The organism is Listeria sp. SHR_NRA_18 (assembly GCF_003856515.1).
Lineage (GTDB): Bacteria > Bacillota > Bacilli > Lactobacillales > Listeriaceae > Listeria_A > Listeria_A newyorkensis.
The window spans coordinates 1-57,671 of record NZ_QPKR01000007.1 but is presented as its reverse complement, the minus strand read 5'-3'; the positions used below and the strand labels follow the sequence as shown (position 1 = coordinate 57,671).

The 57,671-nt window shown below is 41.2% G+C and carries 54 protein-coding genes (1 of these 54 running past the window's edge); 38 read left to right on the top strand and 16 right to left on the bottom strand.

What is annotated here, in order from left to right:
• A protein-coding gene (locus tag DUK53_RS11365; protein ID WP_036091019.1) for an ABC transporter ATP-binding protein crosses the window boundary here: on the bottom strand, window positions 1-222 show its 5' portion. The gene continues 1,500 nt to the left of window position 1, outside the view; 222 of the gene's 1,722 nt are visible here — the first part of the coding sequence; its start codon is at window positions 220-222; its stop codon lies beyond the left edge, outside the window.
• A 354-nt stretch (window positions 223-576) separates the two neighbouring features.
• On the opposite strand from DUK53_RS11365, the gene DUK53_RS11360 reads away from it, so the two are divergent.
• Both DUK53_RS11360 and DUK53_RS11355 read left to right on the top strand, forming a co-directional pair.
• Window positions 577-1,440, top strand: a complete 864-nt coding sequence (locus tag DUK53_RS11360) for a GRP family sugar transporter (RefSeq protein ID WP_036133021.1) — start codon at window positions 577-579, stop codon at window positions 1,438-1,440.
• A gap of 369 nt (window positions 1,441-1,809) precedes the next feature.
• Window positions 1,810-2,541, top strand: a complete 732-nt coding sequence (locus DUK53_RS11355; protein ID WP_036091024.1) for a WxL domain-containing protein — start codon at window positions 1,810-1,812, stop codon at window positions 2,539-2,541.
• Between the two features lie 419 nt (window positions 2,542-2,960).
• On the opposite strand, the gene DUK53_RS11350 is transcribed toward DUK53_RS11355, so the two are convergent.
• A complete protein-coding gene (locus DUK53_RS11350) occupies window positions 2,961-4,430 on the bottom strand; it encodes an AcpB/EbpR/MafR family transcriptional regulator (RefSeq protein WP_036091027.1) in 1,470 nt (489 codons plus the stop codon).
• A gap of 1,201 nt (window positions 4,431-5,631) precedes the next feature.
• Between DUK53_RS11350 and DUK53_RS11345 the strand changes: the two genes are divergently transcribed.
• The 22 genes from DUK53_RS11345 (at window position 5,632) to DUK53_RS11240 (ending at window position 34,541) form a co-directional block, all read left to right on the top strand.
• A complete protein-coding gene (locus DUK53_RS11345; protein WP_036091031.1) occupies window positions 5,632-10,467 on the top strand; it encodes an immunoglobulin-like domain-containing protein in 4,836 nt (1,611 codons plus the stop codon).
• A 70-nt stretch (window positions 10,468-10,537) separates the two neighbouring features.
• Window positions 10,538-11,017 (top strand): DUF4352 domain-containing protein, encoded by a 480-nt coding sequence (locus DUK53_RS11340; RefSeq protein WP_159106212.1) that lies wholly within the window; start codon window positions 10,538-10,540, stop codon window positions 11,015-11,017.
• Between the two features lie 50 nt (window positions 11,018-11,067).
• Window positions 11,068-12,357 (top strand): nucleotide sugar dehydrogenase, encoded by a 1,290-nt coding sequence (locus DUK53_RS11335; protein WP_036091037.1) that lies wholly within the window; start codon window positions 11,068-11,070, stop codon window positions 12,355-12,357.
• Window positions 12,358-12,367: 10 nt separating this feature from the next.
• Window positions 12,368-12,595: a hypothetical protein gene (locus DUK53_RS11330; protein WP_036091040.1), complete on the top strand. Its 228-nt coding sequence runs from the start codon at window positions 12,368-12,370 to the stop codon at window positions 12,593-12,595.
• Between the two features lie 45 nt (window positions 12,596-12,640).
• The gene (locus DUK53_RS11325) at window positions 12,641-13,843 is read left to right on the top strand and encodes a glycosyltransferase family 4 protein (RefSeq protein ID WP_052165029.1); all 1,203 of its coding nucleotides are present in this window, start codon (window positions 12,641-12,643) and stop codon (window positions 13,841-13,843) included.
• On the top strand, window positions 13,830-15,098 hold the full coding sequence (locus tag DUK53_RS11320) for a glycosyltransferase (protein WP_124892739.1): 1,269 nt from the start codon (window positions 13,830-13,832) through the stop codon (window positions 15,096-15,098). Before DUK53_RS11325 ends, DUK53_RS11320 begins: the two co-directional genes overlap by 14 nt.
• A gap of 4 nt (window positions 15,099-15,102) precedes the next feature.
• Complete coding sequence (locus DUK53_RS11315) at window positions 15,103-15,438, top strand: hypothetical protein (RefSeq protein ID WP_036091042.1); 336 nt, start codon at window positions 15,103-15,105, stop codon at window positions 15,436-15,438.
• Window positions 15,435-17,543 (top strand): CgeB family protein, encoded by a 2,109-nt coding sequence (locus DUK53_RS11310; protein WP_052165028.1) that lies wholly within the window; start codon window positions 15,435-15,437, stop codon window positions 17,541-17,543. Before DUK53_RS11315 ends, DUK53_RS11310 begins: the two co-directional genes overlap by 4 nt.
• A 10-nt stretch (window positions 17,544-17,553) precedes the next feature.
• Complete coding sequence (locus DUK53_RS11305) at window positions 17,554-19,704, top strand: glycosyltransferase family 4 protein (protein WP_103034777.1); 2,151 nt, start codon at window positions 17,554-17,556, stop codon at window positions 19,702-19,704.
• The gene (locus tag DUK53_RS11300; protein WP_036091045.1) at window positions 19,679-20,647 is read left to right on the top strand and encodes a hypothetical protein; all 969 of its coding nucleotides are present in this window, start codon (window positions 19,679-19,681) and stop codon (window positions 20,645-20,647) included. Before DUK53_RS11305 ends, DUK53_RS11300 begins: the two co-directional genes overlap by 26 nt.
• Window positions 20,648-20,671: 24 nt before the next feature.
• On the top strand, window positions 20,672-21,463 hold the full coding sequence (locus tag DUK53_RS11295; RefSeq protein ID WP_036091048.1) for a hypothetical protein: 792 nt from the start codon (window positions 20,672-20,674) through the stop codon (window positions 21,461-21,463).
• A gap of 233 nt (window positions 21,464-21,696) precedes the next feature.
• A complete protein-coding gene (locus DUK53_RS11290) occupies window positions 21,697-21,891 on the top strand; it encodes a hypothetical protein (RefSeq protein ID WP_124892737.1) in 195 nt (64 codons plus the stop codon).
• A gap of 141 nt (window positions 21,892-22,032) precedes the next feature.
• Window positions 22,033-22,725, top strand: a complete 693-nt coding sequence (locus DUK53_RS11285; RefSeq protein ID WP_036091050.1) for a Crp/Fnr family transcriptional regulator — start codon at window positions 22,033-22,035, stop codon at window positions 22,723-22,725.
• Between the two features lie 113 nt (window positions 22,726-22,838).
• Entirely contained in the window at window positions 22,839-23,549 is a 711-nt protein-coding gene (locus DUK53_RS11280) for a polyphosphate polymerase domain-containing protein (RefSeq protein ID WP_036133019.1), read from the top strand.
• Window positions 23,549-24,226 (top strand): DUF4956 domain-containing protein, encoded by a 678-nt coding sequence (locus DUK53_RS11275; protein ID WP_036091056.1) that lies wholly within the window; start codon window positions 23,549-23,551, stop codon window positions 24,224-24,226. Before DUK53_RS11280 ends, DUK53_RS11275 begins: the two co-directional genes overlap by 1 nt.
• A gap of 181 nt (window positions 24,227-24,407) precedes the next feature.
• Window positions 24,408-25,319, top strand: a complete 912-nt coding sequence (bla, locus tag DUK53_RS11270) for a class A beta-lactamase (RefSeq protein WP_036133017.1) — start codon at window positions 24,408-24,410, stop codon at window positions 25,317-25,319.
• Window positions 25,320-25,831: 512 nt separating this feature from the next.
• Window positions 25,832-28,474: a cation-translocating P-type ATPase gene (locus DUK53_RS11265; RefSeq protein ID WP_036133015.1), complete on the top strand. Its 2,643-nt coding sequence runs from the start codon at window positions 25,832-25,834 to the stop codon at window positions 28,472-28,474.
• Window positions 28,467-29,408 carry an L-lactate dehydrogenase gene (locus DUK53_RS11260; RefSeq protein ID WP_036091064.1) on the top strand — a complete coding sequence of 314 codons (942 nt, stop codon included), beginning with the start codon at window positions 28,467-28,469 and terminating at the stop codon, window positions 29,406-29,408. The genes DUK53_RS11265 and DUK53_RS11260 overlap by 8 nt, the downstream gene beginning before the upstream one ends.
• A gap of 247 nt (window positions 29,409-29,655) precedes the next feature.
• Complete coding sequence (gene ytvI, locus DUK53_RS11255; RefSeq protein ID WP_036091067.1) at window positions 29,656-30,765, top strand: sporulation integral membrane protein YtvI; 1,110 nt, start codon at window positions 29,656-29,658, stop codon at window positions 30,763-30,765.
• 109 nt (window positions 30,766-30,874) lie between these two features.
• Complete coding sequence (gene cls / locus DUK53_RS11250; protein ID WP_036133013.1) at window positions 30,875-32,398, top strand: cardiolipin synthase; 1,524 nt, start codon at window positions 30,875-30,877, stop codon at window positions 32,396-32,398.
• 302 nt (window positions 32,399-32,700) lie between these two features.
• Window positions 32,701-34,197 carry a glutamate/gamma-aminobutyrate family transporter YjeM gene (gene yjeM, locus DUK53_RS11245; protein ID WP_036133011.1) on the top strand — a complete coding sequence of 499 codons (1,497 nt, stop codon included), beginning with the start codon at window positions 32,701-32,703 and terminating at the stop codon, window positions 34,195-34,197.
• Between the two features lie 131 nt (window positions 34,198-34,328).
• Window positions 34,329-34,541, top strand: coding sequence for a hypothetical protein (locus DUK53_RS11240; RefSeq protein WP_124892735.1), 213 nt, complete (start codon window positions 34,329-34,331; stop codon window positions 34,539-34,541).
• A 169-nt stretch (window positions 34,542-34,710) separates the two neighbouring features.
• Here the strand turns inward: DUK53_RS11240 and DUK53_RS11235 are convergent, their stop codons facing one another.
• Window positions 34,711-37,038 (bottom strand): glycoside hydrolase, encoded by a 2,328-nt coding sequence (locus DUK53_RS11235; protein WP_036133005.1) that lies wholly within the window; start codon window positions 37,036-37,038, stop codon window positions 34,711-34,713.
• Between the two features lie 125 nt (window positions 37,039-37,163).
• Between DUK53_RS11235 and DUK53_RS11230 the strand changes: the two genes are divergently transcribed.
• Genes DUK53_RS11230 through DUK53_RS11220 form a run of 3 tightly spaced genes read left to right on the top strand, consistent with a single transcriptional unit; the run spans window position 37,164 to window position 39,207 of the window.
• Window positions 37,164-38,036, top strand: coding sequence for a PhzF family phenazine biosynthesis protein (locus DUK53_RS11230; protein ID WP_236637300.1), 873 nt, complete (start codon window positions 37,164-37,166; stop codon window positions 38,034-38,036).
• Between the two features lie 56 nt (window positions 38,037-38,092).
• Window positions 38,093-38,830: a DUF2238 domain-containing protein gene (locus DUK53_RS11225; protein WP_077947543.1), complete on the top strand. Its 738-nt coding sequence runs from the start codon at window positions 38,093-38,095 to the stop codon at window positions 38,828-38,830.
• Complete coding sequence (locus DUK53_RS11220; RefSeq protein ID WP_036091079.1) at window positions 38,827-39,207, top strand: VOC family protein; 381 nt, start codon at window positions 38,827-38,829, stop codon at window positions 39,205-39,207. Before DUK53_RS11225 ends, DUK53_RS11220 begins: the two co-directional genes overlap by 4 nt.
• Before the next feature lie 45 nt (window positions 39,208-39,252).
• Here the strand turns inward: DUK53_RS11220 and DUK53_RS11215 are convergent, their stop codons facing one another.
• Window positions 39,253-39,909 carry a Crp/Fnr family transcriptional regulator gene (locus tag DUK53_RS11215; protein WP_036132999.1) on the bottom strand — a complete coding sequence of 219 codons (657 nt, stop codon included), beginning with the start codon at window positions 39,907-39,909 and terminating at the stop codon, window positions 39,253-39,255.
• Between the two features lie 327 nt (window positions 39,910-40,236).
• Here DUK53_RS11215 and DUK53_RS11210 point away from each other — a divergent pair, with 327 nt between their 5' ends.
• Both DUK53_RS11210 and DUK53_RS11205 read left to right on the top strand, forming a co-directional pair.
• Complete coding sequence (locus tag DUK53_RS11210; RefSeq protein ID WP_036091082.1) at window positions 40,237-40,467, top strand: helix-turn-helix domain-containing protein; 231 nt, start codon at window positions 40,237-40,239, stop codon at window positions 40,465-40,467.
• An 85-nt stretch (window positions 40,468-40,552) separates the two neighbouring features.
• Window positions 40,553-41,389, top strand: a complete 837-nt coding sequence (locus tag DUK53_RS11205; protein ID WP_036132997.1) for a VOC family protein — start codon at window positions 40,553-40,555, stop codon at window positions 41,387-41,389.
• A 54-nt stretch (window positions 41,390-41,443) separates the two neighbouring features.
• On the opposite strand, the gene DUK53_RS11200 is transcribed toward DUK53_RS11205, so the two are convergent.
• Window positions 41,444-41,743, bottom strand: coding sequence for a hypothetical protein (locus tag DUK53_RS11200; RefSeq protein WP_036091085.1), 300 nt, complete (start codon window positions 41,741-41,743; stop codon window positions 41,444-41,446).
• A 113-nt stretch (window positions 41,744-41,856) separates the two neighbouring features.
• On the opposite strand from DUK53_RS11200, the gene DUK53_RS11195 reads away from it, so the two are divergent.
• From DUK53_RS11195 to DUK53_RS11185, 3 genes are read left to right on the top strand one after another with little or no spacing between them, the layout of a single operon-like run.
• Window positions 41,857-42,810, top strand: a complete 954-nt coding sequence (locus DUK53_RS11195; protein ID WP_036132994.1) for a magnesium transporter CorA family protein — start codon at window positions 41,857-41,859, stop codon at window positions 42,808-42,810.
• A gap of 29 nt (window positions 42,811-42,839) precedes the next feature.
• Window positions 42,840-43,481, top strand: coding sequence for a GntR family transcriptional regulator (locus DUK53_RS11190; RefSeq protein WP_036091089.1), 642 nt, complete (start codon window positions 42,840-42,842; stop codon window positions 43,479-43,481).
• 60 nt (window positions 43,482-43,541) lie between these two features.
• Window positions 43,542-44,198, top strand: a complete 657-nt coding sequence (locus DUK53_RS11185; protein ID WP_036091090.1) for a GntR family transcriptional regulator — start codon at window positions 43,542-43,544, stop codon at window positions 44,196-44,198.
• Window positions 44,199-44,222: 24 nt separating this feature from the next.
• Here the strand turns inward: DUK53_RS11185 and DUK53_RS11180 are convergent, their stop codons facing one another.
• Window positions 44,223-44,756: a GNAT family N-acetyltransferase gene (locus DUK53_RS11180; RefSeq protein ID WP_052165027.1), complete on the bottom strand. Its 534-nt coding sequence runs from the start codon at window positions 44,754-44,756 to the stop codon at window positions 44,223-44,225.
• Window positions 44,737-45,810: a DUF975 family protein gene (locus DUK53_RS11175; RefSeq protein WP_052165026.1), complete on the bottom strand. Its 1,074-nt coding sequence runs from the start codon at window positions 45,808-45,810 to the stop codon at window positions 44,737-44,739. Before DUK53_RS11175 ends, DUK53_RS11180 begins: the two co-directional genes overlap by 20 nt.
• 174 nt (window positions 45,811-45,984) lie before the next feature.
• Between DUK53_RS11175 and DUK53_RS11170 the strand changes: the two genes are divergently transcribed.
• Window positions 45,985-46,176 (top strand): Lmo0654 family protein, encoded by a 192-nt coding sequence (locus DUK53_RS11170; protein WP_036132992.1) that lies wholly within the window; start codon window positions 45,985-45,987, stop codon window positions 46,174-46,176.
• 88 nt (window positions 46,177-46,264) lie between these two features.
• Window positions 46,265-46,990 (top strand): metallophosphoesterase, encoded by a 726-nt coding sequence (locus DUK53_RS11165; protein ID WP_036132990.1) that lies wholly within the window; start codon window positions 46,265-46,267, stop codon window positions 46,988-46,990.
• Between the two features lie 191 nt (window positions 46,991-47,181).
• Here DUK53_RS11165 and DUK53_RS11160 read toward each other — a convergent pair whose 3' ends face one another.
• The 5 genes from DUK53_RS11160 to DUK53_RS11140 form a co-directional block, all read right to left on the bottom strand.
• The gene (locus DUK53_RS11160) at window positions 47,182-48,201 is read right to left on the bottom strand and encodes an LLM class flavin-dependent oxidoreductase (RefSeq protein ID WP_036132988.1); all 1,020 of its coding nucleotides are present in this window, start codon (window positions 48,199-48,201) and stop codon (window positions 47,182-47,184) included.
• A gap of 99 nt (window positions 48,202-48,300) precedes the next feature.
• Entirely contained in the window at window positions 48,301-49,236 is a 936-nt protein-coding gene (locus tag DUK53_RS11155; protein WP_036091687.1) for an LCP family protein, read from the bottom strand.
• A gap of 93 nt (window positions 49,237-49,329) precedes the next feature.
• The gene (locus DUK53_RS11150) at window positions 49,330-49,893 is read right to left on the bottom strand and encodes a DUF420 domain-containing protein (protein ID WP_036091094.1); all 564 of its coding nucleotides are present in this window, start codon (window positions 49,891-49,893) and stop codon (window positions 49,330-49,332) included.
• A 175-nt stretch (window positions 49,894-50,068) separates the two neighbouring features.
• Entirely contained in the window at window positions 50,069-50,884 is an 816-nt protein-coding gene (gene pdxK / locus DUK53_RS11145) for a pyridoxine/pyridoxal/pyridoxamine kinase (RefSeq protein ID WP_036091096.1), read from the bottom strand.
• Window positions 50,885-50,905: 21 nt separating this feature from the next.
• Window positions 50,906-51,772 (bottom strand): Cof-type HAD-IIB family hydrolase, encoded by an 867-nt coding sequence (locus DUK53_RS11140; protein ID WP_036091098.1) that lies wholly within the window; start codon window positions 51,770-51,772, stop codon window positions 50,906-50,908.
• 192 nt (window positions 51,773-51,964) lie between these two features.
• Between DUK53_RS11140 and DUK53_RS11135 the strand changes: the two genes are divergently transcribed.
• The 4 genes from DUK53_RS11135 to DUK53_RS11120 all read left to right on the top strand — a co-directional run bounded on the left by DUK53_RS11135 (window position 51,965) and on the right by DUK53_RS11120 (window position 53,704).
• On the top strand, window positions 51,965-52,351 hold the full coding sequence (locus DUK53_RS11135) for a DoxX family protein (RefSeq protein WP_036132986.1): 387 nt from the start codon (window positions 51,965-51,967) through the stop codon (window positions 52,349-52,351).
• A gap of 102 nt (window positions 52,352-52,453) precedes the next feature.
• Window positions 52,454-53,026 (top strand): maltose acetyltransferase domain-containing protein, encoded by a 573-nt coding sequence (locus DUK53_RS11130; protein WP_036091101.1) that lies wholly within the window; start codon window positions 52,454-52,456, stop codon window positions 53,024-53,026.
• Window positions 53,026-53,313: a YwdI family protein gene (locus DUK53_RS11125; RefSeq protein ID WP_036091103.1), complete on the top strand. Its 288-nt coding sequence runs from the start codon at window positions 53,026-53,028 to the stop codon at window positions 53,311-53,313. Before DUK53_RS11130 ends, DUK53_RS11125 begins: the two co-directional genes overlap by 1 nt.
• A gap of 16 nt (window positions 53,314-53,329) precedes the next feature.
• Complete coding sequence (locus DUK53_RS11120) at window positions 53,330-53,704, top strand: DUF423 domain-containing protein (RefSeq protein WP_036091106.1); 375 nt, start codon at window positions 53,330-53,332, stop codon at window positions 53,702-53,704.
• A gap of 303 nt (window positions 53,705-54,007) precedes the next feature.
• Here the strand turns inward: DUK53_RS11120 and DUK53_RS11115 are convergent, their stop codons facing one another.
• The 4 genes from DUK53_RS11115 to DUK53_RS11100 form a co-directional block, all read right to left on the bottom strand.
• Window positions 54,008-54,379, bottom strand: a complete 372-nt coding sequence (locus DUK53_RS11115) for an iron chaperone (RefSeq protein ID WP_036132983.1) — start codon at window positions 54,377-54,379, stop codon at window positions 54,008-54,010.
• A 131-nt stretch (window positions 54,380-54,510) separates the two neighbouring features.
• Window positions 54,511-56,445 carry an FtsX-like permease family protein gene (locus DUK53_RS11110; protein WP_036132981.1) on the bottom strand — a complete coding sequence of 645 codons (1,935 nt, stop codon included), beginning with the start codon at window positions 56,443-56,445 and terminating at the stop codon, window positions 54,511-54,513.
• A complete protein-coding gene (locus DUK53_RS11105) occupies window positions 56,432-57,199 on the bottom strand; it encodes an ABC transporter ATP-binding protein (RefSeq protein WP_036091110.1) in 768 nt (255 codons plus the stop codon). Before DUK53_RS11105 ends, DUK53_RS11110 begins: the two co-directional genes overlap by 14 nt.
• Window positions 57,200-57,438: 239 nt before the next feature.
• Window positions 57,439-57,671: IS3 family transposase (locus tag DUK53_RS11100; RefSeq protein WP_143813221.1), on the bottom strand; the 233-nt coding region annotated here is incomplete at its 5' end.

Genomic DNA, 57,671 nt, shown 5'->3' with positions numbered 1-57,671 from the left:
GATGGTGTTGAGGATACCAGCGATAAGTCCGACGACCGCAATAATAATAAGTAAAATACCAATTCGCGTAATGTCATCCATATCGTCTTTAATAATTGCTTCCAGTACTTGTTGTAATAATTTCGGCTGCCATAATTGTGAGATAACCATGACGACGATGAAAAGTGTGGAGAGCGTGGTTTGAAGCTTGTATTTCTTCAAGTGTTGAAATAAAACTTTCATTATATACCTCCTTGTATATGCGTTAAAAACCAGCACGAACATATATTCTAAACCAAATTGGGCTTATATGCAAGGGAAAAATGAAACTTTATTCTAGTAAATTATACTTGTCATAAAATGTTCACAAAATGTAGCAAAATACAACGGGCTCTAGGAGTAGGTGTCATCGATCTTTAGGCTGATTGGATACAAAAAATACGAAAATGAGCATAAAAAAGCTTGCTATGAAACGGCTTTCATTTTGTATAATAAGAAATAGGAATATCGACATATGAAATAGAATGTGGGATAATCAATTTTTAAGGGATTGCCGTACATAACTTGGTTCGATAATGATGGGAGGAAAAGGGACAGATGAATATTTTGATAGCGCTTATACCTGCTTTACTATGGGGATTCATGCCGTTACTTATTACAAAAATTGGCGGGACAACGAGGCAACAAACCACGGGTATCACGTTTGGAGCGCTTATTTTTGCGTGTATTGCGTTCGTTTTTACAGATCCGGTGTATACAATGGAAACGGTGATTATTAGTTTTTTGACGGGGTGTTTGTGGAGTGTCGGGCAAATGTTCCAGTTGAAGTCATTTAAGCTGATCGGTGTTTCGAAGGCGATGCCGATTTCGACGGGGATGCAACTCGTTGGGACGACGCTTTGTGGTGTGTTGCTATTTCACGAATGGGATACGACATTCCGAATTGTGTTTGGGTTTACCGCGTTGGCGCTGATTGTTATCGGTATTTTCATGACATCCTACGCGGAAAAAGAAGAAGCGGGGCAAGCGACGTTGAACCGCGGACTGCTCGCACTAGCCATTTCGTCGGCGGGTTACGTTAGCTACGTCGTGATTATTCAAGGTTTCGCGATCAATGGGCTGGACGCGATTTTGCCGCAAGCGATTGGAATTGTGATAGCGGCGCTGATTATGACGGCGCGTAGTAAGGACGACAAAGAAAGCCGATTCATTAAGAAAACAGCATGGCTTGCGATTCCCGGCATGATTTGGGCGCTCGGGAATGTGGCGATGATATACGCGAACAGTCTTGTTGGTGTCGCGACGGGATTCTCCCTTTCACAACTCGGCGTCGTTATTTCGACACTGGGCGCGATTCTTCTATTAAATGAACGCAAAACACGAAAAGAAATCATTTTTGTCATTATCGGTGTTATTTTAGTAGTTGTCGGTGGAATAATGATAGGTGCCACCAAAGCCTAGTCGCTCAGCGGGGCGACAAATATTCATTTTCGTCGTTAAAAGCTCCGTTCCAGCGCTCTTCTACACTGCGTTTCGCATAACTTCTCACATGGTCGGAGATAAGACTCCCTTCCTGTTTTCAGTCAAAGTACCCCAGTACGCTCTGCGCTGGTACTCGCTTTTGCCTAGAAACCAAGCATTTGTCACCCCGCTGAGTTTTTGAGAAATATCATGTAAATCGGTTTTTCTATTTCAACGATCTGAGCCTAATCGTTTTCATTTTTTTCTAGCTTTCTATATTTTTTGACATAACTCCTGAATTTCGTCTTTTGTGTAGTAATCTTATGTATGTAAGGGACACAATAAAAAACGAGAGAAGGAATTGATAATATGAAATTAACGAAATTCGCGATCGTCGGTATGGTAACAGTGGCAACCTTAGTAGGAACGGGTACGGGAACAATGGCTCATGCAGCGGACGGTGGAACATTGGGCTCCAAAGCAGATGTCAACTTTATTCCTAATGATACAATCACAAATCCAGTTGATCCAACAGATCCAGGCAATCCAGAAGTAGTGGTACCCGTTGATCCGGATCATCCAGCAGGTACAGCAGGACCTCTAAGCATCGATTATATCTCTAATATTCACTTCGGAGATCAAAAAATATCCGGTAACAATGAGGTTTACTCCGCGAAGCTTGATCAAATTAAAGTTGGCGCTGCAGAAACGGTAAAAGATATTCCGAACTATATCCAAATTACGGATAACCGTGGTTCTAACGCAGGTTGGCATCTAACGGTAAAACAAGACGGCCAATTTGTTAACGGTACATCTGAATTACTTGGTGCTGTATTAAGTTTTGAAAATCCAACATTGAACTCGGCATCAGAAAGTGACGCACCAACAGCAACAGGATTCTCGCTTGATCCAGCTGGAACGTCATCGGATGTTATGAGTGCAGAAGAAGACCAAGGTATGGGAACGTGGGTTGATATGTTCGGAGCGGATGCAACAGAAGCCGCAGACAGCATTAAACTAAGCGTACCAGGTAAAACTTCGAAAATTCCAGGTCAGTACGAAGCAACACTAACTTGGGAATTAACAGATACGCCAGCATAAGCTCGATTTATGTATAGCAAAATCTTCGTCCTGCCCAACATGGGTAGGACGATTTTTCATAGGACTGGACCATAACCCAAATAAATCGGCGACAAGCGCTCGCATTCAGGGGATTTGGCGGACTTCCGGTTCTGCTACGCAATACTTGCTACGCTTAACTTCTTGCATGGTCGAGGAAACTACTCTCTCCCTGCTTTCAGTCATCACATACACCAGTATGCTCCGCTTTGTTGGGACTGTTCGACATGTAATGAGTTACAGTCCCAATATAAGCGTGAACAAAGTGAACGGTTAATCCTATCCAAATCCCCTGAATACAACCGCTTTCGCTCGATTTGTGTATAGCATTATGATCGTCTTACCCAAAAAGAAAGGGAAGGCGATTTTATCTTGTTTGGAATTTAGTTCTAGCCTGGTTTTTATTCAGCAAAGCGCTCATTCTTCTTACTCAAAAACAGATCTAGTTGTTCAAAATCTTTTTTTACAGGGGGCATGTTCCAGACAAGCGTGTCGGCTGTGATGCCAGTTTCTTCATAGAACGGGAAATCGCTGATGATGAGGTCGATGTGTTGCATGTGTTCGTGGGAATGCAACTCGTCACAAATGATGATTTGTTCTTCTGAATATCGCTTCCGTAACTCAGTCCGCAGATACTCCTCCCAAAAATAGCCGTTCTCTGAAACAATTTTCACATGAAGGATCCGATATTGCTGCTCTTGTTGTATCACAATATTGTAGAAATCCGTTAAATAGTGGATCATCATGGCCTTGTTAGAGCGAATATAACGGTGATTTGGATTCGTTTCAAAGCTATTTAGCACCGTTCTAATCTTTTGACTAAGCGCATGTTTATCGGGGGCTATGTGCGTATATGGAACCTCTGGCAGGTTGTTCATTTTATCAATAAAGAGGAAGCGCGTCAGAAAATCAATCGTTTCTGCTAATATATGCGTTGAATTATGAATCTGATACTCCTCTAAAAGTTTCACCAAATCCTGAGCAAGTTCATACTTAGGAGGATTCACAAGTTTACTATTTTTCACCCGAACTTCTGCTTGCCCCTCGTCAACATAAGAGAATTTTGTCCAAAAGCACATCAAGACATTGATATAACACTCCTGTTTTGATAACGGAAAGCCAACAATATCCCCTAAAATCGAATAATCAACGGGATGGAATTCACGCTGCGCATCGGCAATACTTTTCCAAGAGTGGAGGTCGGCTTGCGTCATGGTGTAGTGATAACCCTGCTTCACCCGCTCCAAACAAACCGCAATCGCAATCGCATAATTTATCCGGGCAGACAGCGAAAAATAAATCCCAAAGCAACTCTCCACCGTCTTAATAAAGTCATTCACACGCGCATAAGGTATCTCTGGAAATGGCCACTTCGTATAAGGATAGGAACGGCTATAAATCTGGAAATAATAAAAACGCAAGCGAATCTCCGTCCCCTTAATATCAAGCGGTGTCGTCTCCAACACGAGGCGACTCTCAGCAAGATATGTATCGATCTGACGAACACGGCGATACATCGTCGGCAAACTACTGAAATTCGCTTCCGCCCAATCCGTCAAGTTTTGCCGTTTCCCTGTAAAGATATCCTTAGAAATCAAATACATATACGAACTACTAACGGTCATGGCATATAAATAGGAGAAATTGATTTGCTCCCCTACATCGAGCAACACATAAAATTCATCCTCATGCACACGAGCAATCGCCGGGTCAAAAATTTCCTGCAAGCTTTTTATATCACTATCCAGCGTCTTAATAGAACAATGCAGCAAGGCCGCAAGCTCTTTCTTCGTGTAATTCTGCTCTGCCGTAAACAAGATATGCAACAGCCTTAGCTTCCGATATTCCGAAGCAATAACAAGATTTTTCATACGTAAACACGCTCCTAAAGCACGATTTTCTATTACGCCAAATATAGCACCATAATTTCCATTTGTCATTCTTTTTTACTAAACAGAGTCAAAAATTTCTCGATAAAAGAACTTTTTGATAATAATCGCATTTTCGGACTTTTATGTAGTATTCTTATAACTGTAAGAGGCACCGAGAACGGAATACATAAGCACAAAGCGATTCCAAATCTCAGGTACCTAGCGAAAAAAACTTCTTCTGGTCATCCCCCGACCAATCGAACGAAATCGGCTGCCCCCTCGCAGTCACACTATCTCTTCTAATTTCCCCAGAAACAAACTTCACAAACCAAACCAAAATCCGTAAAACAATGAAAAACCTCACTACAATGGAACTCCATTCTGAGCAAATCGATGGATCCCTTTTAAAAAGCATATCGAAAGGAGGTGATGCTACCCACAGCAGCACGGCATCTAGAATGAACTGTCAGTGATGTATGACAATTCAAAAAAAGAAGAAAGATAAGTTACATCAAGTTGTGATAAATCTACAAATTTAGAGTATAACCAGTAAAAATACCCTAAAAGAAGTGAAATTTGTTACCAAAAAAAAGCCTTTTGTTTTGGGTTATAAAGTAGCTAAAATAAAAGGAAGCAATACAAAAACAGAAAAATGAAGCAACAAAGGCAAGAAAATATTTATTTTACACCACGTTACTAAAAGATGAAAAAGCATCATAACTTAGTAATATGTAGTATAAGCAAGATGGATTAACTTAAGTCCAGAGTTTTTAGTAATACTAATCAGAATTTTTAAAATAATCAAACTCTAATTTTGCTAGATTTAACAAAGGTTTCACCCACGCACCATTAAAGTAAAGTATTTTACAAATTAAAATGGATATATCGTCCAACTACATTTCTTTTTAGAAGAAACTGGCGATTTACAGAAAAAAACATCGCAAAGTGACTTTGAAATACTATGATATAATCCAATCAGCACGAATGAAGTAATGAAATTTACTTTGAAAAAATGACTGCAGGGACGTATTCCAAAACATAAACAAACACTACTTCAGATGATTCTATATTTTTAATAAATATAAATGAGAATACAGTTTTGTTGCAACTTAGGGGGTGTTTATTATGTGAAGGCAGCACGGTTCACGCAGGAAAACAAACAGACAAATAAACAGTTTAAGGAAGAAGGAGAAAAATAAACATGAAAATCGAACAAAAGGGACCAATTAACGTTCTATCTAAGGCGTCGGTCAAGAAAGCTGCCAAATCACTTTTAGTAGCTACAGTTATTGCAAGCCAAGTATTTACAGTATTACCAGCAGGGTCATTCGCAGCAGAAGCGACTAACCCAGCATTACCAAGTGCAGACGCAGCAGCTAGCAAAATTTCAATCGAACCGATGTCATTAGCTCTAGACAATGGGGTAACAGAAAGACGCGCACAAGTTTCTACATTTGCAGAGTTTAAAATAGCAGCAGAATCTACAACTATCAACGTTATCGAAATCACTGGGAACTTCCAATTCACAAGTAACGTATCAATCAACAGCAACATCCGCATTGAAGGTAACGGCCAAGCAATAACTGCTGGTAAATATCAAATGGTTATGCGTTCTACTTCTATCATCGATGTACAAGACTTAAGTATCACGAACAACGGAACACAAGGTGTATTTACAGGATATAACTCAACAGCAGCACCTACAGTTAACTTGACGAACAACGTACAAGTATGGGGAGAAATCATGGGTGGAACGGGTAAACTTTCCCTATCCATCGCTGGAACAAACAATAAGATTGTAAGTCCAGATGATTACGGTGTAGAAGTTGATGAATTAATCATCAAAGACAATGCACGTATCGAAGAATTATCCGCTTTACTGACAGCTGTTAAAGTTCGTACATCTGGTAATGTAAGTATTGGCGATAATGTTTATATCAACATGAACTCAAACAAAGGTTACGCATTTGACGTAGCGACAAGTGCTCTTGTTATCGGTGAAAATACAGTCTTGAAATCAGCATCTAAATACGGGACAGTAAGAGCAGCAACATTGGTTGCTAAAAATGGCTCTGACTTAACGTTAGCATCTGGTGATTCGAGTTATGGAATCTACGTAACTGGAAATATCACATTTGGAGACGATGTAAAACTTAAAGCAACTGGTACCGGTACTGCCGTTTATGCATACAACACAGGAGCAGCAATCGTTGTAGGTAAAAATGCTAATATCGATATTGTTAGTGATAATGGTTATGGTATCTACGGAAATGCATCGATTACATTTGGTGACGGCTCGTCTCTAAAATTAAGAACACAAAATAAAGCTATTTACTCAGCGGGATCAGCAGCAATAACTTTTGGTACAGTGTCTAATCAACCAAAAGCAGCGGCAGATCGTGTGAAAATTGACATCGACTCTGCTATTAGTGACGGTATCTACTCTGCTGGTGGCCCAATCCTTTTTGGTGATGACACAGAAGTTAATGTAAAAGCAAAATCAGCAGCAATTTATGCAGCAGGAAACTCACGTGTAACCTTTGGAGCAAACACAAAAACTACAATTTCATCTTCAAATGGTAGAGGTATTGATGCTGGTGGTGTGAAAATCACTGATAACTCAAGCATGGATATTAAAGGCTATGTAGATGGTATCTATACAAATGATACAAGCGGTGAAGGCTTATCAACTGGTAAAAACGTCAACCTAAATATCACAGCATCTAGTCACGATGGTATTTACACGGCAAAAGATACTACTTTTGGAGCGAATAATACGGTTGTTATTAAAGCGCTGAACAGCCATGCAATGCACTCACTTTATGGTTCAGTAATTAATATCGGTGCTGACTCAAGCTATGATCTTTCAGGAACAGAAGGTGTTCAACAAGCAGGTGGCGCAGCAGCAGCACTTAACGTTGGAGCAAATTCAACAGTTAAAATTTCAGCAGTAGGCTATGGTATAAACACTACTGGTTCTGTAACATTTGCTACTGGTTCAAAAGCTAACATCCGCGCTGCTTCACAAGCATCAAAAGCAGCAGTAAAAGCAAACGGTGTTGTAACATTCCAAAAAGATACAATGGCGTATGTTGAAGCACTTTATCCATCAACAACATATTCAGTACCTGTATTTGACTTAAGTGGCGCATCCAACTCTAAGTTAGTGCTTAATAGCCCTAAATTTATTGATTTCCGCCAAAACAATAATAATGCAACATCTAAAACTGGTCATATTGTGAAAGGTGCGGGGACTGCAACAGTTGCAAACCAATCACGTGTAGAAATCAACAACGTAAAAAACCTAATGGCATGGAATCACGGAACAGACTGGTCTAAAGCAGCAAACACTGCATGGACTGACATTGACTTAGGTCGAGTTACTCTATCAAGTAAAAATGGTACGGCGACAACTAGCTACTACGGTGGTGTTGCGTCAGGTATTGACGGATTCAGCCTATTCGATTACACACGTCTTTCAACAGAAGGATCAAGTGCAATTGCTCGTCCAGTAGTTAGCCCAATCTACGCTGGTGCTAAAACAGTAACAGGTACTGGTGTTGCAGGTAACGACATTATTGTTACATTCCCTAACGGATCAACTGCAAAAGCAACAGTTAAACAAGATGGCACATGGACAGTAGATGTACCAGCAGGCGTTAATCTTCTTAAAGATCAATCTGTAGTTTCATACCAAACAAATGGTGTAAACGACAGTCCAAACGTAACAACAAAAGTACAAGAAGATCTACGCGCACCAGCAGCTCCAACAGTTAATGACATCAAAGAAGGCGACACAACTGTTACAGGTAAAGCTGAGCCAAATAAAGACATCACCGTAACACTTCCAGACGGAACAAAAGTACCTGGTAAAACAGATGCTAACGGCGACTTTACTGTCACAGTTCCAGCACAAAAAGAAGGCGATGAAGTTAAAGTAACACAAAAAGGCGACAACGGTGTTGAAAGCCCAGAAACATCAAAAATCGTAGCATCAAACCAAAAACCAGTCATCACAGCAGCTAACAAAACAATCAAAGTTGGCGACACATTCGCTCCACTAACAGGTGTAACAGCAACAGATAAAGAAGATGGTATCTTAACATCTAAAGTAACTGTAACAGCAAACAACGTTGATACAACAAAAGCTGGCACTTACAACGTAACTTACTCAGTAACAGATTCAGATGGCAACAAAGTAACAAAAACAATCACAGTAACAGTAAAAACTAACGAAAAACCAGTCATCACAGCATCTAATCAATCAATCAAAATGGGTACTACATTCAACCCATTAACAGGTGTAACAGCAACAGATAGCGAAGATGGTAACTTAACATCTAAAGTAACTGTAACAGCAAACAACGTTGACACAACAAAAGAAGGCACATACAGCGTAACTTACTCTGTAACTGATGCAGATGGCAACAAAGTAACAAAAACAATCACAGTGACAGTAGAAGATCTAACTGGTTCAGTACTTCCAAACGTCTTCTATCTAAATGGCGACACTTACCTTGAAGGAACTTACACAGGTAAGGTTACTAAAGTGAAACTACAAGTAAATGGTGTAGATTACACAACGGTTGCTGTAACTAATGGCGTACTTCGCTATTATGCAAAAGACAAAATCTTGAACCTAACAGATGATGTTAAAATCCTAGCTTACAGCGCAAGTGGCAAGCTTATCGAAACGAAAAAAGTAACAGTTTTAGATGCAGCAGCATTGAAAGGTACTGTTGTTCCAGCAACATTCAACTTAGGTAGCGATCTACGTGTACAAGGAACATTCACAGGCGACATCAAGAAAGTAGCTCTGTCTGTAAACGGAACACTTTATACAAGTGTAGCAGTAGCACCAGATGGAACATTCACTTACTACGGAAAAGACAAGATTCTAAACCTAACAGATGACGTTAAAATCATTGGTTACAACTCAGCAGGAACAGCCGTATCTACAGTGAAAGTTAAGATTCAAGATTCAGGAGCACTTTCAGGAACAATCAAAGCAAGTGACTTTGTAGTAGGTAGTGATCAACGTGTAGCAGGAACATACACAGGTGGCGTGAAGAAAGTTGCCCTATCTGTAAACGGAACGGTTTACACTTCAGTTGGTGTAGCAGCAGACGGAACATTCACTTACTATGCAAAAGATAAAGTTCTAAGTAAAACGGACGATGTTAAAGTATTGGCTTACAATGCTAATGGCGACCTTATCCAAACAGTTAAAGTTAATTTAACAGATTCATCAGCTTTACAAGGAACTGTAACACCAGCGAAATTTACTATCGGAAGTGATCTACGTGTAACAGGAACATATACAGGCGGCGTGAAGAAAGTAGAGCTTGAAGTAAATGGAACAGTTTACACAGGAGTAGGAGTAGCAGCAGATGGAACATTCACTTACTATGCAAAAGATAAAGTTTTCGCAACAACAGATGTAGTGAAAGTACTAGCATACAACTCAGCAGGCACACTAATTGATACAAAAACAGTAGCTCTTACAGATTCAGCAGCATTACAAGGTAACATCTTCCCAACAACTTATACTTTGGGTGACCTTCGCGTAGCAGGAACATACACAGGCGGCGTGAAAAAAGTAGCACTTGAAGTAAATGGAACAGTTTACTCATCAGTAGGAGTAGCAACAGATGGAACATTCACTTACTATGCAAAAGATAAAGTATTAGCAAAAACAGATGTAGTTAAAGTTATTGCTTACAATGCAAACAATGATGTTGTAGACACAAAAACAGTAACAGTAACAGACGGCTCATCAACAGTAACAGGTGACATCTTCCCAGCGACATACAAAATCAATGATGCTCGCGTAACAGGAACATACACTGGCGCTGTGAAAAAAGTTGGTCTAGAAGTTAACGGAACAGTATTTGCTTATGTACCAGTAGCAGCAGACGGAACATTCCAATACTATGCAAAAGACAAAATTGCAGCTGACACAGACACTGTAAAAGTTATCGCTTACGATAGCACAAACACAGTAATCAAAACACAAACAGTTACACTTACAAAATAAGACAAAACTAGAAGCAGTTGGCGAGGGGACAAAGGGTTCCCTCCCAGCCATGCTTCATAAAAGGACGGTAATGATGATAAAAAGAATAGCAATTTTTGGTCTTACAATTTTGACAGCAACAACATTAGTAGCTTGTGGAAATCCGGATACAAGTACTGATAAAACACCTAAAACAGAAGAAACAGCAAAAGATAAAGTATCCACCACTAAGACAGTAGATAACATCGACATGAAAATCGCCAATTTAAAACTAACTGAGAGTGGCGATGGAAAACAAGACATTTTACAGATAGAAATGAATATTCAAAATAACAGTACTACACCATTTGCAATTGGCGGTGGAGATTTCAAACTAAAAACAGCCAAAGACAAGACCATCAAAGTAGATCCACAAGCAAGTAACTTCGGTGATGAAATAGCAGCAGGAAAAACATTGACTGGAAAAGCGTATTTTAACTTACCAAAAGACACTGAAAAAGCAACATTAGTTTACCAACCGAAAGATAAAGCCGAAGCACAATGGGAAGTCACGATACCAGAAAAAGAATAATCTTTTTCTCGATGGACAAAAAAACTATAGATAATTAGGAGTGCTATATTTTGAAAATTTTAGTTATAGGTTTAGGATATATTGGATTACCGACGTCTATTATGTTTGCTAATCACGGACAAGAAGTGGTTGGTGTGGACGTTAGTGAGCGAGTGGTTAAATCATTGAACAATGGAACAATTCATATTGAAGAGCCAGGTTTGCAAGAAGAACTGGATCAGGCAATCGCTGCTGGAAACTTCCGAGCTAGCTTGCAAGCAGAAGAAGCGGACGCATTCATTATTTCTGTACCAACACCAAACAATAACGATGCTTTAAAATCATGTGACTTATCCTATGTGAAGTCAGCAGTCGTTTCGACATTACCTTATTTGAAAAAAGGCAATACCGTGATTATCGAATCCACGATTGCTCCACGTACAACAGAAGATCACATCTTACCACTAATCGAGCAAGCAGGTTTCACTGTTGGAGAAGATATTTTCTTAGTACACTGCCCAGAACGCGTATTACCAGGTCAAATTATTCATGAATTAATTTATAACAACCGCATTATCGGTGGTGTAACGGATGCTTGTACAGAAGCAGGAAAAGCAGTGTATGGCGTTTTTGTAAAAGGTGAATTGATTTCCGCAAAAGCTTCTACAGCAGAAATGTCCAAACTAATGGAAAACACGTACCGTGACGTTAATATCGCACTTGCCAATGAACTTGCCAAGATATCCGCTGATTTAGGAATCAATGCGCTTGATGTTATTGACATGGCAAATAAACATCCCCGTGTAAACTTACACTTCCCAGGTCCAGGAGTTGGCGGTCACTGTTTAGCTGTTGACCCATACTTTATTGCCGCAGCCTCTCCAGATTATTCCCCGCTTATCCAACAAGCCCGCGCCATCAACACATCGATGCCAAGCTATATCGTAGCACAAGTAAAAACGATGATGGAACGCGTAGCAGGTAAGAAAATTGCTATTTTTGGCTTAACTTACAAAGGTGATATTGACGATATTCGTGAAAGCCCAGCAAATGAAATCTGGGAGATGTTAATGAACGAAACAAGTTATGAAGTCGTTGCACATGATCCACATGTAGATGCTCCTTTTGTTGAGAAAAATAGCGAAGTAGCAACAGCTGATGCTGATTTATTATTAATATTAGCTGATCATTCAGAATTTAAGACATTAACACTTGATACGATTGCCAACATGAAGCAGCAAAACGTGTTCGATACGAAGAACATCGCAAAAGAATTAACGGCTGCGAGTAGCTATACCCATATGGGAAATATTTCAGAGGTTTCTCAGTATCCAGTCGAATCCAAGGTTCTTTCTGTCTAAAGGAGTCGAAATGAAAAATAAGGAACTGTTAGAACTACTCGATGCCAACTTTATGTCAACCAGTGAAGCAATTGAAGCCTTAGCAGTCTCTAAGCAATGCTTTCATTCGCTCGTCACAAGAAATAAATTAACGAAAATAAAAAAAGGCTCTTGTGTCTTATATTTTCGCTATCAAATCGAGGATAGAAAAAAACGCCAAGAAGATCTGAGGAATAAGTACCGACCATACGGTGTTTAGCATCGATGGCAGAGGCGTGAAATCTAGCCAGAAATGGGAAGCTCTATGAAAAAAATCTTAATTATTTCACAAAACTTTTATCCTGAAATCGGTAGCGCTGCGAATCGTACGAAGTTCTTATTTCAAGAATTTTCTGAGTCTAGCGAAGTAACACTCATCACTACTGATCCGCGATACCCTAATCAAAATTTATATAAACAAGATGATTTTTGGGAAGAAGGCTTGGACGAAACGCGTGTTATCCGAGTGAAGCCTCGCACGAAAAAGTATGCCAATAGCATTCTAAAACGCTTCCTGTTTTATCTAGAAGTTATGTGTCAATTCATTCAAGCTATCATGCGACAAGGCAAAGATACCGATACGGTTTACATTTCAACACCGCCGATTTCGGTTGGCGTTGCGGGACTTTTCGCTAAGCGCTTTTTAAAGACCAGGTTAATCGTAGAAGTAAGAGATTTGTGGCCTGAGACTTTGCTTGGTGTTAAACGCTGGAATAATCGTTTATTTCTTCGTTTTGCTTACTGGCTAGAAAATAAAATTTACCAACAGGCAGATGAAATTGTGGTCAATAGTGAAGGCTTTGTAGACTATATTGTTGGAAAAGGTGTACCCAAGAAGAAAATCCACTTCATTCCGAATTCCCTAACAGAAGCAGAGTTCGAGTGTAGCGCTAGCCAGAATAAGCAACTGCATCAAAAACCTAAAACGGTCATCTATACTGGAAACGTCGGTTTAGCACAGGAAATGGATTGCTTTTTTGAATTAGCAGAACGCTTCAAAACAAACGACGCCATTACATTCAAAATTATTGGCTATGGCTTTAGACTCCAAGAAATTAAGGAGCGACTAAAACAATACCAGCTAACAAACATCGCGATTCTTCCACCGCAGAAACGCTCGCAAGTTTTAAAAGAAATTGGTAAAGCGGATGTGGCATATGTGACACTCGTAGATCATCCCATTTTTGAAAAAGTGATCCCTGGTAAAGTCATTGATTACATGGGTATGGGTGTACCAATAGTTGGAAACGTGTCGGGTTATAGTAGTCGTGTTATTGAAAAAGCAAAATGTGGCTATACATTCCAACATAGTCAAGTCGATGAGATGTATCAAAAAATAAAAGAACTCATTGAAAATCCAGAAATGGCTCAGGAGATTGGTCACAACGGGTATCAATATGCATACCAAAATCACCGCTGGCAACAAAATTTCAAGAAAATGGAGGCTGTAATCAATCGTGACAACTAAAGTCGGTATGTTTGTATGGAACTATTTCACCAATGATGCACGCGTTTTACGGGAATGCACAGCGCTTAGTGAAGCTGGATATCATGTAGATTTAATCGCATTACATCAAGCCGGATTACCAAAAGTAGAACAAAAAAATGCTAATTTCCACGTTTACCGAATGTCTCGAAAGTTACCATTCACTCCAATACTGAGCTGGCTTAAAAACAAGAAATATCTACTCGGAATGCTTGCATTAGTGTATGCCATTGCTTGCTTTTATTGGCCATTACTCCTCCTCTTATTACTAACCTCCCTCTTATTTACAAAACCAATGCGAACTATCATGTTTCGAAGTATTGTTTTCTTACGGATGGTACGTGCAGGTTTTCGTCAGCGATATGATATCTATCACGCAAATGACTTGAATACATTGCTACAAGCTGTCATTTGTGCGAAATGGCTAGGGCGAAGTAAACTTATCTACGATTCGCATGAAGTTCAGACAAGTAGAACTGGATACGATAGCCCTTTATACGGTATAACAGAACGCTTTTTGCTACGATTTGTGGATGTTTGTATCCATGAAAACCATACACGTGCAGCTTATGTAGAAGAACGCTATGGTTTTTATCCAGAAGTTGTGCATAATTATCCATTTAAACAAGAGCAAGATACGAAAATGACGGTGGACTTACACCAGCAACTAGAAATACCGCGCGAAGAACCAATTTTACTATATCAAGGTGGAATCCAGTCGGGGCGTGGTTTAGATCGATTAATCGAAGCCGTTCCGCACATCAAAATGGGAACCATTGTTTTAATCGGAGATGGACGCATAAAGCCAGCATTAGAAAAAAAGGTGGCAGAGCGAAAATTGGAAAACCGAGTGAAATTTATGGATAAAGTAGCATTAGAATCCTTGCCAAGTCACACGAAAGAGGCATACTTAGGGTTCCAAATACTCAATAATACGTGTTTCAATCATTACTCCGCTTCATCGAATAAGTTGTTTGAATATATTATGAGTGGGATTCCAATCATTGCTTGCGACTTTCCAGAAATAAGCCGTGTTGTTAAAGGATACGAGGTTGGCTTAACCGTCAATTCACACGATCCAGAAGCGATTGCTAAAGCTGTTAATGAGCTAGTGAATAATCCGGAAAAAAGAAAAAAATTGCATCAAAATTGTTTGCAAGCACGTGACATTTTTAATTGGGATAAGGAAAAACTGATTTTTCTAGCTATATACGAAAAAATAGTAATAAGGAGTTAAAGCAATGACGAATGCAGAACAGCAAATAAAGCAGTTGAAAGAAAAAATCACAGAGCAGGAGCAGGTCATCCAGAAAAAGCAGGTAGAAACGACTGCTTTCAAGAAGAAAATATATGATTTGCTAGGAGAACAGAAGTCGGCGCTGGAAACCTTAAATATGGAACTAGCAGAACGACAAAATGAAGTACAAGCACAGAAAGAAAAATGTGCTAAGACACTACAGCAATTAGAACACATGAAACAGCGTTATGAACGTTTGAACGATTCTAAACTTGTCAAAATATCACGCAAGTATTGGGCTATGAACAAGAACACAAAAGCTAAAGGAGAGAACCAATGATCGACATTAATGAGCTGTACGAAGAAATTGAAGCTGTCCAAAAGCAGATATTGGACGATACGAACCCTAATATTGTCGATGTGAAGCAATTAAATGCGATCGAAAATTGGCATAATCCTAGCAAAAAATTAGTGACTTACGAGCAAAATGGTCATCTGTATATATCAAGTTCAGATTCCAGTTTTGATTACCTTACTTTTCTTGAAAATAACAATGTCTTCACGAGGGAACCAGCACACGGTATTCCAGTGATGCCCAAAGAGACACTAGAACTTCATTTTGAAGCAGAAATGATGGGAAATGTTTCTGTGAAAATGGCATTGATTGAATATAATCATTCTGAAAAATGTAACGTGTCATTTTTCAATCCAAATAAAAAAGTTAAAATTCATTTGTCGGAAGAAACAACACAAGTACGACTCGCATTGAAGATAACCCATTCCGGCGTAACAATAGTAAAACGCATGCAATTAGAACGTGTCGTGGCAAGCGAAGTAAATAGACAAACGATGACTCTAACAGCACCAAGCCATGCACCAGCGATTAAAAGTTTGAAAGATTTACAAGTAGCCTGCATTTTCGATGAATTTACACGTACTTGTTACGAAAAAGAAGTACAGCTTTTGCCAATCACTCCAACAGATTGGCGCGAAGTATTGACTGAAAACCGCCCCCATTTCCTATTTGTGGAGTCGGCGTGGAAAGGAAACTATGGCGCGTGGGAGTTCAAGATTGCTACCTATAATAATCAGTCAAAAGAAGAACTTTTCGACTTGCTAGATTGGTGTAAGGAGCAAGGAATTCCAACTGTTTTTTGGAATAAAGAGGATCCGATTCATTTCGAGAAATTTATTGCCACGGCTGAGCGGTTTGACTATATTTATACGACAGATGCCGATATGATTCAAAAATATCAGGAACGTGCAGGACATACCAATGTATTTGCCCAAAGTTTCGCGGTACAGCCATCGATGCATAACCCGATTGCTTTGGCAGAGCCACGCATAGACAAGATGTGTTTTGCAGGTTCTTATTATGGTAATCGACATGAGGAACGACGCAAGGATATGGAGGATGTGCTTGATGTGGCGCTTGATTATGGCTTAGCTATTTATGATCGTAATCATGGCAAACCATTAAAGGATAAAGCGATGTTCGAGTTTCCTGAGCGTTATCAGCAAGCGGTTCTTGGAAGTTTACCCTACAGTGAGATGGAATTGGCGTATAAAGGCTATAAATATATGATTAACATTAACAGTATTAAGTACTCGCCGACGATGTTTTCTCGCCGTGTATTTGAAGGGCTAGCTTCTGGGACACCTGTTCTGAGTAGTTATTCGAAAGGAATTCGCCGCCTCTTTGGAGATGTTGTGATGATTTCGGAGGACACGGACAAGCTACATCAACAAATGCAAGCCATTACGAAAGATGAGCAGATCTATAATCAAAAATCACTTGCTGGTATTCGAGCAGTTTACCGGGAACACACCTATCAACACCGTTTGGCCAGCATGCTAGGCGATTTGAATATAGCTGTACCAACATTTACAAAAAATGTGACGATTGTTTCGGTCGCCCGTTCTAAACAAGCATTTAAGAAAATTCTAAAGCAATATGAAGCCCAGTCTTATCAAGGAAAAAAGCTAGTCGTTTTTGTAACGATGTTTGACGAGGCAATTGAGCTAATGAATCAATACAATACAGGAGATATCAGCGTATTTGTCCATAGTTACATGGCACATTACAACAAGATAGCTGAGGTCATTGATACGGATTATTTCGCCTATTTCTCAGATCTTCATTTCTATGGAAGATATTATCTAGAGGATATGATGCATGCAGCGCTCTACAGTGAGGCTGATTTTATTGGAAAAAGTGAAGCGCGTTATGAATTTGTGACGGATCTTCATTTCCATAGTAGTTTGATTGCAACAGATTGGCATTTTGGTAAGAAGTTACCAGTATTGTTGAGCGAGATGGAGCAGGATGCATCGATGGCCCCTTATTTGAAACAAGGAGCGCGATTATTCAGTGCTGACACCTATAATTTTATGAAAGACGGCAACGAAATAAAACCAGAAGAACGACAGCAGATCGAGATTTAGGAGGAATAGTGTGAGAACTTTAAAAGTGTTAGTGTATGGAGATGTGGATTTGAATATTATGGATGGGTCAGCAGTATGGCTTACCTCGATGGCTGGAATGCTAGCTACAAATCCAGATATCCAGACTGAAATTTTGCTAAAAGCACGTATCAAGAATACACTATTAACCGACGAAATGGCAGGCTACCCAAATGTGAAGATGATCCAGCCTTATGAGGATTTGGGAAACCGCTCCTTTGCTAACGGAAACCGGATGAATGCTGCGGAAGCGGTGCGTGTGATGAAGGAACTCGATGCTAAAAATCACTATCATTTAATTATTGTTCGTGGTTTCGATTTAGTACGCCAGCTTGTGCAAGAATCTAAATTAGTAGGAAAAACAGTCCCTTATATTACGGACTTTAATCATACGCTTACAAGGTCATCACGAAAAGAACGTTCCGAGTTAGGAGAAGTATATAGACGTTTTCCAAACCTTTTCATGCAAACCGAGCCAATGAAACAGGCCTTTATGCGACTTATGAACGTGGATGGAGAAAAAATTCAAATTTTATTCCCAATGGTACCGAATGGAGCGGCTCAACCGAGTTTTCGAAATGAGAATGACCGCTTAGTTTACACTGGAAAGTTTGCTGCGGATTGGTATACAGAAGAAATAGTAGAAGCAGCTTCAGAATTAGAAGGAAATATAACAGTTGGTATTGCAGGAGATAAATTCCAAGGCGAATTAACTGCTAAAAAAGAGCAGATTATGAAACAATTTGCGGAAGAGCCGAAGATTGACTGGCGTGGAGCCATGTCACGTTCAGCGAGTCAACAATTTATTGAAGACGGAGATATTGGCATCAGCTGGCGCAGTGAAGTCATTGACAATGATGAATCGGTAGAATTATCTACAAAGTTATTGGAATACGGGCGCCTTGGGAAACCAGTTTTGCTGCGACGTACCAAAATGCACGAAGGTTTGCTTGGTAAGGATTATCCACTATTTGTAACGACAAAAGAGCAATTTATCGAAAAAGCAACGCAGAGTTTAACAGACAGCACGTTGTACGAAAAGGCCGCACGTATGACATATGGAGCGAGTCAACATTTCACGATGGCAGCATCTTACAAGCGTTTAAGCTCCTTCCTATGGAGTTATCAAAAAGATAAAATCCGCGTTGTTTTTGCGGGGCATGACCTGAAATTCCTGACGATGGCAATAGATGCATGTGAGGCAAATCCTCGTTTAGAGGTAAAGGTTGATAAATGGAAAGGACATGCGACCCACGATGAAAAAGCGAGTCAGAAGCTACTAAACTGGGCAGATGTTATTTTTTGTGAATGGGGATTGGGAAATGCGGTCTGGTATTCGAAACATAAAAAGGCCCACCAAAAGCTCATTGTCAGGATGCATTTGCAAGAGCGTGAAACCGAACATCCAGCGAACTACACAATGGATAATATCGATCAAATCATCGCGATCTCACCGTATATTTTTGAAGAGTTCCACCGAGTTTGCGGAATTCCACGTGAAAAGATGACGATGATCTATAATATGATTGATACGGCACAATATCGTCGCAAGAAAACAGTCGATAGTCGCTACAACATTGGTGTTTGTGGTATTTTGCCAAGTCGTAAGCGCATGGATTTAACACTAGATATTTTAGAAAAACTATGGCAGAAAGATAAGCGTTACCGTCTTTATGTGAAAAGTAGAATGCCACAAGATTTGCCGTGGTTGATGCAACGTGAAGATGAAAAAATGTATTATGATGCTATTTTCAAACGGATAGAGGATGCACCATGGAAAGACGCTGTTATTTTTGACGAGCATGGTGATGATGTTCCCGAGTGGATGAGAAAAATTGGTTTCATGCTATCGACAAGTGATTTTGAAAGTTTTCATTTGGCACCGATGGAAGGCATGGCATCTGGAAGCGTACCATGTGTTCTTCATTGGCCAGGAGCAGAAACGATTTATCCAGAAGAGCATATTTTTGAGACGACGGAAGACATCGCGGAATATATCGGAGCATACAAGCAAACGCCCGACAAAAAACTAGAGCTGCGCCTTTATCCTCAAGCCAATTTTGATAAATTGATTATTTGTAAAAAATTAGAAAACGTGATAATGGAGGCGTTCGTAAATGGAGAAACTAGCAACAAACATTGAGATGGAAACGACAACAGGAAAAACGCCAGTGCAGTATCATATTGCCACATCGAATCCGGTAAGTGAATACCTTCTTGTATGTTTTGCAGAGCTGAATGATGCTGGCGAACCGTTTGATTATTTGGGAGAAGTCAGTAAGACGTATGATCAGAATCGACTTTTCCTGATGCCCCCTGCAAAGGAGAATAACAAAATCACGCAGGCGCAATATGAAAAAACAGCGAATGAACTCGTGGAATCTGTTGCGGAGAAGCTCAAGGTGAAACGCCAAAATATCATGATTACAGGTTACGGTGAAAGCGGTGCAGTGGCCATTTATTTTGGCTTACGATTCCATTACAACCATACGATTGCCGGCGATCCAAAAACCTTGAAAAATCACTATCTTTTTCATCAGAATGTGGTGAAGGCGTCTCTAAAAGGCAATCAACGGATAGATAAGTTATTCTCACAACTTCATATCGAGGATTTTAATCGCCCGCACGTTTATTTTTACAGTGGGTCTAGTTCTCAAAATTATGAAGAAGAGACAAAATATATGTTAGAGGTTCTAAAAGAGAAGCAAGTTTTGAGCAAGGTTTGCCGTCAACGTAATGTTGGTATAGCAGGTTTTCCAAACTTTCTTGAAAAAGAGCTACATGAGCATACGAACCAATTGGCGTGTGAGGAAATCATTGCTTGGCAACACGATAATAAAGTACTTGCCGAATGTGTTTTGCCCGAATATTTAATGGAAGATAAGAGCGTCGAATTTGCGTATTATTTCTATAAAATCGGTGAAAAAGAAGCGTTGCACAAAACCAAATATCAAGCAAGTTCCCAGTACCGTTATACAGCGGAAGATGGTGGCAGTTATTTTGTCAAAGTATTCATCAAGCGAAACAAAGACACAATCACGAAAAACTCAGGAAAAATCCGCATTACTGTCGCGGAAGACTTCTAAAATGATAATGGAAAAGGTGAAATTATGTTACATGGCAGGCATTTGAAAAATGGGAGCAAACATTTGATCCTTGTTTTTCAATCAGTCAGTAAGAAAATTTTGGACGAGATACCAAGCGTATTGGACGGCACGGCAGATCATGCAAAAATCAAGAAATTGCACGAACGGTATAACTGGATGAATTTTTGTATGGATTATAAAGAAAGTGACTATTTATTTGTTCAAGATTATTTTTCAGATAGTTATGGTTGGTATTTGTTCGACGGTGGCAAAGCGATTTATAATGAGTTAAATCAGGAATTAGAGCAGTTTATTAAGAAACACGGTTATGAAAAAGTCATCGCGTTTGGTAGTAGTAAAGGTGGGACCGGAGCATTGGTATATGGCGTTTTGAATCCTTATATCACAGATGTTTTTTCGCTTGTACCACAAGTGAAGGTAAGCAACTTTATTGACCGGTACCACGCCACAGAGAAAGAAGCTTTTTACCGAGGTAACACAGAACTGGAAGAGGAAGTAGATACATTCTTCTTTGATCCAAAAAATTACCAGCAAGAAGCGATAAAAAATACGACATTCCATTTATATACAGGGAAAAACGATATGCAGTTTGCGGAGTTAATGGCATTTAAAGATTATTTGCAAGCACACAATGTACGTGTGAAAATGATTGTTAATTCGTTTCGTAAAAGCCACAGTCCACTCGTGACAGAGCATACTGAATTGGTTTATCAAACAATACGAGATATCAACGAATCGCGCACGCTTACATCTCCGGAGTTGATTCGACTGAATGATGATGCATATATGATTTAATTTTAGAAGGGCTAAAAAGGGTTATCACAAAAAGGCCAGCCTGCAAGCATACGAATAGAAGTTAGCAAGAGTAATTAACTCCATACTGCGTCCGTATTTATCATTACTTTATGTACGGCGCAGGTACATTGCCTCGATACAAAATAGAAAGCAATACTTCTTCCTTTTCCCCATACTACCATCACGACTATACCTACGAAAAAAACTTGATTATGACACAAGCGTGAATAATCTTGAATCCCCGATTGCCACACTACTATGTGAACAACGCATACAGTATCCAAAATGTTTGTATACAGGATTATTATTATATTGAGGATGTGATGGAAGCCAAGCGACTAGTATGTGAAAAAGCAGTAACTATCGGTATGCATATCGGTTCTGGAGACGAAATCGCGATTTTAAAAGTATTACTAAATAGGCAATAACGCCCGGGCTATGTAAGATGTTCTATTACTTACAAACTAGGCTATCACCGAATGAGTGTGAAAAAAGTTTAACCACTTTAAAGATGCTATGTTACAAAGACAAACTAAAAGATACATGAAAATTAAAAGGAGGCATTCATTATGCTACAAACATTTGGTGTTGAAATCGACGAAAATTTCCTGGAAATACTGCTATTTTCCAATAAATCATTTGATAAATATTCCAAAAAGAAAGTACTACCAGCTAAAACAGTTATTGATTCCACGGTGACAGACAATCGATCGTTTATCTATATAGAGAAGGGCTTGACCAAAATTGTGGCAAGTCATAACACGAAGGAGACTACTATTTCATTCTCGGGGGATGGCGAATTTATTGGTTTTGCATCATTATTATCAAGGGGAAGCAATCAGTTTGAATTAGAAACGATTTCAGAAACAACAGCGTATTTTATTGATCCATACTTCGTTTTAAATGTTATTGACGAATCGGGTTGGGGGACTTCGATTCTACTAAAAATTATTGAAAATTTAACACAATCCGTGAACTATTACGGCAAATTTAACCTACTACCGGCAAAAGCAAAAGTAGCAGCATCTTTGCTACACCTAGAATCTAAAAAACTAGGTAAATCGGTTGGACACTTACCAAAAGAAATTTGCCAACATCATTTAGCTAGCTATTGTCAAATTACACGCGAGTATGCAACGACGATACTATCTAAATTTGAAGAAGAGGGGCTTGTTAAATTAACGCCGAAACCAATTACAATTTTGGATAGTCATGCACTAAAAGAAATGGTTGGGTTTGAAATATCAGGATCTTTGCATTAATAAATACATGGCGTGAAGTGTTGCTATTAGTATGCTTCGCGTCGTGTAATCACTATAGATAGATATAGAGTATTAAAAAGTATATTAAGAATATTCAAGAAAAGGTGGATGGTATGCAGATTTTTGAACGGAAAGAAAAGAAGTACATCTTGAGTGAGGAGAAATACAGCTTGCTGTTAGATAGAATTTCTGAGCACATGAAAGAAGATAAGTATGGCTTACACACCATTTGCTCGCTTTATTATGATACAAACAACTACGATTTAATTAAGCGATCGAGTGAAAAGCCGACATTTAAGGAGAAGTTCAGAGTTCGCACATATGGGGTTCCAAGCTCTGAGCAGATGGTCTATTTAGAAATCAAGAAGAAATTAAAAGGGATTGTGTATAAACGAAGAATTTCGATGCGCTTGAGTCAAGTAGATGCATACATGAAAAGCAAGGAAGCGCAACAATTTGACGACAGATTAAATCAGCAAATTAGCAACGAGATTTTTTGGCTAAAGAAAAAAGAGACAATCGCGCCTAAAGTTATCATTTCGTATGATAGAAGAGCTTTTAGCGCCTACAAAGAGGACGAGTTTAGAGTAACATTCGATGCGAAAATACGGTGGCGTAACGATGATCTCCAGTTGGCAAATGGTCATGATGGGGAACTTGTGGCACCAGAAATAGATGTATTAATGGAAGTAAAATCACTGCATGCTTATCCTTTATGGTTTGTACGAATACTTTCTGATTTAGATCTTTATCCATCCAAATTTTCAAAATATGAGCAAGTGTATAGACGCTATTTAAACAATCAGAAAGTAGGAGTTTTGTAATGTTAGAAAATGTAGTAAAAAGTTCAATGGTGAACTTAGATGTGTGGCAAATTATCATGTATAGTGGAGCTTCGGTTCTTTTAGGGGTACTTGTGGCTTGCGTGCACATGTATCGCAACACCTATTCGCAAAGTTTTATCGTGACATTGACGATTTTGCCAATTTTGGTGCAGTCGGTCATCATGCTGGTCAATGGAAATGTGGGTACGGGTATCGCTGTTTTAGGAGCGTTCAGCTTGATTCGTTTCCGTTCTGTGGCAGGTGGCGCGCGCGAAATTAGTAGTATTTTTTGGTCGATGGGTATTGGCCTTGCAACTGGAATGGGATATATTATGTATGCGCTCATTTTCTCTGCCTTTGTTGCGGTCGTATTGATTGTCTTGACGCGCACGAGATTCGGATCAAAAAGTAAAGTGGCGGAGCGGAGCCTGCGTATTTCGATTCCTGAGGATATTGATTACGCGAACCTTTTCGATGACTTATTGCAAAGCTATGGCTATGAAATCTCGCTTGAGCAGGTGCGGACAACGAATATGGGGAGTTTGATGGAGCTTCGTTATTATATTAAACTAAAAAACGTCGAGCAGGAAAAAGAACTCATCGATGCCATCCGAACTAAAAATGGGAATTTACCAGTTATTTCGGGTCGCGTTTCGAGTATTAAAGCCGAATTATAAAATTAAAGTGAGAGTCTGGGATGATAGCCTAGGCTCTTATTCGCGAAAAAATAGCCCAAAAGATAAATTTGTATATAATCATCAAATCATTAATGTTTTCTTTCTGTTTTCTGTAGTTTCTATTTAAATTTCTCCGATAGAATAGACTTTGTGACAAATAAGTCTAGGAGGAGTTGAAAAAATGGTTTTCAAAAAATATGTGGTAGGATTGCTGTTTCTTTTTGCAGTAACGGCTTTGGTGGCGTGTGGCATGCCTGAAAAGGACGTGGCGGCTACTAAAACCAAAAAGGAGACGGCGATGGAAGAGGCTAATGCAGAGTTGAAAAAACTCGAGGAGAAGTACGGCGCGACGTTAGGAATTTATGCGGTCAACACGGCGGATAAGAAGAAAATCAGCTACAACGACCAAGAACGATTTGCCTACGTATCTACGTACAAAGCAATTGCTGGGGGATTATTACTTAAAAATCTAACAACAGAACAGTTAAATAAGCGCATCTATTTCTCAAAAGAAGATTTAGTCGACTATTCACCAGTCACAGAAAAGCACGTGGACAGCGGCATGACGGTGAAAGAAATTATTAACGCAGCCATGACATACAGTGATAACACGGCAGGAAATATCTTATTCCAGCAATTGGACGGTCCTAAAGGCTATCAAAAAGAGCTCGCAAAAATTGGCGATAAAACAACGCAGGCCGATCGATTGGAACCAGAATTAAATGAGGCAGTGCCAGGAGATAAGCGTGATACAACGACTCCTGAGGCGATGGCAAACGTGCTATCCTTCCTCACCACGAAAGGAAATATGGCGTCTGATCGTTTGGATTATTTCAAGCAAACGCTGATAGATAATACAACGGGCGATAAATTGATTCGCGCAGGCGTTCCAGCTGGTTATACGGTTGGCGATAAAACTGGCGCTGGATCATACGGTACTCGGAATGATATCGCAGTCATCTATCCGAAAGACAAGGACGCAAAACCGCTAGTCTGGGTTATCTATTCCAAAAAATCGGGCAAAGACGACGAATACAACGATCAATTGATAGCAGACGCGGCAAAAGTACTTAGTAACTATTTTGCTTTATAATACATTTTATTAGGTTGAGAGAAAGGAGACTCGCTTCATGGGTTTCCTTTTTCTGTTGTCAAGAAAGAAATTGTCATATATGAGTCCTAGGTCACACAATTTTGGCCTGAAAAAAGAAATCAATGAGCTACGGTTTCGCACCTTTTTATGGTATTATTAGAGATGAAAGTAATAGTGGAGATGAGGGCGGTGAAGGGGACTGTCAAGCGTTGTTTGCAGTTGCATTTTTCACACTATTTACAATTAGTCGTTGATCACACATCGGAATTCTAAGAAACAGCTTTGTACATAACATAATAAGGCTAGAACAACTCGTAAAATCTTGAAAGAATGCTATTTTTGATCAGGAATAGGTATTAGAGTGGTTGTAGTCTATTTTTTCGGGAATAGAGAGAGTAGCTATTTGATTATGACATACACCACGGAGACACGAATTGTAAGATTACTTTAATAGTGCAATTATTTTAAAGGTAGAATCACGAATTTGGAAACAGAGTGTGGAGGTAATCAGGATGAAATGGATGGAAAAAGAAATACAAGCCATTTTTACAGCGCTTAATACGAGTGCTGACAAGGGGTTAACAGGTGCGGCTGCGTCGACGAAGAAGGCCGAGGTTGGACCGAATAAATTCGAGGAAGGGCAAAAAGAGACGTTGCTCGCTAAAATTGGGCATCATTTGCTGGAAATCACGACGATTATTTTATTGGTGGCTGCGGCGATTTCGCTTTACTTGGCGGTTACGACGGGTTATGGTTATCCGAAAGTCATCGTTATTTTGGCGATTGTAGTGCTGAATATGGTACTGGGAATTTATCAGGAAAACAATGCGGAGCGGGCGCTTGAGGCGCTTCAGAATATGAATGCGCACATGACGTTGGTCGTTCGCGATGGCGTGAAGCAGGAGATTGACGCGACGGAATTGGTGCCTGGGGACGTGATTGAACTTGGCGCGGGGGACATGATTCCAGCGGATGCGCGGATTATTGAGAGTAGCAGTTTGCAGGTCGAGGAGTCGGCGCTGACCGGGGAAAGTTTGCCGGTGGAGAAGGACGCGGACGCGATTGTGAGCGAGAAGTCGCCGCTTGGAGACCGCTTTAACATGCTGTTTTCGGGATGTCTGGTGACGGGAGGTCGTGCGCGGGCTGTCGTTGTGGAAACTGGGATGCATACGGAAATGGGAAAAATTGCGAGCCTGATTAACGCGACGAAGAAAACGGAGACGCCACTTCAAAAACGCTTGAAGGAACTTGCGAAACGTTTGAGTATTGTGGCGCTCGTGGCTGGTGTACTAGTGTTCGGAATCGGCTTATGGCACGGGGAAACGATGATTGAGATGTTGATGATCGCGGTATCACTTGCGGTTGCAGCGGTTCCGGAGACGCTTCCTGTGATTGTGACGATCACGCTTGCTTATGGCGTACAGAATATGGTGAAGAAAAACACGATTATTAGACGGATTCCAGCCGTGGAAACGATTGGGAATACGTCGGTAATTTGTTCGGATAAGACGGGGACGTTGACGCAGAATAAGATGCGGATTCAGCAGATTTGGTCTGTGGGCGTGACGCCAAAACCGGTGGAGGAGACGTTTGATGCATCGGAAAATGAGCTTTTGGAAATGCTGAGCTTATCGAATAACGCGACGATTGAAGTGACAGACGGTGAGGAGACGATTATTGGGGACCCGACGGAATCTTCTATTATTCGTTTGCTGAATGAGAAGGGCTTGGCAAAAGCGGATTTGGAGCAGAAATCACCACGGGTATTTGAATTGCCGTTTGACTCGGAGCGGAAGTTGATGACGACGATTCATGAAGTGGATGGTGGATTCCTCTCGATTACGAAGGGTGCTTTTGATCGGATTCCGGTTGCTTTTTCGGAGGATTTGCTGGAGCAGGCACGGGAGATTCATGATCGGTTTGCGGAGAAGGCCTTGCGTGTCATTTCGGTGGGTTATAAACGCTACGCCGAGATGCCAGAGGATTTGACGGCGGAGGCGCTGGAACACGATTTAACTTTTGCGGGGATGGTTGGGATGATTGATCCGCCACGACCTGAGAGTAAGCGCGCGGTTTCAGAGGCGAAGCAAGCGGGAATAAAAACGGTAATGATTACGGGAGACCATATTGTGACGGCTTCCGCGATTGCTAGGGAAATTGGTATTTTGGAAGAGGGCGACAAATCGATTACTGGCGCGGAACTTGCCGAGATGTCGCAGGAGGAATTGGAGCGCACGGTACGCGATTATGCGGTGTATGCGCGCGTGAGCCCTGAGGATAAAATTCGGATCGTGCAAGCATGGCAGAAAAACGGTGAAGTGGTGACGATGACGGGGGATGGCGTGAATGATGCGCCGGCCTTGAAAGCAGCGGATGTTGGAGCTGCGATGGGAATCACTGGTACCGATGTATCGAAAAATGCGGCGGATATGGTGATTACGGATGATAATTTTGCGACGATTGTGGATGCTGTGTCGGAAGGTCGGACGGCGTATGAGAATATTCGCAAAACGATTTATTTCTTGCTCAGCACGAACTTTTCGCAGATTTTCATTATGTTCATCGCGATCACACTTGGATGGGGCGCGCCAGTTGTGGCGGTACAATTGCTGCTTATTAACGTGGTTGCCGACGGGATTCCTGGTTTTTGTTTAAGCCGTGAAAAAGCGGATGCCAACGTGATGGATCGCCCGCCGATGAAGAAAAACAGTGGTATTTTTGCCAATGGTTTAGGTGCGAAAGTCGCGACGCAAGCGGTCGTGTTTACCTTCGTGACATTGATTGGATTTTATATTGGAAGATTCGTGGATATTAATGCCGAAATTGGCGCCAGCGCTGAGGTTGGGATGACAATGGCGTTCGTTATTTTAGCTTGGTCATCGGTATCGCATATTTTCAACGTTCGCAGCGACGAGTCTATCTTCAAAATTGGTTTTTTATCGAATAAGCCACTATTCTTTAGCGCGATGCTATCGATGGTGATTATTTTGCTAATGGTTCTCATTCCGCCGGTTGCTAACATGTTCTATCTTGTGCCACTAAGCTTGACGCACTGGTTGCTAGCATTCGGATTATCGGTTTTCCCATTAGTATTTGTAGAAATTCAAAAAGCAATCAAAAATCGTAAACAAAAAGGAGACGAGAAATATGCGTAACGACAAACAAAAAGTGATTTTAGTAGGTGCTGGAGACGTTGGAGCAAGTTATGCCTTCGCATTGACAGCGCAAAATATTGCCCGCGAAATTGGCATTATTGATTTAAATGTAGGTAAAAAAACAGGCGATGCATTGGATTTATCGCATGGTTTGGCATATACGTCACCAAAACAAATCTATGTTGCGAGCTATGATGACTGCGCAGATGCCGATCTCGTCGTGATTACGGCAGGCGCGGCACAAGCACCCGGCGAAACGCGACTTGATTTAATTGGCAAAAATTTAAAAATCACGAAAGCCATCGTGGATAGCGTCATGGCAAGCGGTTTTGACGGACTATTTTTAGTAGCATCAAATCCAGTGGATGTCTTGTCGTATGCGGTTTGGAAATATTCCGGTCTACCAAAACACCGCGTCATTGGATCTGGAACATCTCTTGATAGCGCTCGTTTCCAACAAGCACTCGCTGAACTTGTCGGCGTCGATGCTCGCGACGTGCAAGCCTATACACTCGGCGAACACGGTGACAGCCAATTCCCAGTTTGGTCACACGCGAATATCGGTGGTTTGCAAATTAAAGAATGGATGAAAGACCATCCGGAAATTACCGACGACGTTCTGGATGAGCTATTTCACAAAGTTCGTGACGCCGCCTACGAGATTATCGAGCATAAAGGTTCGACTTATTACGGTATTGCGATTTCGTTGGCCCGCATTACAAAAGCCATTTTTAACGATGAAAACGCCATTTTGCCACTTTCGGTTTATTTAGAAGGTCAGTACGGCCACAACGATATTTATATTGGCTCAACAGCAGTCATCAATCGCGAAGGAATCAAGTTTATCATTGAAATGCCGCTGAACGAAAAAGAACAATCGGACATGGATAAATCGGTTGGGGAGATCAAGGATATGATGCACGACTTCTTCTAACCCGCTCAGCGAAGCGAGAAGACTGCATTTCCGTCGTTAAAAGCTGTGCTCCGATGCTCACGTACAATCGTACGCTCCGCTTCGGTGCTCGCTTTTGCCTAGGAACTACAGCCTTCTCGCTTCGCTGAGGTTTGGTGGTGGGGACGGATTTGGCGGGAGAACACGATTTCGTACGCTTTGGTGATGAAAGGCTAGAATTGGCAAGGAAACATGGTTACATAGATTTAGATAGACGGGGGAGTTTTGCATGGAAGAGAAACATGAGGTTGGAGAAAAGTCGAATTTGGAGGGGCAGAAGCGGTTTTTGGTCCGGTTTTTGTATCTGGCTAGTATCGTTGTTATTATTTTCCTTTTCTTGAAATATGTTTTACCGCTGACGTATCCATTTCTGATCGGATTCGGCTTGGCGTGGATGTGTATGCCGCTCACTCGCTTGCTTGCGCGCAAAACGAAATGGCGTAATCGCAAGGCTTGGGGATTAATCGTCATGCTGTTTTTCTATGCTATTCTCAGTGGTCTGCTCGTTCTAGGCTTGCTGGAGCTATTTAAGTTGCTCGGACAGTCGATTAGCAGCATTCCTGGCTACTATCAGAACGATATCTTGCCCGCTTTGCAAAAAATCGAGGACTGGGGCGCGGATTGGATCGATAATATTGCGCCAGATCTCGCTCAGCAGTATCACAATGTTTTCCATGCCGTTATTGCCAAAATTGGCCGTTTCGCACTTTCGCTGTCGGGCAGTATTGCGAGTTGGGTTGCCTCTGTCACGCTTTCCCTACCAAGCATCTTCATCTTCTTTTCTTTCAGCATGTTGTTCTCCTTTTTCATCGTCTGGGACTTTGACAAAGTGGGGGCATTCATGCGGAAGCAACTGCCAGATCGTGTGAATGAAACCGTGCAAAACGTGCATAAACATTTTAAAACCACAACCGTCGAGTACATCAAAGCTTACCTGATTATCGCTGGTGTGACTTGCGTCGAGCTCTTTATCGGGCTCACGATTCTAGGCGTGCCAAACGCGATTTGGATTGCCCTCGGAATTTCCGTTTTCGATATGATTCCCGTATTCGGAACCGGCGGTATCATGATTCCCTGGGTCCTCCTAGCATTCATCAACGGCGATCTCGCGTTTGCAATCGAACTGCTCATTCTGTACACTGTTATCACCGTTATTAGAAACATCATCGAACCAAAGATTCTCGGTACAAAATTAGGCCTGAACCCAGTTATCGCCCTATTCACGCTCTACATCGGCTTACAACTATTTGGTATTATCGGCCTGATTCTCGCACCAATCATCACGGTTATCGTAAAAGACCTACACGATGCGGGCAAATTCAAACTTTGGAGATACTAGTAAGCGTTGCTGCGTTCTATCACAAGGCGCAGCAACTTTTGTATAGAACAGGACAAAAACACCATTTCCATGTATAATTAAAACAGAAATAAGAAAAGGGAGCCATCAAATGCAAAAATTAATCCAGTTTATCGTTATTTTAGTCATGTTTGCTCTAGTTGGATATTTCCTATTTACATGGTCAGGAGCTATCTTAACGTGGGCAACAATTATTGGGGAAGTGTTCGCAGTTGTCATCGCCGTACGCCTGCTTCTCTGGGATCAAAGAAATACCACATCAAAAATTGCTTGGTTAGCCGCTGTCTTTGTCTTGCCAGTACTTGGCGTCGTGCTCTACCTATTCTTCGGTAGAAACCCACAAAATCGAATTTTCACAGCGAATCAAGTAAAAGAAAAAGAAAAACTAATCGAGGCAATACATAATTTGCCGATTCCACAGTCCGACAAAGAACTACCAGAACTATCAAAAAGTTTGTATTCACTAACCGATATCAGGCCGATAAACGGCAACAAAGTAACCATCTTAACCAATGGCCAAGAGACATTCCCAGCCATTTTAGAAGCCTTGCGCAAGGCCACAGATCATATTCACATTCAATATTACATCTATCGCCAAGACGAGATTTCCACTGAAATTCGCGATATTTTGATTGAAAAAGCGAAGGCTGGAGTCACCGTCCGTTTCCTATTCGATGGCATGGGCTCCGCGCACCTGAAAGAGGAATTTTTAGAACCATTAAAACAAGCTGGCGCAACGGTCTACGCCTATGATCCCGTTCGTTCTATCTGGATTGCGCGCACAGCCAACCTCCGAAATCACCGCAAAATGATTATTATCGATAGCAAAATCGGTTTTACCGGAGGACTCAATGTCGGCGAAGAATACCGCAGCAATACGCCAGATTTCGAAGTGTGGCGCGATACCCACGTGAAAATCGAAGGAACCGGCGTCCTCGAGCTGCAAGAATCCTTCCTATTTGACTGGGTTTACATGGAAAACCGTGCCGGTGCAGCTGACGAATTCATCAGTGAAGCAGGAATTGCACGCTATCTAAGCGCCCAGCAAGCCGAAGACACCGATGATTGGGTGCAAATCGTATACGGCGGTCCATACGATAAAGAGAAGTGGGTGCGCGATTCCATGCTTGATCTCATGGATTCCGCGAAGAAATCAGTCTGGATTGCGAGTCCCTATTTTGTACCAGATGAAGAATCACTTGCCGTTATCCGCCGCGTATCCATGAGTGGCATAGACGTGCGCGTTATTGTTCCCGGCAAAGGCGACCGCGGTGTATCTTTCCACGGAAGTAACGCTTACATCCAAACCATGATTGACGCCGGTGCAAAAATGTATTCCTACCGTGACGATTCATTCATTCATGCCAAAGTGATGCTGGTCGACGGTGAACGCGCAGCAGTCGGAACCGCGAATTTTGATATCCGTAGTTTCCGCTTAAATCACGAACTCATGGTATTCCTATACGATCGCAGTGACGCGGTTGTAAAATTAGAACGCGATTTCAATGCCGATTTCCTAGAAAGCCACCTATTTACAGAAGCAGAAATGAAGGCGAAATCCAAAACACAACGCATGAAGGAAACATTAGCCAGTCTACTATCACCAATACTATAAAGTGAAGTTGTCAATCTTTCCTAGTGGAAACTAGATCGATTGACAACTTTTTATCGATTTTTCATAAAGCTATTACCTATAACTAAAATGTAAAATACCTCCAACAAAATAGGCCAATAAATGGATGACTGAGAACACTGATATATGGTATAATCCTTTTGCTTGCCAGTAAACTGCTGTGTAGATTAGGAGGATAAAAATCAGTTTACTAAAAAATAGTTTTCAGATAAATATAGTTTTTATTGCTACAGAGCTATATTTTATCAGAGAATGTCTCAAAAATAAAAAGCTGGAGGATACATATGACAACACAAGTGAAAAAGTTAACATTAATAGGGCTAATACTGATGATTTTCACATCGGTATTCGGATTTGCGAACAGCCCATCTGCCTTTTATCTAATGGGATATGGTGCGATTCCGTGGTATATCTTTTCAGCCATCTGTTTTTTCATTCCGTATGCGCTGATGATGGCGGAATATGGATCGACCTATAAGAAAGAGCAAGGCGGAATTTTTTCTTGGATGAACGACAGTGTTGGTCCGCGTTTCGCTTTTATAGGAACGTTTATGTGGTTTGCATCGTATGTTATTTGGATGGTGAGCACCTCATCGAAAGTTTGGATTCCACTTTCCACCTTCATTTTTGGTGGCGATAAAACGCAAGAATGGCGCCTATTTTCACTGACGCCAACGCAAACAGTTGGGATTTTAGCGATTGTTTGGATGATTGTCATCACCTTCTTTGCTTCCCGCGGCTTGAAACAAATATCAAAAGTAACAGCAGTTGGAGGGATTGCGGTTACAGGGCTGAACTTGGTTTTACTTCTTGTCAGCGTCCTGATTATTATCCTGAACGGTGGCGAGTTTGCCCAACCAATCACAGGCTGGTCATCCTTTGTAGAATCACCGAATCCTTCCTACATCACGCCGCTTGCGACACTTTCGTTTGTCGTATTTGCGATTTTTGCGTATGGCGGTATTGAAGCAGTAGGTGGCTTGGTCGATCAAACAAAGAATCCAGAGAAGAACTTCCCGAAAGGTGTGATCATTTCGGCGATTATTATCTCGGTCGGCTATGCCCTTGGAATTTTCCTATGGGGTGTGAGCGCGAATTGGCTGCAAGTTCTTAGCGGTAAAACGACCAACCTTGGTAATATCACATACGTATTGATGTATAATCTAGGATTCGAACTCGGAAATGCTTTTCAGTTAAGTGCCGCAACAGCAGCTTCTATCGGAACTTGGTTTGCGCGAATCACCGGTTTATCGATGTTTTTAGCCTATACTGGCGCATTCTTCACACTGATTTACTCACCACTGAAAACCTTGATTCAAGGAACACCTGCAAAAGTATGGCCGAAAAAAATGACACAGATGAACAAAGCAAATATGCCAGAATTCGCAATGTGGATGCAATGTTTGGCAGTAATTATCATCATTTTACTAGCCTCATTCGGCGGTGACAATGCTTCTGCGTTTTACAATAAACTGACGCTCATGGCAAATGTATCGATGACGCTACCATATCTATTCTTAGCCTTTGCGTTCCCATTCTTTAAAGCGAAAACAGGATTAAATCGCGAATTCGTTATTTATAAAAAGAAATGGCAAACCTATCTTGGAACGATAGTGGTTCTTATTGTTGTCGGATTTGCCAATGTCTTTACGATTATCAACCCGTCTTTAAACGGAGATTATAGCAGCACGATTTGGATGATTGCAGGCCCTGTAGTGTTCGCATTCGTTGCCTATATTTTATATGAATCCTACTTGAGAAGAATGAAAAATAATCGATAATAAAAATGGCGTTGCAACTCAAAGTGAGGTTGTAGCGTCTTTTTGTGTTCTTTTTAAAATAAGTCACAACTTTTGCTTGGCTAATTCATACATTATTTGTTATAATTGTAAGGCACGATAGATATAGAAAAATGAAAACAAAGGATGGTGCTGTTCATATGCAATCACGGGATGCATTGAAAGATGGCGAGAAAGATAATGTATGGGCGGAGTGCTCAGAAGCATTTCAAGTAATTATCGATCGCATGCGGGAGCAGACAGAGGAACAACAACAAAGACTCCAAAAAACAATCGATATGTTTAAAGAGAGACAAAGAGAATTGCAAGAAGAGATGGATAAGTAAGGCTATGTCATTCATGATGAAAAGCTGGGACCCGCATACAAGGTTCCAGCTTTTTTTGTTCGCTTAAAAAGGCGTATGACGTAGCTAGAAATGCTCATTATCTTATTATCTGACAAGAAATAACCCACATTGATAAACCTTCACCAATGTGGGTTATAAAATCTATTTTTTACTCTAAATGATCCGTTGAAATAGTTGTTTTTTTGCCGTTGTTGATAATCAGTGCAGTATGAGCTGGAATTGACTGTTTATTGGACTGGAAATCTTTATTAGAAAAATTAGCGATCACTTGTAAATAAGAACCGAATTCTGTTTTTTGAACAAGGCGATCTGTATCAAGGGTTTGGAAATTCGTCATCTCATGCCGCAACGCCTCTTGTTGGAACGGTGTCCAGTTTTTCATATTGGCAGTAATGTCTGCTTGATGCAGCTTCCAGTTTGCTTCGTCCAAATGGAACAATGGCGGCGTGTTATACAAATATTCCTTGAGACGGCGCTCACCAGTCTGTCCCTTGACCTTGTAACTATCCCATTCCCAGTGATGTGTCGTGATAACCGAACGATTATACACCAATTTAAAAAGTGGAATCGAATACACCGGGCTCGTATAGATTGGCTTATATTCTTCTTTAATCGGAACAATTTTACTGTATCGCGTCGGGATTGAGCCATCCATCGAAGCGTATTTCCCTATAAAATAAGGACTGTCCTCATTCTCGCGCATATCAGGATCATCCCATTTAATCACAGGTGTCTCCAAACCATGGGCAAACGCAATATCAGAAGCAGCATAGTCATTGCCACCCTCTGAGCCAATAACAAATCCTTTTTTATTTAAATAATCCAGGCGTTTCATTCGAGCTGCTGCGTCTTCTTTTTGTGTCGTAGGATGTGCTTTGGCAAAATCATCATGCAGTTCCCCCGCAGCATCAACGTCCATAAACCATGAATTAAAACCAATGCCTTCTGCCAAAATGCCGTCAACACGCGCTTTAACAGCATCAAAAACGAGCGTTGGATTTAGTTTCCGCCCTTTGCCGAGAAAACCGGTAAGCTTCTCGCCTTGCTCATTTTCGACAGTAGCGTCCTCGTATAGCTTCGGATCTGGAAAAGATGCGGTGTTCCAATCGATACTCGCGTCCTGTTGAATGGATTGATAAGAATCGTATGGTCCCATGAGGTACCCAGCTTTAACCGCTGCATCTACGGAAGCGGGATTCATCAAGCCATTCACCCAGTTAGGAAGGCCAAGCCATGCTTTTTTTATGCCCGCCTGCTCCATTTCTTCGATAATTTGAGTGACATTAGATTGCCCCCATTCATCCACGGGTGTAGTCAAACCACTGATATGGCTACTTATTAGATGTTTATTCAAATCATAACGTTCCTGCTCATTCAGGTTTGCCACGCCCTTATCAATGTATTTTTTAGCAGTAGTATCTGGATTTTTAAAGATAGCAGGGTTGTATAATTGCGGCATTTGCAGGATATATTGAAACGAATTCAGCATCATATTTTTTTCGTATTGATACATCTCGCCATTTTTAATATTCGCTAAAACAGTTCTATATTCCGTAGCCCCATCTTCACCGTATTTATCAAGCAAGTTTCCCATCCATTCAAAAAGCGGGTCATCGATAGAAGTCTTCAATTTGTTCCAATGCATATCGGCGTCCGTTAAAACGCGGCTATTCCAAAGATAGGCATGGGGTGCTCCGTATAGTTTCTTTATCTCAGGATTTTGCTTTTCTTTTTCGGCTAAAGTGGTGAATTGATGCTGCTCTTTTATATAATTTTGATAGTTTTTTGCGATCGCTACAGGATTGTTATCTGTGATGAAAATGCTATATTTGTAGTCTTTTTCTTTATTTACAGAGGAAAATGTATGGTTAATGCTGAACTGAATCGCCGGATCTGTATGGAATAAAATATCATTATTGAACGTATCAGGCATCACGTAAGACACAGCGAACTTCTCTTTATTCAATGTGAAAAACTTCATCGAAAAGTATTCGTTCATCGTTTGTTCCTTATCTGTGGTGAAAAATTTCTTCCAAGCGGGATCGTTTTGAGGAATCTGTTTTCCTTCTGAAATAGGAAGTGTATACGTAGGTGCATCGACACGTGGCCATTCAAAATGGCATGTCTTTGGATTGGTGGAATGGATTTTAACGTCCAGTGATTTCACTTGTTTTTTGATGGTGACATGTAGCTTTTCATCGGGATAATCCCAACTGGTTTCTGTTTTTGTTTTTTTGAGGTTTGTCACTTTGCGTTTGGCTTGAGGTTCGGCAATGGTTTCTGTGGTGCCATCTTTGGTTACTTTTAATTCGAATGTCTCAGGAATGGCTTCATACGTGAAATTTCCTTGAGCGTATTCGGTGCGTTTATTATTTTCCTTGTCGATTTGTGATGGTGTCTTAGCGCTGGATTTGTGTGAGCAGGCAGTGCCGATAATTAGAATCAGCGCCATACTTACTATTATCATTTTTTTCATATCTCTATTCCTCCTTGGTTGGTTCGAGGATAACTATAGCATCCTTATGTGACGTTAGTTTGACGATATAAGATTATTTCCCGGGAAATAAATGATATAATGGGAGCAAAAGGGGTGCTATGGAAATGAAGGTATATCATTATGATGCATTTAGTAACGTTCCGGGAAAAGGGAATCCAGCAGGTGTTGTGTTGGATGCAGACACATTAACGGCAGAAAAGATGCAAGAAATCGCGGAAAAAGTAGGCTTTAATGAAACAGCTTTTGCGATGAAATCCGAGGTAGCAGACATTCGATTGCGTTATTTTACGCCAGGTCATGAGATGGATCTTTGTGGTCACGGCACGATGGCTGCTATTCAGGCATTAAGCGAGCATCATTTTTTGACTGAAAAAGCGAAAATACGGGTAGAGACTAAAGTGGGTATTTTAGAAGTGGAAATCAAGTATTCCGAAGATGGACAACGATGGATGACGATGCAGCAGGCACCCGCCGTTTTTGAAAGTTTTGCAGGTTCACGTGTTGATTTAGCAGAAGTGATTGGCGTAACAGAAAGCGAGTTATCTGATGAATGGCCGATTATGTATGGAAATACTGGTATTTGGACACTGCTCGTACCGATGAAAGAACTGGCGAGTTTCAAGCGGATGAAGCCAGATAATGCTAGATTTCCAGAAGTTCTGCAAGAGATGCCACGCGCTTCGATTCACCCTTTTTGTTTGGAGACAATCCATTCTGATGCAACGATGCATGCCCGCCATTTTTCCTCTCCGTTTTCTGGAACAATAGAAGATCCGGTGACAGGAACGGCATCGGGTGTTATGGGCGCCTATTATGCGAAATATATCAAGGACACGCAACATATTGTGGTAGAACAAGGCGCGGAGGTGGGACGTGATGGGAAAGTCATGGTCCATATTGATAAAAAGGAAACTACTTATGCGATCCAGGTTACAGGAACGGCCGTTTTGGTAGATGAAGTAGGAGAATTCTACTAAACTCTGCTATAATGAAAGACATGCTAGCTATTATGTAAGATTGGGAGATGAAAACAATGTTAAAAAAACTGAAAGAGCTTAGCGTCGCACAATGGATTGCGATCTTTATTTTCGTCTCAATGGGGATTTCGATGATTTTTATCACGGTTGAAATTTTCCTAGCGCCGATAGAGCAAACGCCGGGGCAGCCGAAAGTGACACTGCGAAGCGACTATATTTTCTTACTGTTTGAGTGTGTATTGGGAGTCATTATTTTACTATTACCGACCATTTTATCCCACCGATTTAAATTTGAAATACCAGGTTTGGTCTATATTTTATTCTTAGTTTTCTTGTACGCATCCATCTATCTAGGTACCGTTCAAAAATTCTATTCCACGGTTCCTCATTGGGACAAAATTCTGCATACGTTCAGTGGTGCCATGCTCGGTGCCATTGGTTTCTCTTTCGTCAACTTGCTCAATAATGATAAGCATGTCGTGATGAAGATGAAACCAGGCTTTATCTCTGTATTTGCCTTCTGTTTTGCTGTCACATTAGGCGCTTTTTGGGAGATTTATGAGTATACATTTGATGGCTTAATGAACTTGAATATGCAGCGTTATGCAATGTCTAATGGCACACCACTTGTTGGGCGCGCAGCTTTAGCAGACACGATGGGAGATATTATTGTTGATGTTCTCGGTTCACTGGTCTTTGTTCTCATTGGCTACTGGTCACTGAAAAAAGGTCGACCATGGATGGTAAATTTTGAATTTAAGAAGAAAAAACCGAAAGAGGGAGTGGCAAAATGAAGATAGAACACGTAGCGATTTGGGTGGCGGATATCGAGCAAGCGAAGCGTTTTTATACGGCTTATTTTGAAGGAGTCGCAAACGATAAATACACGAATGAAGCGAAAGGCTTTTCTTCCTACTTTATCAGCTATCCTACAGGCGCTAGACTCGAAATTATGCAGCGTACAGACATTATCGATGCAAAAGAAAAACCATTATTAGGCTGGGCTCACATTGCTTTTTGTGTTGGTAGTAAAGAGCGTGTGGACGAGTTAACGAAACAGCTCCAAAAGGATGGCTATACATTGGAGAGCGGTCCAAGAACAACTGGGGATGGCTATTATGAAAGTGTTATTTTAGATAGTGAAGGAAATCAAATTGAAATTACAGCTTAACTAAAAAAGGGCGATGCGCAGATTTTCAGCGCATCGTCCTTTTGGCTAGAGGGCGAGTGATTCATTATCAAAGACTAGTTCCCCGGTTTCAGTCCACTCATTGCAAAGGATAGTGAATGTTTTGGTGCTTAAATTGGCGTAATTAGCCAACAATGTTTTAGAGAAATAATTAGGAATAACTAAAATACCATCCCGATATTCACCAAAGAGACGAGCAACCTCTTTTAGGAGTACCAACAAACGGTGTTCTGCCGCTTCCTGTAAGAGCAGTGTTTTGTTAAATAGCATTTCTTCTTTTTTGTGATTATTTGCATATAGAAATAGCCAGCCTTCTTGGAAACCTAGCAACATTGTTAGCATATCGGCTCTATCAAACTCATAGACAGTTGTGGGCTGAAGTACTTTCATCGTGTAGAAGGAGTTATCATTTGTATAAGGATTAGAGAGACCAACAATATTTTTCTCCCCCAAAAAACCAATAATATTTTTATCTCTGTTACACGAAATCACGCCACTCTCAATGAAATAAATATGTTTAAAAGGTTGGTTTTCGATAGAGATGTGTGTATTTCTCTTCAAAGTGCGTTGTTTGTAAGGGATACGATGCGTCAGTAGGAACTTTAAGAAGTGATCGTAGTCGAATTTTCCTTGTTCCATTTTTTCTAGGTGTATTTCTTTTAAGCTCTTTATTTTTTCTTCCATTCATTCAGCCACCTTTCTTAATAATCTTATTATAGCACTAGTTTATCGGTCTTCTTTTTGGTAAAATGGCTACCTAGGATGATACGTGTAGCGAGAATATAAATCTAGAACTATAAATAAAGGCCATATGTTTTTGAAACAGTCTATTTGTGACAGATATGTATTATTTATTTATGGGAGATGGAAGGTCATTCTATTGAATCAAGGCTATATATGGTGAAAAAATGTAGTTCTATATGAATAAAGAGGGAATATACTTATTTTTTCTTAGGCTTATTTTATGTTATAATATGTTCAACGATGAGCAATTCGAGGAGGAGAATAAATGTGGTTAAGTTAACAAGAACTAAAAAATCTATTTCTACACTCGATATGTATTATGAAGAACATATAGATAACTTCGTTGATTTGAAAACATATTTGTCTGAGGTAGAGGCCCATTGTATAAAAAAAATGATTGAGAGAAATGATGGGAACATGACGCAGGCCGCAATACAACTTGGTATTCATCGCTCGATATTGTACCGAAAGTTGAACGGGTTTGATAAGAAAAAGTAAACACTTACTAATTGTAAGCGTGAAGATGGACTTTTAATGGGAAATGTGTTGTAATGTTATTAGTTACAACGAAAGGGTGACCTATATGACAATGGAGATAGGAAAAGTTGTGTTGAAAACGAAAAGTAAACATACATTAGCGGCTTTTTATAACGAAATAATCGGTCTAAAAGTGATGGCTGATGAGGATAACAGAATAGCGTTAGGCATTGATGGACGAGTACTTTTAGAATTGATGGAGGTAAAGCAAGGAATGACTGCGAAACAGGCGAAAACAGGTTTATATCATACGGCTTTTTTATTGCCTAGCAGAGCGGAATTGGGTAGCTTTTTGCAACATTTGTTGGAAAGTAATTACCCAATAGATGGCGCGGGGGACCATATTTATAGTGAGGCATTGTATTTCCAGGATCCAGATGGGAATGGTATTGAAGTTTACGCGGACCGGGCTCGAGAGGACTGGCAGCGAGATGAACTTGGGAATCTGCCCATGGCGACAAATGAAGTCGATGGTGATGGCATATTGATGGCGGGAGCTGAGCTTGACTGGAATGGGGCACCATCCGATACTACAATTGGTCACATCCATTTGCAAGTCAGTCATTTAGAAGAAACGCGCCACTTTTATGAAACGGTTCTGGGTTTCCAGGTGACCACGGAGATTCCGTCTGCGCTATTTTTTGCAGATGGAGATTATCACCATCATATTGGCACAAATATTTGGGCTGGTCGTGATTTGCCTAAATTGGATGAATTAGAGACTGGGCTTGCTTATTTCACAATCCAAACAGAAGCTATCGGGGTGTTAGAGGAGCGGTTGAAGCAGTTCGATATCGCTTTTGAAAAGGAATCAGATAACGTGATTAGGTTGGAAGATCCGAATGGGATTGCCGTAAAGATTGTAAATAATACAAAAAGCTAAGCGTCGACATGATGCTTAGCTTTTCTTTATAGGCAAAATTTTGCTATAATTGATTTAAGAGTGTTTCCAATTCTTTTGGCGCGTTGTTGTCTTCTTTAGTAGCCAATGTGCAAGTCCAAGTGCGGCTTGAATGAGTACAAAAGTTAGGATGCCTAGATTCAGATAGAACAGGGCGGTTTGGGCCTCTGCTGGAAAGGCGCGTTGGACGAATAGAAAAGCCAGAAAGAAACCGGCATTGGCGCCCAGCGAAACCCAGTAAACAGAGATTTTCCCAAGCTTACTAATGACAAAAGATAGCGTAAAGAAAAAGATCGCGAAACAAAAACCAATCAATATCATTTGTATCGACCCCATGACGCTCACCTCACATTGTTACAGAATTAGTTTTATTGATAATAATTGTAACACAAATGAAATGTATTGTAAAGGTTGCCTAGAAAAACGTTACTTGGCGGGGAGGTACGAGGATGATTGAATATTATAGAACGCAAGAAAATGATGAAATACATCAGATTGATGGCTATCAGGCAGGGTGTTGGGTTCATGTCGTAGCGCCAAGTCCTGATGAGATTGATTATTTATCCCAAAAATTAGATATACCGAAAGATCATATTTTAGACCCTTTGGACAAAGAGGAACGTTCACGAATTGAATTAAAGCATGTGGAAGAGAATTTCAAGCATTCTTTGGTGATTGTGGATTGCCCGATAGAGGCGAAGGATGAAATGGGTTTCCTCGAATTTAAGACGATACCAATTGGGATTATTACCACAAAAGAAGTCGTCGTAACGGTTGTGCTGAAACAGTTGCCAGTTTTGGAAGATATTATGGATAGGCGCATGGAGCAGTATAATACAGCCAATCATGTCCAGTTTGTGCTACAAATTCTGTATGCGGTATCCTACTATTTTTTGAAATATTTAAACAGCCTGATTGAGCATATGCATACGCTTGAAAAAAATATTCGCCAGTCGATGCAAAATGAGGAGCTATACGCTTTTATGGCGGCGCAACGGAGCCTAGTCTTTTTTGCAACAGCGCTTCAATCCAACAAGGCAGTTCTGGATAAAATGATTCAGGCAGCGCATTACACAGCGAAAGATGCGGACAAAGAATTGTTGCAGGATGTCATCATCGAGAACAAGCAAGCTATCGCGATGACGGATACATATACGCAAATTGTTGGTGGGATGTCTGATACTTTTTCGTCTGTGATTGCGAATAATTTAAATCGGGTGATGAAATTTTTGACGTCGTTTACGATTATTTTGTCGTTACCAACGATTGTGGCGAGCATTTACGGGATGAATGTGAAATTGCCGTTTTCAAATCAGGAATATGCGTTTGGGCTGATTATGGTGGGGACATTGTTTATTACGATTATCACGACGGTTGTATTTTGGCGCAAAAAGTACTTCTAAAATGGGACTTCGAGAGGAACTGATTCTTTATGGAAAAACAAAGCTATGAGAAAAAAGCGTACGAAACAATGAAGGAAAAGATATTGAACGGGCAATTGCGGACGGGGGATCGCGTGCCAGAGAATACGATTGCAAAAGAGCTCGGCATTAGTCGGACGCCGGTGCGTCGCGCTTTAGTTATGCTTGAAACGGAGGGCTTTTTGACGATTGAGAGTAATCGGGGTGCTTTTGTTTGCGAAAGTAAGGTGACGGTGGGCAGATTCATTGAGATGCTTGAAATGTTGGAAGTTCTGACGATTAAGACGATGGACAAAATCGAGACGAAGGGGATTTCTTTTGAGCCGCAACATTTGTATAGGCGTTTGTCGGTCATGGAAGGGCATTTGAAAGCCGGGAATAGTAGTGGGTTTGTGGAAGAAGGCTGGCAAACTATTTTTGATTTTATCGCTTACATGGGGAATTCTTACGCAAATAATGCGGTTAGAAAGATGGGTATCGACTTTTTGACGAAGGCGCCGAAAGAAATTATTTTAATACCGTTTCATAATGGCGCGTATTTAATTGAGCAGTATATGCGAATGAATGAACTGCTGAGAACGAAGGATTTTGATAAGGCAGAGACAATTGTTCGTGAATTGGTCAATTATTTTATTATAAAAACGTTCCGATAGGTGAATTTTTTGGAAGGTTATGCTACAATATTGGTAATTAAGATAGGGGTGTCGAGAGCATTGAAAAGTAAACGAGAGTATAAGACGCTAGACAGAATGGTCTATTTTAGCATTATTGAGAAGATAAAAACAGGAGAATTAAAACCGAATGAGCATTTGACCGAGGAACGATTAGCGAAGGAATTAAATGTTAGTAGGTCACCGATACGCAAGGCAATCACGGCATTGGTTTCAGAGGGAATTCTAGATTATCGTACATATAGTGGTGTTGTTGTTCGAGATTCGATGATTGATCCAGCGAAATACGGGTACCTCCTAGAAGTGATAGAGGTGTTTATAGATGCAGCGATTCAGAAAATGAAGAAAAATAATACGCCAGTTGATATAGCAGCACTACGGAATTATATCGCGTCGATGGACCGCTCTTCTTATTTGCAAAATATGGAGGATTACATCTTCAACCAGCACCAATTCTTCTTCCGTATTCTAAAACATGATTCGAATCCATATTATTATGAGAATGTGAAGCGCGTCTTTTTCACGATTAATAATTTCTCGATGGAAACGGTCGTGAAGCAAGGTTCGGAAGATAAACGTGATTTGACGGTGAAGAAATTTACGGCGATTGCAGACGCATTTGAACAAAACGAATATGATTTAGCGAATGAGCGTATTCAAGCCTTATTTAATGATTTTGCGCTTAGTGCTTTCCGGTAAGAAAAAAAGAGCGTAGAGAATTCTCTACGTTCTTTTTTCGTATATACAGAACCCATCCACGATTGCCAATTGCGTGAAGCCGGCGTTCTGATAGAGTGTGTTTAATTTTTGATTGTCAGCAATGCTGTCAAGGCGTAGATAGGGATAATCTGTTTGTGCGGATTCAGCGCTTGCCCATTCTAAAATTGCTTGACTCAAGTGTTGACCAGCGAAATCTCGCGCAATCATTAAGCGGTGTAGGTATCGTGCAGGTGTTTGGTAGCCGTGATCGCGCCACAGACGTTGGTCCCACTCGCTCGCTGTTTTTCGTAAAATGAAAGCTGCTGCGATATGGTCTGACTCGCGAACTAAAAAGACTTCGCCATCTCGAATACGATCTTTTAGTCCGTGTACATCTTTTCCTTCTAAAATATCGCCCCATTGTGAGGAACCGCGACTTTTTAGCCAAGATGCTGTGTCAATCATGAGTTGCTGTAAAGAGGCTTCATCGAAAACAGAAGCCTCTTGCACAGTCAACATGGTATTACCTAATGGAATTTTATTTTTGTTCGTCGTCATTTTTTTGTTCCGTTGTTTCTTCGTGATCGACTGGTTGAGATGGACGGACAGCTTCACTGATTGTATCGTCGTTGTGTGCTACTTCTTCTACTGGTTTTTCTGGCGCAGTTACATCGGTTTCTGGTGTTGCCTCAGGTTTCGGTGTCACAGCAGGATCAACCATGGAGTCAGCGCCCCACGTTTTATTTTCGAAATGTGGTGCTTCAGGCTCTTCGGGTGGTGTCGGATCAACTGGTGGAATCGCGCCAAATGTCGTGTCGTCCTCTAGAACCGTCGTTGTGTACGTGCCCATATCCGGGTCGCCGCCAAATGTGCCAGTGCTCGCATATAAATCATCGTAGAACACGGCGCAAGCTACAAGAACCTGTGGATAAATCCAAATAGCTAGACCGAATAATACGGCAAGCATCAAAAAGTAACCAAGAACAAACACAATCAAAAATACAGGGCTCATGTCTGGTACGCTACTATAATAATCATACGAATACGAGTTATAGCCATAATCGAACATCGCCGTTGTAGCCGCCGCAATGATTCCAAGCACCATCATAATAATAACAGGGATAAAGAACACCCAAATATAAGATAGTACGAGTCCAAACAAGCGACCCTTATGCCCATTCATGCGGTGACGACTTTCCGTAATCGCATCAAGCGGCGAAATATTAGGATCATCACGTAAAATCATAAAAGTTTGCGAGTACGAGAACGATTTAATAATACCAGGAATAAGGAATAGTAAACTCCATAAAAATGTAAAAATAAATACAAGTACTGCGGCAAGTAAATTACGACCAAACGTTTTAAAACCGCTGAATAAGTAGCCAATTTCAGGTTTTTCCTGACGGCTAAGAGCGAGGAAGAACCACGTGGCACCAATCATAAAAGGACCAGCGAAAACATAATAAGCAATCGTTCCAAGCACTGGAATGAAATTGACCATCGAAACAGCCATTAAAATCACATACGCGAGCGCCATACCTCCAATTGCCAGCCCCCAATTCCCTTTTAAGGACTGCTTCGTCATCTTTCTAATTTCTGAAATACTCATCATAAAAATTCTATCCCCTTTCTTTTGTGAAAATACATATATACTTAAAAATACCATAGAATCAGACACATTGATAGTCATAATCGATAATTTTATAAAATGATTGACTTTTCGCGTAAAGGGGAATAGGCTATAAGGTAAAATAGATGCGAATCATGTGAGTGGAGGTGAAAATAGATGGTCTATGAAAAACAAGATTTAGAAGAGCGTCTCATCGAATTGCGCCGCCAACACCAAGAGTTGCTTGGAGAAACGGATCAATTTAATGATACGAACCTAGTGAATGGGACGATTTCAGCGACAGAACTGAGAATGAACGCGCTTGAAAAAGAAATCAAATCAGTGGAGAAAAAATTAAATAAGCTATAAAATGATCTTGATTAGCATGAAGATCAGCCTTTCGAAGTTTGGTGACTTTAGCCAGTACTTCAGAGGTACTACATATGAGGTGATGGCGATGGATGACATTTTTGCAGTTGGTGATATTCATGGGGAAATAGCGGCTTTTGAGGAACTTTTGACGCATTGGAATCCGGAGAGAGCGCGGCTAGTGTCTGTTGGCGACTTAATCGATCGAGGAACAGATCCTGGTGCGGTTATTCGCAAAGCTATGTTTCTTGAGGCGAAATACGATGCTATTTTCTTGCGTGGAAATCACGAAAATATGTTGTTGGATTGGCTCGCGAACCCGAGTGAGAAGATGATGTATTACATTAGTCAAGGCGGAATGGAGACGATTGAAAGCCTACTAACCCATAAAAAAACCGCCAAAATAACGCCAGAAGAACTAGCGCGATGTGTGGAAGCGGAGGCTGCAGCTGAACTTGCCTTTGTTAGAAAACGCCCATATTATTTGGAATGGAAGCAATTCGTATTTGTGCACGCTGGCGTGGATTTGACCTTACAGGATTGGAAGCAGACATCCGAGCATGACATGGTTTGGATTCGCGAGCCGTTTCAACAAGGTACGAACCGGACGGGCAAGACGTTTGTGGTGGGCCACACGCCGACAGAAAGCTTGAATCCAGATGGCGGGGCAGACGTTTGGTATTCACCAGATCGCTCGATTATCGATATTGATGGTGGTGCGGTGTTTGGCGGAGCTTTACACGGTGCCATTTTCTCACAGAATGGTGTGGAAAAAATTTATAGTATTCCGAACAAAAAAGTGTCGGGGACATAACCCAAATAAATCGGCGGCAAGCGTTCGCATTCAGGGGATTTAGCGGACTTCCGGTTCTCACATACACCAGTATGCTCCGCTTCCGGCTTCCACCAAATCCCCTGAATACAAACGCTTTCGCTCGATTTGTGTAAAGCATTATTTTCGTCTTACCCAAAATGAAGGTTAAGGCGATTTTATCTTGTTAGGAGTTATGTCCCAAGCTCTTTTTCTTGCCAAATTTTATAGAGTAGTTCGTAGTTCTTCTGTTTGAGCGCTGGGTCGTAGACGTTGGACGCGACAATCAGTTCGTCTGGTTGATGAATCGCCATGAATTGTTGCAGTTCCGCTTTTACTTTTTGCTGGTCGCCGATGAAGGAGTATTTTAGTTGGTGTTGTAAAGCATGTTTTTCGTAATCGGTCCAAAGCTCATCCATATTTGTCACGGGTTTTGGCAATACTGTGGGAGCGCCTCGGGTCAGATTTAAGAACGAGAGATAGCCAGATGTTGCTAGAAAATTCGCTTCTTCGGTGGTATCACTAATAATCGTGCTGACTGTCACCATTGCATAAGGTTCATCCAAAACATCCGATGGCTCAAAACGACTGCGATAAAGTTCCAACGCATTTTCTAATTCATCGGGTGCAAAGTGGCTCGCAAAAGCAAACGGTAGACCAAATTTTGCAGCTAACTTGGCGCTGTAGGTACTAGAGCCGAGCAGATAAAGCGGTACATGGAGGCCACGACCTGGAATCGCGATAATACCATCGTTGCCACCATCTGAAAAATAGTTACTAAGTTCCAAGACAGAATTAGGAAAAGCTTCCACGGTTTCATGCAAGTCGCGCCGGAGTGCCCGCGCGGTTTTGAAATCGGTTCCTGGTGCGCGACCAAGCCCGAGGTCGATGCGATTTGGATACATCGTTGCAAGCGTCCCGAACTGCTCGGCAATAATAAGCGGAGAGTGGTTTGGAAGCATAACGCCACCAGAACCGACGCGAATTTTTTCCGTATGTCCAGCTAAGAATCCTATCAAAACAGCTGTCGCAGAACTGGCAACACCAGGAATACCGTGATGTTCAGCCACCCAATAGCGATGAAATCCTGCTTTTTCAGCAAATTGAATGAGCGATTTACTATTTTGAAAAGCATCTGCTTCATTGAAACCTTCACGAATCGTTGCTAAATCGAGAATAGATAAGGGAACTTGCCCAAATTTATTGTTTGTCATAAAATCACTGCCCTTCTTTGACTAATAGTATATGCTTCTTCCTCGCCGTAGTCAAAAAAAAGAAACCACCCGCTACTAGTAACGAGTGATTTCACAGTATCAATCATTTAAAAAATCTTGTAAAGCCTTCGCATTCGCGGCAACGTCAATGTCTAACACAGAGCCATGCGAATTTCGGACGTTTTTATACGTGCCATCAACCGGTAGGCGGAAATCTTCCATATCTTTGGCATTGCCCAATACGAAATCTTTCCCAATTGAAATCATCATACCTGTTGTCACATTCGTGTTTGTGTAGCCTTGCATCGTACCAATTAAACTTGGAAGCTTCGTCACAGTACCAATGCTTTGCGCTTGATCTTTCAGGGCGTTCAGCACTTGTTGTTGACGACGGACCCGGCCGAAATCACTTTCAGCATCATGACGGAAACGCGCGTATTGCAGCAATGTTTCGCCATCCATTTTTTGCTTACCAGCTTTGATGTTAGCATCGATATTTTTCGACATATCTTTTTCGGCGTCAATCTCGATTCCATTAGGCGCGAGCGTGTCGACAATTTTTGGGAAACCCTCGAAATTGGCAACGACATAATACTCAATATTCACGCCAAAATTCTCTTTGATTGTTTGGCGAACCAGCTCAGGACCACCAAAAGAATAAGCCGCGTTGATTTTGTTCAAACCGTAACCAGGGATATCGACATATGTATCACGCATAATCGAGACTAATTTCGGTGATTTTGACTTCGTATCATAGTGAGCGATAAGCAAGGAATCCGAACGACCTTGGTCTTTGCCACGCGAGTCACTCCCGATTAGAAGGACGTTGAGATCATTCACATCTTCAGCTTTTTGCCCATTAAATTCAAATTCTTTCATGTTATTATCAGCTTCAGCCGCATTCAGACTCGATTTATACTGATAAAATCCAAGCCCGGCAATGGCCAGTATAATGACTAAAATTACTGCAAAAATAGTCCTGCCTTTTCGTAGTTTCTTCTTTGTTGGTTGATTGCGATCCTGGCGAGTGGCCATATCTTTCACCTCGTTCATTAATTTGAAGCTAACAACAAAACGATGCTCCCAGAATAATTATAGCTAACGAATGTTACATGAATGTGGCGAAACTCAATAATAAGGTGCCATAAACAGGTAAACAAGAACGCCGGTTAGACTTACATACAGCCAAATTGGCATGGTCCAACGAACGATTTTTTTATGTTTTTGGATTTGATTTGTCCAGCCCCATACGAGTGCGAAGAGCGCTAGAGGCACAACGACTGCAGCAAGGAAGCTATGTGTAATTAGGATAAAGAAGTAGATAGGACGAACGATTCCTTCGCCGCCAAATGTCGATGTTTCTGCGGACATATAATGGAATGTCAAATAACTAACTAGGAAAAATAACGTCGATGTAAATGCGGCTAAAATGAAACCACGATGCATCTTGATGTTTTTTTTCGCAATAATCGCCCATAAAGCAATTAATAAAAAGACAAACGTAAAGCTGTTAAAAATCGCATTGAGGCGCGGGAAAATAGATAAATCGTAGTCGACTTTCCCTTGGTAGCCAATCGGTGAGAAGAAGAGCAGTAAAATAACAACTACCGCTACAAACGATAAAATCATAATAGGCCAAAAATAGTTCTTGTCAGACGACGCTTTATTTATCGCATCTTTTTTTTGTGTCATGAATTTAAATCCCCCTAAAATAAGTTTCGCTACCATTATAACATGTTCGAGAGGTGAAAGGGTATGAAAAGTGATTCACATACATAAAAAGCACCGTGCCAGCGCTCGCACACTCTGGTATGCAAGCGTTGATACGGCGCTTTTGTCTAGAAATCCTGTTTGGGATTTCAGATATTTATCTATTCTCAGCGTTGTTGTATGCGCCGTGCCATACTGGGCCGATAAATTTATTTAATGCAAAACCGCCTTTTATCGCGGCTGTTACGAAGTCTTTGGCTTTGTGCACGGATTCTTCTACAGTCAAACCTTTAGCAAGGCCGGCTGTGATGGCTGCTGCAAAGGTACATCCTGCGCCGTGATTGAAGTTGGTGTCGATTTTTGGTGTTTCAAGGACGGTGAATGTTGTTCCATCGTATAGTAGATCGATGGCTTTGTCGCTTTGCAGTGCCTTTCCGCCTTTGATGACTACGTATTTCACGCCGAGCGCGACAATTTTTTCCGCAGCGGCTTTCATATCATCGAGGGTTGTTAATTTACCAAGTCCTGAAAGTTGGCCTGCTTCAAATAGGTTTGGTGTCGTGATTAGCGCGCGAGGTAGCAATAAATCGCGGATTGCTTCGGCGTTTTCTGGTTGGATTAGCTCATCTTCGCCTTTACAAACCATCACGGGATCGATTACGACGTTTTGCAACTTGTACTCATCGATAGCGTCACGCGTTGCTTCGATAATTTCAACGGAGCCGAGCATGCCTGTTTTCATCGCGTCAACTGGGCCACCGGAAAGGATTGTTTTCAATTGGGCACGCAATAAATCGGCATCAAGCGGCGTTACGCCATGACTCCAATTATTGTCCGGATCCATCGTCACGATTGTTGTAATCGCTGAAAATCCGAATGTGCCGTACTCTTCAAATGTTTTTAAATCCGCTTGGAGTCCAGCGCCACCACTAGAATCCGAGCCTGCAACGGTTAATGTTTTTTTGATTGTCATGATAAATTCCCTCCAGTTACCTTAATTATTTGATTCGAGCATTTTGTGAATGGCAGTTGCCACGCCATGTTCGTCATTAGAATCAGTGACGTGTTTGGCTAGTTTTTTGACAGCCGGTTCGGCATTGCCCATTGCGACGCTGTAACCTGCCATTTTCAGCATGGAAACGTCATTGAAGTTGTCGCCAATCGCGAAGGTTTCGTCCATCGTCACGCCGAGTTTTTCCACGTAAAATTGCAGGGAAAGGCCTTTTTGCGCGTCGATATGTGTAATTTCGATGTTGTCAGAAAACGAAGAGCTGACCGCCAGATTTCCTTTGGACTCAAGCGCGTCTTTCGCTTTTTTGAGCACCGCTTGATCAGAAGAAAAGGCGATAAATTTCAAAATCGTGATATCCTCGTTTGTGAAAAGGCGCTCTGGATCGTCAATCACGTGAACATCCTTGCTTTCAAAGCGTTCCTCGACATAGCGGTGAATTTCTTCCTCGGTAAAATCAGGGTGAACTTTCGCTTGGATTTCTTTCATAAGCTCGATGCCTTTATCTTTATTCGGTGAAATCGGACCAATATCGGTGAAAAATTCGCAATACATCCCCAAATCCGTTAAAACTTGATAGGTATATCGTGCTGAGGTTTTATCGATCGGGATTTGTTTCAAAATTTTGCCGTGTTCGTCACGAATTTCAGCACCGTTCATGCAAATCGCTGGTGCATAAAGGTTCGCGTGGTTGATGAGTTGCATCGCGTCATCGTACATTCGCCCTGTGCATAAGACGAAATGAATGCCTTTTGCCCGAGCCTGTTCGATGGCTTTCACACCTTCATCGTCCACTTGGATTTTTGAGTTAAGCAGTGTGCCGTCCATATCTGAAGCAATTACTTTTATCATATAATAGAATCCTCCCATTTTCGTACCTACAACACTAGGATATCATTTTTTCAACAAAATTGCAGTAAGTAAAATCGGGAAATCAGGGGTTATAAAGTGGAGATTTAATAAAAATTTAATACCTAGTTAAGCGGTAGGATATATTTTTTCGACATAATTAATTTTACTACACAGATAAAGGAGATTAGAAAAATGAATAAATACGGTATTTTGATTGTTCGAATTTTACTTGGAGGGCTGATGTTCCTGCATGGCTTACAGAAGTTCACGAACGGGATTGGCGGAACGGTGCAGTTTTTCGATAGTTTAGGCATCCCTGGTTTTATGGCTTATGTCGTTGCCGTGATTGAATTAGTCGGTGGTTTGGCGCTCGTTTTTGGCGTGTTAGTTCCTTATGTTTCGGGGTTATTCGTGGTCGTTTTGGCCGTTGCGATCGTGACAGTAAAATTCTCAAGTGGCTTCTTAGGCGGCTACGAACCAGAATTCGTCCTGCTCGTGCTATCCGTCGTCACCTTGATAACAGGCTCGTTCAAGCAAGTTTTTCAATTCCTACCAGCAAATGAAAAAATAGAAAAATAATGCGTTATCAGCCCAGTTCCGAAATATTTTCGAATTGGGCTTTTTGCTGGAAAAACGGTATAATGGAAGGAGTGGATAAATTATGGAAGGTGGCTATTAAAAATGATGACAGAACGTGAAAAGATGATTAGTGGCGAATTATATCGACCGGGGGACGCGGAACTTGTGGCGGATCGGATTCGAGCGCGTGAACTATGCGCGAAAATTAATGGCGTTGTGAGCGATAGTGACGAGCGCGAAGTACATATTCGAGAACTCCTAGGCATGGCGGGAAAAGCGGTCTATATGGAGCCGAATGTGCGCTGTGACTATGGTTACAATTTGGAAGTCGGCGATTATTTTTATGCGAATTTCGATTGCGTGTTCTTGGATTGCGCACCGATTAAGATTGGCGATAATTGCATGTTTGCGCCGGGCGTGCATGTGTATACAGCGTACCATCCACTGGATGCGACGGAACGCAATAGTGGGCAGGAATTGGCGAAAAGTGTTACGATTGGGCATAACGTGTGGGTTGGCGGCCGTAGTGTCATCAATCCGGGAATCACGATTGGCGATAATGCCGTTATTGGCTCTGGTTCGGTCGTAACACGAGATGTGCCGGCCAATACCGTCGTTGCAGGAAATCCAGCCCGCGTGATTCGTCAGTTAGATAAGCAGGAGGAAAACGCCTGATGACAGTATCCGACCAAGCCCTTTTTGCGAAGATGGAACAGGAGTTAAACCTCGCGAAGGCAGCTTCATCTGAACAAGAAAAACAAATACATTTGCACGGATTAGCCGTATTGATTGACGTGATGCGCGGCCAAGAAACACCATCTGCAAAACCAGTAAGCCTCAGCTCAAGCATGGAATACCAAGCGATGACAGGCGAATTACCAATTGCAAAAACCACAACACTTGGCGGTGGGAAAATAGAAACAGAAGACGGATCCAATGGCGATTCACTGTTAGATTTTTAGGAGGTTCAAGGAAGAAATGAGAAAAATGTTAATACTAGGAGCGATATTTGCAGGTTTAGCCGTAGGAATAGGCGCTTTCGGAGCACACGCGCTGAAAGAAACACTTGGAAGCTACCACACGACCTTCGAAACCGGCGTCCAATACCAAATGTTTCACGCAACAGCGATTCTAATCGTAGGTTTACTCCTCGGAAAACTAGATAGCGGCTTATTACGAACTGCTGGCTATTTGTTTGCAACTGGAATCATCCTATTTTCAGGAAGTTTATACGTGCTTAGCATCACGAAAGTATCCGTTTTAGGCGCGATTACACCACTTGGCGGCGTAGCATTCATCGCCGGATGGATTTGTTTTATTATCGCCGTAGCAAAAGATAAACCAGCTCTGTAATATAAAAAGTGTTGCGTAAGAAGGGATTTCACCGTATCACTCGAACGATGGTAATTATTGTTACCTAACCTTAATAAAAAAAGTTAAAAAAAAGGATTACATTCCAAATTAGCGGGGTATTATACATGTAAGCAACGACATCTTAATTACTTTTTCTCCCTTTTTAGTAATTGAGAGTCTTTCTTACCTTAAACTCCCTTTTAATCGCTAAACCTGCTGACATTGCCGGTCTAGCGATATTTTTTTGTCTTTATATGAAAAAAAAACGCCCGCTAAAAAGAGGACGCTACATCACGCATATTCTTATTTCCGCCAAAATGTCTCACAGTCTGCTTTATCCGCTATGTTAAACGCAATCATGTCGCGCAGCAAATCATAATTCACCGGTTTATCCCACGGGAAGCGCACTAGGTTCGCTGTATGTGTGTAGCCAGCTGCTTTGATAGCATCTGAAAAACGAGCGACAACGACTGCTTCTGGGGAAACGGCGAAGTTATTCTTGGCAATGCTGAATCCGACGATAAACGTATCGTGATCGGTGAACATTGGTTGGTTCCATGCGATTTTTGACTTTAAGTCGGGAAATTCTTCTTTTATCCAATTGAAAACGTCTTCCATTTGTGCGCGGTGTTCAGGGTTGTCGATTTTTGCTAAATAATCTGATATAGTTTCCATCTTTGTTCCTCCAGTCGGTTTTAAAAGATATATGTCTATTTTAGCGTAAATGGGTGAAAATACAAGTAAACAGGAAAGAAGTATGGCGTACCAGTCGACAAGATTGGTGCGCCATACTTCTTATTTTGTGGTTATTTCTTTTTGCCCATGACGATATTTGTGTAGGTGTTGACTGTCAGGAAGTAGTAAATAATGAACATCGCTGTGTAGATTCCTGTACTGATGAGAACTGGTAATGTGAGATCCATCTGCAACATATTGGAAAGCATGCTAAGCGCGACGGAACTATGAGCAATACCAAGTACGAGCGGAATAAGGAAAATCACGAGTACTTGCTTGGCGATTGTTTTGCGAATTTCTTTGCGATCTAAACCGATTTTCTTCAGGATATCATAGGTGGCGACATCGTTGTAGGCTTCGGTTAGTTGCTTGAAGTAGATAATACTACCAGTTGCTGCAAGGAAAACGAGGCCGATAAACATGCCGATGAAAAGAAGTACGCCACTGATACTCATTGCGTTTTCATAGTTGGTTGGATAACTTATAAAATTAGCGTTTTCTGGAAGCGCCTTATCGATTTGTTCACTTAGTGGAATCGCGTCTTTTGGATTATCGACCATGATGGATTGAATGGTTTGTGTTTTTTGAGTCGAAATCGTTTTAGCTACATCATCTGAGATAATGAGCAGAGCATATAGGCTAGCGATCGGTGAACTTTTTATTGTCTCTGTTAGCGTTATTTTTTGCTTCGTGCTATTTTCCAAGATAAAATTTTGATTTTCAAGCATTTTTGTGGTTTTTTCATCAAAGAGAGAACCTGGGGCAATCAAAATCGCTTCATCGTTGTTTAGGTCAGCTTTTGTTGCCTCCGTATTGTTTTGTAAGGCTAGAAGTTTATTGTAAGCTGTTTGGCTGATGAATGTAAAACCGCTTTCAGGATCATATTCCATTGGCATTTCGCGATCACTCGTCGCCTTGATATGGTTTAAAGCCGTTTCTTGATGGCCGGTCATCGGTGTTTTTGTGCTGGTTTCAGCAAGTTTCAATGCTTCTTGGTTACTTTTTTGATCGACAACCGTGTATTCAAAAGTAGAAGGGAAGGAATTGGCGGATTCTTTGTTGACGTTGTAGTAAATACTTCCGATTGCACCGATTGCTGTCAATGTTGTAGCGCTCAGAATCGCGATGATAGCAAGGGTTCTCGCGTTCGACCCTATCCGAAAAGCGAGCTGGGAATTACTAATAATATTCGTGCCTTTATAGAAAATCCGTTTATTTTTGCGAATCTGGTTGAGTAGGAACGGCAAGAAGTTGCTCAGAAGTAGCGCTGTTCCGATGATAACGGAGAATAGGATGGTCAGCATGCCAGGTCCAGGCCCCATTTTTGCTAGAAGGCTAGTCTCATTAAGTGGTTGGAGCGCAAGGAAGTAGCCGCCGCCAATCAAAATTACCGATAGAATTGCAAGAATTGGATTGTTTTTAGGTGTTTTTTCACGCTTGCTTTCCGAATGAAATAGGTCGAGAAGTGTCGTGCTGTAAATGATGCGGTAACCGCTCACCGACGTAATCAGCGTGATAATGATGAAAATAATGACCGTATTAATCACGGCATCCATCGAAAAGACGAAATTACTCACACCGCCAAAATTCATGACTTGAAGCAGTATCGTGACGAAGAGTTTGGATAGTAATGTTCCAAGTCCAATCCCGATAACAAGCGCAACCACGCCCATCAAAAAGTTCTCATAGAAAAGCATGCGGCCAATTTCTTTCTTACGAAGACCGAGTAGGGAGTAGAGGCCGATTTCTTTTTTGCGTTTGCGTGTGAAAAAATGATTGGAGTACAAAATAAAGATCGCGACAAAGATAATCAAGACAATCGATGAGGCGTTGAATACAGCGGAAAGCTTAGCGCTCTTATCGATGCGCGCCACCACCGCGGGGTCTTTTGCGAGCGAGACAAAGGTGTAATAAATCATAATCGAGAAACTCATCGACGCGAAATAGAGGAAGTAATGGACAAAATTATGTTTGATATTCTTTTTTGCTAGGTCAAATAACGTCATTCATGTCCCCTCCTAGTTGCGCCAACACATCGAGAATTTTTTGGAAGAACTCCTTACGCGTCTTCGTGCCACGGTAAATTTCCGTATAAATCGCGCCATCTTTAATGAATAAAATCCGCTTACAAAAACTCGCCGCATAAGCATCGTGCGTCACCATCATAATTGTCGAATGTTCCTGCTCATTGAGGCCCTTCAAACTTTCGAGCAAATCAGTGGCTGACTTCGAATCAAGCGCTCCGGTCGGTTCATCCGCGAAAATCAAACTAGGATTCGCGATAATTGCACGGCTTGCGGCAGTTCGCTGTTTTTGTCCACCAGAAATCTCATTCGGATACTTATCTAAAATATCGCGAATGCCAAACGTATCGGCGACTTTCTCAAGACTCGCTTCCATTTCCTTCACAGGACGTTTTGCGAGTGCGAGTGGTAAGATAATATTTTCCCGAACATTCAGTGTATCCAACAAGTTATAATCTTGGAAGATAAAACCTAACTGATCCCGGCGGAATGCGGACATTTGTTGTTCGTTCATTGATTCCAGTTCCTGACCAGAAATCTGAATTTCACCAGAAGTTGGCTTGTCGATGGTTGAGAAGACGTTCAGAAGTGTCGATTTACCAGCCCCACTCGGCCCCATGATACCAACAAAATCCCCCTTTGCAATTTCCAAACTAATATTGTCTAAAGCTGTGTAAACATTTCCTTTAATGCCGTACACCTTACGAACATTTTTTGCCTGTAGAACTATTTCCATGTAAACTCCTCCTAAATAAATAACTTATAGCCTTAGTTTAACTGGAAAAAGCAAGCCGTTCCATTGTCTAAGATGACATTATGGGAGGGGAGACTTACAATTTTGTAATACTGAAGAGCTGAAAGAGCCCGTTCAGCTCCGACAAAAACTGGAGCGGTCGCAGGAAAAACCCGAACTTGGTTTTTGTGGAGGGCGTGATGGAATGGCACCCCTTTTTTGAACAGAATTAACAAGTTGTCTTAAGTGAAGACACCGATGTTTTCTACGGATTTCGCGATGCGAAAACTAACTGGGCTTTGGTAATTAAGTGTGCCATGGAGGCGGATATGATTCCACCAGTTCACGTAATCTAACAACTGTACCTTCAATTGATTCAATGTTTGAAACTTGTTTGGATACACAAATTCTTTCTTGAATGATTTATACGTACTTTCAGCGACTGCGTTGTCATATGGGCAACCTTTATTGCTAA

Coding starts and splice junctions, on each gene's coding strand:
- DUK53_RS11360 (WP_036133021.1), top strand. CDS start 577: ATGAATATTTTGATAGCGCTTATACCTGCTTTACTATGGGGATTCATG.
- DUK53_RS11355 (WP_036091024.1), top strand. CDS start 1,810: ATGAAATTAACGAAATTCGCGATCGTCGGTATGGTAACAGTGGCAACC.
- DUK53_RS11350 (WP_036091027.1), bottom strand. CDS start 4,430: ATGAAAAATCTTGTTATTGCTTCGGAATATCGGAAGCTAAGGCTGTTG.
- DUK53_RS11345 (WP_036091031.1), top strand. CDS start 5,632: ATGAAAATCGAACAAAAGGGACCAATTAACGTTCTATCTAAGGCGTCG.
- DUK53_RS11340 (WP_159106212.1), top strand. CDS start 10,538: ATGATGATAAAAAGAATAGCAATTTTTGGTCTTACAATTTTGACAGCA.
- DUK53_RS11330 (WP_036091040.1), top strand. CDS start 12,368: ATGAAAAATAAGGAACTGTTAGAACTACTCGATGCCAACTTTATGTCA.
- DUK53_RS11325 (WP_052165029.1), top strand. CDS start 12,641: ATGAAAAAAATCTTAATTATTTCACAAAACTTTTATCCTGAAATCGGT.
- DUK53_RS11315 (WP_036091042.1), top strand. CDS start 15,103: ATGACGAATGCAGAACAGCAAATAAAGCAGTTGAAAGAAAAAATCACA.
- DUK53_RS11310 (WP_052165028.1), top strand. CDS start 15,435: ATGATCGACATTAATGAGCTGTACGAAGAAATTGAAGCTGTCCAAAAG.
- DUK53_RS11300 (WP_036091045.1), top strand. CDS start 19,679: ATGGAGAAACTAGCAACAAACATTGAGATGGAAACGACAACAGGAAAA.
- DUK53_RS11295 (WP_036091048.1), top strand. CDS start 20,672: ATGTTACATGGCAGGCATTTGAAAAATGGGAGCAAACATTTGATCCTT.
- DUK53_RS11285 (WP_036091050.1), top strand. CDS start 22,033: ATGCTACAAACATTTGGTGTTGAAATCGACGAAAATTTCCTGGAAATA.
- DUK53_RS11280 (WP_036133019.1), top strand. CDS start 22,839: ATGCAGATTTTTGAACGGAAAGAAAAGAAGTACATCTTGAGTGAGGAG.
- DUK53_RS11275 (WP_036091056.1), top strand. CDS start 23,549: ATGTTAGAAAATGTAGTAAAAAGTTCAATGGTGAACTTAGATGTGTGG.
- bla (WP_036133017.1), top strand. CDS start 24,408: ATGGTTTTCAAAAAATATGTGGTAGGATTGCTGTTTCTTTTTGCAGTA.
- DUK53_RS11265 (WP_036133015.1), top strand. CDS start 25,832: ATGAAATGGATGGAAAAAGAAATACAAGCCATTTTTACAGCGCTTAAT.
- DUK53_RS11260 (WP_036091064.1), top strand. CDS start 28,467: ATGCGTAACGACAAACAAAAAGTGATTTTAGTAGGTGCTGGAGACGTT.
- ytvI (WP_036091067.1), top strand. CDS start 29,656: ATGGAAGAGAAACATGAGGTTGGAGAAAAGTCGAATTTGGAGGGGCAG.
- cls (WP_036133013.1), top strand. CDS start 30,875: ATGCAAAAATTAATCCAGTTTATCGTTATTTTAGTCATGTTTGCTCTA.
- yjeM (WP_036133011.1), top strand. CDS start 32,701: ATGACAACACAAGTGAAAAAGTTAACATTAATAGGGCTAATACTGATG.
- DUK53_RS11240 (WP_124892735.1), top strand. CDS start 34,329: ATGAAAACAAAGGATGGTGCTGTTCATATGCAATCACGGGATGCATTG.
- DUK53_RS11235 (WP_036133005.1), bottom strand. CDS start 37,038: ATGAAAAAAATGATAATAGTAAGTATGGCGCTGATTCTAATTATCGGC.
- DUK53_RS11230 (WP_236637300.1), top strand. CDS start 37,164: ATGAAGGTATATCATTATGATGCATTTAGTAACGTTCCGGGAAAAGGG.
- DUK53_RS11225 (WP_077947543.1), top strand. CDS start 38,093: ATGTTAAAAAAACTGAAAGAGCTTAGCGTCGCACAATGGATTGCGATC.
- DUK53_RS11220 (WP_036091079.1), top strand. CDS start 38,827: ATGAAGATAGAACACGTAGCGATTTGGGTGGCGGATATCGAGCAAGCG.
- DUK53_RS11215 (WP_036132999.1), bottom strand. CDS start 39,909: ATGGAAGAAAAAATAAAGAGCTTAAAAGAAATACACCTAGAAAAAATG.
- DUK53_RS11205 (WP_036132997.1), top strand. CDS start 40,553: ATGACAATGGAGATAGGAAAAGTTGTGTTGAAAACGAAAAGTAAACAT.
- DUK53_RS11200 (WP_036091085.1), bottom strand. CDS start 41,743: ATGGGGTCGATACAAATGATATTGATTGGTTTTTGTTTCGCGATCTTT.
- DUK53_RS11195 (WP_036132994.1), top strand. CDS start 41,857: ATGATTGAATATTATAGAACGCAAGAAAATGATGAAATACATCAGATT.
- DUK53_RS11190 (WP_036091089.1), top strand. CDS start 42,840: ATGGAAAAACAAAGCTATGAGAAAAAAGCGTACGAAACAATGAAGGAA.
- DUK53_RS11180 (WP_052165027.1), bottom strand. CDS start 44,756: ATGACGACGAACAAAAATAAAATTCCATTAGGTAATACCATGTTGACT.
- DUK53_RS11175 (WP_052165026.1), bottom strand. CDS start 45,810: ATGATGAGTATTTCAGAAATTAGAAAGATGACGAAGCAGTCCTTAAAA.
- DUK53_RS11170 (WP_036132992.1), top strand. CDS start 45,985: ATGGTCTATGAAAAACAAGATTTAGAAGAGCGTCTCATCGAATTGCGC.
- DUK53_RS11165 (WP_036132990.1), top strand. CDS start 46,265: ATGGATGACATTTTTGCAGTTGGTGATATTCATGGGGAAATAGCGGCT.
- DUK53_RS11160 (WP_036132988.1), bottom strand. CDS start 48,201: ATGACAAACAATAAATTTGGGCAAGTTCCCTTATCTATTCTCGATTTA.
- DUK53_RS11155 (WP_036091687.1), bottom strand. CDS start 49,236: ATGGCCACTCGCCAGGATCGCAATCAACCAACAAAGAAGAAACTACGA.
- DUK53_RS11150 (WP_036091094.1), bottom strand. CDS start 49,893: ATGACACAAAAAAAAGATGCGATAAATAAAGCGTCGTCTGACAAGAAC.
- pdxK (WP_036091096.1), bottom strand. CDS start 50,884: ATGACAATCAAAAAAACATTAACCGTTGCAGGCTCGGATTCTAGTGGT.
- DUK53_RS11140 (WP_036091098.1), bottom strand. CDS start 51,772: ATGATAAAAGTAATTGCTTCAGATATGGACGGCACACTGCTTAACTCA.
- DUK53_RS11135 (WP_036132986.1), top strand. CDS start 51,965: ATGAATAAATACGGTATTTTGATTGTTCGAATTTTACTTGGAGGGCTG.
- DUK53_RS11130 (WP_036091101.1), top strand. CDS start 52,454: ATGATGACAGAACGTGAAAAGATGATTAGTGGCGAATTATATCGACCG.
- DUK53_RS11125 (WP_036091103.1), top strand. CDS start 53,026: ATGACAGTATCCGACCAAGCCCTTTTTGCGAAGATGGAACAGGAGTTA.
- DUK53_RS11120 (WP_036091106.1), top strand. CDS start 53,330: ATGAGAAAAATGTTAATACTAGGAGCGATATTTGCAGGTTTAGCCGTA.
- DUK53_RS11115 (WP_036132983.1), bottom strand. CDS start 54,379: ATGGAAACTATATCAGATTATTTAGCAAAAATCGACAACCCTGAACAC.
- DUK53_RS11110 (WP_036132981.1), bottom strand. CDS start 56,445: ATGACGTTATTTGACCTAGCAAAAAAGAATATCAAACATAATTTTGTC.
- DUK53_RS11105 (WP_036091110.1), bottom strand. CDS start 57,199: ATGGAAATAGTTCTACAGGCAAAAAATGTTCGTAAGGTGTACGGCATT.